The 55,251-nt window shown below is 73.5% G+C and carries 52 protein-coding genes (1 of these 52 cut by a window edge); 34 read left to right on the top strand and 18 right to left on the bottom strand.

All coding sequences use genetic code 11. From position 1 onward, the window contains the following. Window positions 1-426: the 5' portion of an IclR family transcriptional regulator gene (locus IEZ10_RS18150; RefSeq protein WP_179824839.1), read on the bottom strand. Its footprint begins 291 nt before the window's first position; only the first 426 of its 717 coding nucleotides appear in the window; its start codon is at window positions 424-426; the stop codon falls past the left edge of the window. A 71-nt stretch (window positions 427-497) separates the two neighbouring features. Here IEZ10_RS18150 and leuC point away from each other — a divergent pair, with 71 nt between their 5' ends. The 4 genes from leuC (at window position 498) to IEZ10_RS18170 (ending at window position 3,156) form a co-directional block, all read left to right on the top strand. After that, window positions 498-1,886 (top strand): 3-isopropylmalate dehydratase large subunit, encoded by a 1,389-nt coding sequence (leuC, locus tag IEZ10_RS18155; protein ID WP_189247683.1) that lies wholly within the window; start codon window positions 498-500, stop codon window positions 1,884-1,886. A gap of 5 nt (window positions 1,887-1,891) precedes the next feature. Then, entirely contained in the window at window positions 1,892-2,479 is a 588-nt protein-coding gene (leuD, locus tag IEZ10_RS18160; RefSeq protein ID WP_189247684.1) for a 3-isopropylmalate dehydratase small subunit, read from the top strand. Further along, complete coding sequence (locus IEZ10_RS18165; RefSeq protein WP_189247685.1) at window positions 2,458-2,712, top strand: SCO5555 family protein; 255 nt, start codon at window positions 2,458-2,460, stop codon at window positions 2,710-2,712. The genes leuD and IEZ10_RS18165 overlap by 22 nt, the downstream gene beginning before the upstream one ends. A 144-nt stretch (window positions 2,713-2,856) precedes the next feature. After that, window positions 2,857-3,156, top strand: coding sequence for an HU family DNA-binding protein (locus tag IEZ10_RS18170; protein ID WP_179824830.1), 300 nt, complete (start codon window positions 2,857-2,859; stop codon window positions 3,154-3,156). A gap of 180 nt (window positions 3,157-3,336) precedes the next feature. Here the strand turns inward: IEZ10_RS18170 and IEZ10_RS18175 are convergent, their stop codons facing one another. Next, window positions 3,337-3,546, bottom strand: a complete 210-nt coding sequence (locus IEZ10_RS18175; protein WP_179824828.1) for a hypothetical protein — start codon at window positions 3,544-3,546, stop codon at window positions 3,337-3,339. Window positions 3,547-3,616: 70 nt separating this feature from the next. Further along, entirely contained in the window at window positions 3,617-4,420 is an 804-nt protein-coding gene (locus tag IEZ10_RS18180) for a TetR/AcrR family transcriptional regulator (protein WP_189247686.1), read from the bottom strand. A 208-nt stretch (window positions 4,421-4,628) separates the two neighbouring features. Between IEZ10_RS18180 and IEZ10_RS18185 the strand changes: the two genes are divergently transcribed. Continuing rightward, window positions 4,629-6,080 (top strand): MFS transporter, encoded by a 1,452-nt coding sequence (locus tag IEZ10_RS18185; protein ID WP_189247687.1) that lies wholly within the window; start codon window positions 4,629-4,631, stop codon window positions 6,078-6,080. Between the two features lie 19 nt (window positions 6,081-6,099). Here IEZ10_RS18185 and cofC read toward each other — a convergent pair whose 3' ends face one another. Beyond that, a complete protein-coding gene (gene cofC / locus IEZ10_RS18190) occupies window positions 6,100-6,822 on the bottom strand; it encodes a 2-phospho-L-lactate guanylyltransferase (RefSeq protein WP_189247688.1) in 723 nt (240 codons plus the stop codon). 79 nt (window positions 6,823-6,901) lie between these two features. Here cofC and IEZ10_RS18195 point away from each other — a divergent pair, with 79 nt between their 5' ends. The 3 genes from IEZ10_RS18195 to IEZ10_RS18205 all read left to right on the top strand — a co-directional run bounded on the left by IEZ10_RS18195 (window position 6,902) and on the right by IEZ10_RS18205 (window position 9,903). Further along, the gene (locus IEZ10_RS18195) at window positions 6,902-7,615 is read left to right on the top strand and encodes a lysophospholipid acyltransferase family protein (protein ID WP_189247689.1); all 714 of its coding nucleotides are present in this window, start codon (window positions 6,902-6,904) and stop codon (window positions 7,613-7,615) included. Window positions 7,616-7,635: 20 nt separating this feature from the next. Continuing rightward, window positions 7,636-8,643 carry an NAD(P)H-dependent glycerol-3-phosphate dehydrogenase gene (locus IEZ10_RS18200; protein ID WP_189247690.1) on the top strand — a complete coding sequence of 336 codons (1,008 nt, stop codon included), beginning with the start codon at window positions 7,636-7,638 and terminating at the stop codon, window positions 8,641-8,643. 150 nt (window positions 8,644-8,793) lie between these two features. Continuing rightward, a complete protein-coding gene (locus IEZ10_RS18205; protein WP_189247691.1) occupies window positions 8,794-9,903 on the top strand; it encodes a D-alanine--D-alanine ligase family protein in 1,110 nt (369 codons plus the stop codon). Between the two features lie 158 nt (window positions 9,904-10,061). On the opposite strand, the gene IEZ10_RS18210 is transcribed toward IEZ10_RS18205, so the two are convergent. From IEZ10_RS18210 to IEZ10_RS18220, 3 genes are all read right to left on the bottom strand, one after another. Beyond that, window positions 10,062-10,544 carry a hypothetical protein gene (locus IEZ10_RS18210; protein WP_229811382.1) on the bottom strand — a complete coding sequence of 161 codons (483 nt, stop codon included), beginning with the start codon at window positions 10,542-10,544 and terminating at the stop codon, window positions 10,062-10,064. A gap of 149 nt (window positions 10,545-10,693) precedes the next feature. Further along, a complete protein-coding gene (locus IEZ10_RS18215) occupies window positions 10,694-11,209 on the bottom strand; it encodes a DUF3515 domain-containing protein (protein ID WP_229811383.1) in 516 nt (171 codons plus the stop codon). Window positions 11,210-11,267: 58 nt separating this feature from the next. Further along, window positions 11,268-11,501 (bottom strand): Lrp/AsnC family transcriptional regulator, encoded by a 234-nt coding sequence (locus tag IEZ10_RS18220; protein WP_179824812.1) that lies wholly within the window; start codon window positions 11,499-11,501, stop codon window positions 11,268-11,270. A 51-nt stretch (window positions 11,502-11,552) separates the two neighbouring features. On the opposite strand from IEZ10_RS18220, the gene IEZ10_RS18225 reads away from it, so the two are divergent. The 3 genes from IEZ10_RS18225 to thiD all read left to right on the top strand — a co-directional run bounded on the left by IEZ10_RS18225 (window position 11,553) and on the right by thiD (window position 14,657). After that, on the top strand, window positions 11,553-12,518 hold the full coding sequence (locus tag IEZ10_RS18225; RefSeq protein ID WP_189247693.1) for a thiamine-phosphate kinase: 966 nt from the start codon (window positions 11,553-11,555) through the stop codon (window positions 12,516-12,518). A gap of 231 nt (window positions 12,519-12,749) precedes the next feature. Further along, complete coding sequence (locus IEZ10_RS18230) at window positions 12,750-13,712, top strand: hypothetical protein (protein WP_189247694.1); 963 nt, start codon at window positions 12,750-12,752, stop codon at window positions 13,710-13,712. A 150-nt stretch (window positions 13,713-13,862) separates the two neighbouring features. Next, window positions 13,863-14,657, top strand: a complete 795-nt coding sequence (gene thiD, locus IEZ10_RS18235; RefSeq protein WP_189247695.1) for a bifunctional hydroxymethylpyrimidine kinase/phosphomethylpyrimidine kinase — start codon at window positions 13,863-13,865, stop codon at window positions 14,655-14,657. A gap of 146 nt (window positions 14,658-14,803) precedes the next feature. Here thiD and rpmB read toward each other — a convergent pair whose 3' ends face one another. Further along, window positions 14,804-14,989, bottom strand: coding sequence for a 50S ribosomal protein L28 (rpmB, locus tag IEZ10_RS18240; RefSeq protein ID WP_179824804.1), 186 nt, complete (start codon window positions 14,987-14,989; stop codon window positions 14,804-14,806). Between the two features lie 250 nt (window positions 14,990-15,239). Here rpmB and fakA point away from each other — a divergent pair, with 250 nt between their 5' ends. The 12 genes from fakA to ftsY all read left to right on the top strand — a co-directional run bounded on the left by fakA (window position 15,240) and on the right by ftsY (window position 29,632). After that, a complete protein-coding gene (fakA, locus tag IEZ10_RS18245) occupies window positions 15,240-16,817 on the top strand; it encodes a DAK2 domain-containing protein (protein WP_189247696.1) in 1,578 nt (525 codons plus the stop codon). Between the two features lie 41 nt (window positions 16,818-16,858). Further along, on the top strand, window positions 16,859-19,030 hold the full coding sequence (gene recG, locus IEZ10_RS18250; RefSeq protein WP_189247697.1) for an ATP-dependent DNA helicase RecG: 2,172 nt from the start codon (window positions 16,859-16,861) through the stop codon (window positions 19,028-19,030). Window positions 19,031-19,651: 621 nt separating this feature from the next. Further along, on the top strand, window positions 19,652-20,221 hold the full coding sequence (gene rsmD, locus IEZ10_RS18255) for a 16S rRNA (guanine(966)-N(2))-methyltransferase RsmD (RefSeq protein WP_189247698.1): 570 nt from the start codon (window positions 19,652-19,654) through the stop codon (window positions 20,219-20,221). Between the two features lie 16 nt (window positions 20,222-20,237). Continuing rightward, the gene (gene coaD / locus IEZ10_RS18260) at window positions 20,238-20,714 is read left to right on the top strand and encodes a pantetheine-phosphate adenylyltransferase (protein ID WP_189247699.1); all 477 of its coding nucleotides are present in this window, start codon (window positions 20,238-20,240) and stop codon (window positions 20,712-20,714) included. A 65-nt stretch (window positions 20,715-20,779) separates the two neighbouring features. Next, complete coding sequence (locus tag IEZ10_RS18265; RefSeq protein ID WP_229811384.1) at window positions 20,780-21,334, top strand: YceD family protein; 555 nt, start codon at window positions 20,780-20,782, stop codon at window positions 21,332-21,334. Window position 21,335: 1 nt separating this feature from the next. After that, window positions 21,336-21,515, top strand: a complete 180-nt coding sequence (gene rpmF, locus IEZ10_RS18270) for a 50S ribosomal protein L32 (RefSeq protein ID WP_179824792.1) — start codon at window positions 21,336-21,338, stop codon at window positions 21,513-21,515. A 230-nt stretch (window positions 21,516-21,745) separates the two neighbouring features. Beyond that, complete coding sequence (gene rnc / locus IEZ10_RS18275) at window positions 21,746-22,465, top strand: ribonuclease III (protein WP_189247747.1); 720 nt, start codon at window positions 21,746-21,748, stop codon at window positions 22,463-22,465. A gap of 128 nt (window positions 22,466-22,593) precedes the next feature. Then, the gene (mutM, locus tag IEZ10_RS18280) at window positions 22,594-23,460 is read left to right on the top strand and encodes a bifunctional DNA-formamidopyrimidine glycosylase/DNA-(apurinic or apyrimidinic site) lyase (protein ID WP_189247701.1); all 867 of its coding nucleotides are present in this window, start codon (window positions 22,594-22,596) and stop codon (window positions 23,458-23,460) included. Next, window positions 23,457-23,732, top strand: coding sequence for an acylphosphatase (locus IEZ10_RS18285; protein WP_189247702.1), 276 nt, complete (start codon window positions 23,457-23,459; stop codon window positions 23,730-23,732). The genes mutM and IEZ10_RS18285 overlap by 4 nt, the downstream gene beginning before the upstream one ends. A gap of 188 nt (window positions 23,733-23,920) precedes the next feature. After that, window positions 23,921-24,112: a hypothetical protein gene (locus IEZ10_RS18290; protein WP_189247703.1), complete on the top strand. Its 192-nt coding sequence runs from the start codon at window positions 23,921-23,923 to the stop codon at window positions 24,110-24,112. Between the two features lie 475 nt (window positions 24,113-24,587). Then, window positions 24,588-28,304 (top strand): chromosome segregation protein SMC, encoded by a 3,717-nt coding sequence (gene smc / locus IEZ10_RS18295; protein WP_189247704.1) that lies wholly within the window; start codon window positions 24,588-24,590, stop codon window positions 28,302-28,304. Window positions 28,305-28,513: 209 nt separating this feature from the next. Then, window positions 28,514-29,632: a signal recognition particle-docking protein FtsY gene (gene ftsY, locus IEZ10_RS18300; RefSeq protein ID WP_373287408.1), complete on the top strand. Its 1,119-nt coding sequence runs from the start codon at window positions 28,514-28,516 to the stop codon at window positions 29,630-29,632. Window positions 29,633-29,735: 103 nt separating this feature from the next. Here the strand turns inward: ftsY and IEZ10_RS18305 are convergent, their stop codons facing one another. Then, window positions 29,736-32,963, bottom strand: a complete 3,228-nt coding sequence (locus tag IEZ10_RS18305; protein ID WP_189247706.1) for a penicillin acylase family protein — start codon at window positions 32,961-32,963, stop codon at window positions 29,736-29,738. Window positions 32,964-33,221: 258 nt separating this feature from the next. Continuing rightward, a complete protein-coding gene (locus IEZ10_RS18310; protein ID WP_189247707.1) occupies window positions 33,222-34,223 on the bottom strand; it encodes an alpha/beta hydrolase family protein in 1,002 nt (333 codons plus the stop codon). A 207-nt stretch (window positions 34,224-34,430) separates the two neighbouring features. Between IEZ10_RS18310 and IEZ10_RS18315 the strand changes: the two genes are divergently transcribed. After that, a complete protein-coding gene (locus tag IEZ10_RS18315) occupies window positions 34,431-35,345 on the top strand; it encodes a LysR family transcriptional regulator (RefSeq protein ID WP_189247708.1) in 915 nt (304 codons plus the stop codon). Between the two features lie 98 nt (window positions 35,346-35,443). On the opposite strand, the gene IEZ10_RS18320 is transcribed toward IEZ10_RS18315, so the two are convergent. From IEZ10_RS18320 to IEZ10_RS18330, 3 genes are all read right to left on the bottom strand, one after another. Next, on the bottom strand, window positions 35,444-36,226 hold the full coding sequence (locus IEZ10_RS18320) for an ABC transporter ATP-binding protein (RefSeq protein ID WP_189247709.1): 783 nt from the start codon (window positions 36,224-36,226) through the stop codon (window positions 35,444-35,446). Window positions 36,227-36,305: 79 nt separating this feature from the next. Then, window positions 36,306-37,382, bottom strand: coding sequence for a FecCD family ABC transporter permease (locus tag IEZ10_RS18325; RefSeq protein ID WP_229811386.1), 1,077 nt, complete (start codon window positions 37,380-37,382; stop codon window positions 36,306-36,308). Between the two features lie 44 nt (window positions 37,383-37,426). Beyond that, on the bottom strand, window positions 37,427-38,482 hold the full coding sequence (locus IEZ10_RS18330) for a FecCD family ABC transporter permease (RefSeq protein WP_189247711.1): 1,056 nt from the start codon (window positions 38,480-38,482) through the stop codon (window positions 37,427-37,429). 97 nt (window positions 38,483-38,579) lie between these two features. Between IEZ10_RS18330 and IEZ10_RS18335 the strand changes: the two genes are divergently transcribed. The 3 genes from IEZ10_RS18335 to IEZ10_RS18345 all read left to right on the top strand — a co-directional run bounded on the left by IEZ10_RS18335 (window position 38,580) and on the right by IEZ10_RS18345 (window position 40,973). Further along, the gene (locus tag IEZ10_RS18335; RefSeq protein ID WP_189247712.1) at window positions 38,580-39,608 is read left to right on the top strand and encodes an ABC transporter substrate-binding protein; all 1,029 of its coding nucleotides are present in this window, start codon (window positions 38,580-38,582) and stop codon (window positions 39,606-39,608) included. A gap of 38 nt (window positions 39,609-39,646) precedes the next feature. Next, on the top strand, window positions 39,647-39,901 hold the full coding sequence (locus tag IEZ10_RS18340) for a hypothetical protein (protein WP_189247713.1): 255 nt from the start codon (window positions 39,647-39,649) through the stop codon (window positions 39,899-39,901). Between the two features lie 328 nt (window positions 39,902-40,229). Further along, a complete protein-coding gene (locus IEZ10_RS18345; protein ID WP_189247714.1) occupies window positions 40,230-40,973 on the top strand; it encodes a hypothetical protein in 744 nt (247 codons plus the stop codon). A gap of 110 nt (window positions 40,974-41,083) precedes the next feature. On the opposite strand, the gene cds1 is transcribed toward IEZ10_RS18345, so the two are convergent. After that, on the bottom strand, window positions 41,084-42,172 hold the full coding sequence (gene cds1 / locus IEZ10_RS18350; RefSeq protein WP_229811387.1) for an L-cysteine desulfhydrase Cds1: 1,089 nt from the start codon (window positions 42,170-42,172) through the stop codon (window positions 41,084-41,086). A gap of 276 nt (window positions 42,173-42,448) precedes the next feature. On the opposite strand from cds1, the gene IEZ10_RS18355 reads away from it, so the two are divergent. Further along, window positions 42,449-43,036: a sigma-70 family RNA polymerase sigma factor gene (locus IEZ10_RS18355; protein WP_179826336.1), complete on the top strand. Its 588-nt coding sequence runs from the start codon at window positions 42,449-42,451 to the stop codon at window positions 43,034-43,036. 94 nt (window positions 43,037-43,130) lie between these two features. Here IEZ10_RS18355 and IEZ10_RS18360 read toward each other — a convergent pair whose 3' ends face one another. Next, window positions 43,131-43,979 (bottom strand): DMT family transporter, encoded by an 849-nt coding sequence (locus tag IEZ10_RS18360; RefSeq protein WP_189247715.1) that lies wholly within the window; start codon window positions 43,977-43,979, stop codon window positions 43,131-43,133. Between the two features lie 85 nt (window positions 43,980-44,064). Between IEZ10_RS18360 and IEZ10_RS18365 the strand changes: the two genes are divergently transcribed. Further along, window positions 44,065-44,640 carry a helix-turn-helix domain-containing protein gene (locus IEZ10_RS18365; RefSeq protein WP_189247716.1) on the top strand — a complete coding sequence of 192 codons (576 nt, stop codon included), beginning with the start codon at window positions 44,065-44,067 and terminating at the stop codon, window positions 44,638-44,640. A gap of 303 nt (window positions 44,641-44,943) precedes the next feature. Continuing rightward, window positions 44,944-45,783 (top strand): polysaccharide deacetylase family protein, encoded by an 840-nt coding sequence (locus IEZ10_RS18370; RefSeq protein ID WP_189247717.1) that lies wholly within the window; start codon window positions 44,944-44,946, stop codon window positions 45,781-45,783. 117 nt (window positions 45,784-45,900) lie between these two features. Here IEZ10_RS18370 and IEZ10_RS18375 read toward each other — a convergent pair whose 3' ends face one another. Beyond that, the gene (locus tag IEZ10_RS18375; protein ID WP_189247718.1) at window positions 45,901-46,551 is read right to left on the bottom strand and encodes a superoxide dismutase family protein; all 651 of its coding nucleotides are present in this window, start codon (window positions 46,549-46,551) and stop codon (window positions 45,901-45,903) included. 298 nt (window positions 46,552-46,849) lie between these two features. After that, a complete protein-coding gene (gene typA, locus IEZ10_RS18380; RefSeq protein ID WP_189247719.1) occupies window positions 46,850-48,703 on the bottom strand; it encodes a translational GTPase TypA in 1,854 nt (617 codons plus the stop codon). Between the two features lie 283 nt (window positions 48,704-48,986). On the opposite strand from typA, the gene IEZ10_RS18385 reads away from it, so the two are divergent. The 4 genes from IEZ10_RS18385 (at window position 48,987) to IEZ10_RS18400 (ending at window position 54,529) form a co-directional block, all read left to right on the top strand. After that, complete coding sequence (locus tag IEZ10_RS18385) at window positions 48,987-49,934, top strand: AMP-binding protein (RefSeq protein WP_189247720.1); 948 nt, start codon at window positions 48,987-48,989, stop codon at window positions 49,932-49,934. 225 nt (window positions 49,935-50,159) lie between these two features. Continuing rightward, entirely contained in the window at window positions 50,160-51,110 is a 951-nt protein-coding gene (locus IEZ10_RS18390) for an alpha/beta hydrolase (RefSeq protein ID WP_189247721.1), read from the top strand. 78 nt (window positions 51,111-51,188) lie between these two features. Continuing rightward, complete coding sequence (pta, locus tag IEZ10_RS18395) at window positions 51,189-53,285, top strand: phosphate acetyltransferase (protein ID WP_189247722.1); 2,097 nt, start codon at window positions 51,189-51,191, stop codon at window positions 53,283-53,285. A 113-nt stretch (window positions 53,286-53,398) separates the two neighbouring features. After that, window positions 53,399-54,529, top strand: a complete 1,131-nt coding sequence (locus IEZ10_RS18400) for an acetate/propionate family kinase (RefSeq protein ID WP_189247723.1) — start codon at window positions 53,399-53,401, stop codon at window positions 54,527-54,529. Window positions 54,530-54,646: 117 nt separating this feature from the next. Here the strand turns inward: IEZ10_RS18400 and IEZ10_RS18405 are convergent. After that, on the bottom strand, window positions 54,647-55,251 hold a 605-nt coding region (locus IEZ10_RS18405), incomplete at its 5' end, for a serine hydrolase domain-containing protein (protein ID WP_189247724.1).

Genomic DNA, 55,251 nt, shown 5'->3' on the forward strand with positions numbered 1-55,251 from the left:
CAGGATCTGCGCGGCGGACCCGGCGATCATCGGCAGCGCCGAGCCGACCGGCACGGTGTCGCGCAGCCCGCTGGAGCGCTCGGCGGCGGCCACGCACACGCGCTCGTCGCCCTGGCGGCGGTAGAGCTGGGCGCTCTCGCCGGTCAGGTCGCGCAGCTGGGCGAGGATCGGCGAGGCCACGGCCAGGAGCCGGTCCTCGCCCGCGGCCGTGGACAGCTCGGAGAGGCGCGGGCCGAGCACGAAGCGGCCCTGCGTGTCACGGGAGACGATGCGGTGGTGCTCGAGTGCGACGGCGAGCCGGTGGGCCGTGGGACGCGCCAGGCCGGTGGCCTGGACGAGCTGGGCGAGGGAGGCCGGGCCGGCTTCGAGGGCGTTGAGCACGAGCACGGCCTTGTCCAGTACGCCGACTCCGCTAGAGTTGTCCATACACCGATACTGCCGTCTCGACATATGAGAAAGCAAGTCGGGTGCGGAATGGCTGATCGCAAGGAGGCGACATGGGCCGCACGCTGGCGGAGAAGGTCTGGGAGCAGCACGTCGTGCGACGTGCCGAAGGGGAACCCGATCTGCTCTACATCGACCTTCACCTCATCCACGAGGTGACCAGCCCGCAGGCCTTCGACGGCCTGCGCATGGCGGGCCGTCCCGTCCGGCGGCCCGAGCTGACCATCGCGACCGAGGACCACAACGTCCCGACCGTCCTCGGCCCGATCGAGGACCCCGTCTCGCGCACGCAGGTCGAGACGCTGCGCAAGAACTGCGCCGAGTTCGGCATCCGGCTGCACCCGATGGGCGACGCCGGCCAGGGCGTCGTGCACATCATCGGCCCGCAGTTCGGGCTGACCCAGCCGGGCATGACCATCGTCTGTGGTGATTCTCACACCTCGACCCACGGCGCCTTCGGGGCCATCGCCTTCGGCATCGGCACCTCGGAGGTGGAGCACGTCCTGGCCACCCAGACCCTGCCGGCCTACCGGCCGAAGACGATGGCCGTCGAGGTGTCCGGCGAACTGCCGCCCGGCGTGACCGCCAAGGACCTCATCCTGGCCATCATCGCCAAGATCGGCACCGGCGGCGGCCAGGGGCACATCGTCGAGTACCGCGGCGAGGCGATCCGCGGGCTGTCGATGGAGGGCCGGATGACGGTCTGCAACATGTCCATCGAGGCCGGCGCCCGTGCGGGCCTGATCGCCCCGGACGAGACCACGTTCGCCTATCTCAAGGGCCGCCCCCACGCGCCCACCGGCGCCGCCTGGGACGCCGCCGTCGAGTACTGGCGCTCCCTGACGACCGACGAGGACGCCGTCTTCGACACGGTCGTGGAGATCGACGCCTCGACGCTGACCCCGTTCGTCACCTGGGGCACCAACCCGGGCCAGGGCGCCCCGCTCGGGGAGTCGGTGCCGAACCCGGAGGACACCTCCGACCCCGCCGCCGCCCGGCGCGCCCTGGAGTACATGGGCCTGACCGCGGGCACCCCGCTCCGCGACATCGAGGTGGACACGGTCTTCATGGGCTCGTGCACCAACGGCCGCCTGGAGGACCTGCGGGCCGCGGCCGAGGTGCTGCGCGGCCGCAGGGTCGTCACCCGCACGCTCGTCGTCCCCGGTTCGATGCTGGTCAAGCTCCAGGCCGAGCAGGAGGGGCTGCACGAGGTGTTCAAGGCCGCCGGAGCCGAGTGGCGGGAGGCCGGGTGCTCGATGTGCCTGGGCATGAACCCCGACACCCTGGCCCCCGGCGAGCGCAGCGCCTCCACGTCCAACCGCAACTTCGAGGGACGCCAGGGCCGGGGCGGCCGCACCCACCTCGTCTCGCCCCAGGTCGCCGCGGCGACCGCCGTCACCGGCAGGCTGACCGCCCCCGCCGACCTGGACCAGGAGGTCTGATCACCATGGAAGCCTTCACCACCCACACCGGCCGGGCCGTGCCGCTGCGCCGCAGCAACGTCGACACCGACCAGATCATCCCGGCCGTCTGGCTCAAGCAGGTCAGCCGTACCGGGTTCGACAGGGGACTGTTCTCGGCCTGGCGCGAGGACCCCGGCTTCGTCCTGAACGACCCCGCCCGCCAGGGCGCGTCGATCCTGGTGGCCGGCCCCGACTTCGGCACCGGCTCCTCGCGCGAGCACGCCGTGTGGGCCCTGCAGCAGTACGGCTTCCGCGTCGTGATCGCCGCCCGCTTCGGCGACATCTTCCGCAACAACTCCACCAAGATGGGGCTGCTCCCGGTCGTCCTGCCGGCCGCCACGGTCGAGGCGATCCAGACGGCGACGGAGGCCGACCCCTCCCTGGAGGTCACCGTCGACCTGGTGGAACGCCAGGTGCGCTGGGCCGGCGAGACCGCCGCCTTCGAGATCGACGACTACACCCGCTGGCGGCTGATGGAGGGGCTGGACGACATCGGGCTGACCCTCCGCCACGCCGACGAGGTGACCGAGTACGAGAATGGTCGGCAGCCATGGTTGCCGACGACCGTCTGACGGATCCCGAAGAGGAACTGGCGCGGCGGCTGCGCGAGGCGCACCGCCGCGTCCGTGGTCTCAGCCTGCCCGCCGACCGGCGGGAGCGCCTGGCCCGGCGGCTGATTTCGATCAACGATGCGGCCAAGCGCAACGTGGGTCATGCCGCCCGACGCCTGGATTTATTCCTTGTAGACCTAGATGTTCTGGTTTCAGACACGCCGAGTCCTGGAAACATTGCGGAAGGTGATTGAGTCATACGGCTCCGTCCCCTAATTTCAAGCGGGCAAGGGGTTTCTCGCTCTGTTGAGACCTCATGCCGTGACAAATCGGGTGATGACGGGGCGATCTGCCTCATGGCCCACTCCCAGACATCGGTAAGCAGGGGGAGCAAACCTATGAACAAGAAGGAACTCGTCGACGCGGTCGCTGATCGGGTCGGTGACAAGAAGACGGCGACCGAGGCCGTGAACGCGGTGATCGACACCATCCAGAAGACCGTCGCCCGTGGGGACAAGGTCTCCATCACGGGGTTCGGCGCGTTCGAGATGGTCAACAAGCCCGCCCGCACGGCCCGCAACCCTTCCACGGGAGCCGAGATCAAGGTCGCCGAGAGCTGGGGGCCGAAGTTCCGTCCCGGCTCCGACTTCAAGGAGCTCGTCAACACGGAGGGAAAGAAGGCCGCGAAGAAAAAGTAGGGCCTTCTTCCGGACGCCCGGATCCCTGAGGGGGTCCGGGCGTCCGGCTGTCCGGGGCCCGGAAGCCGGCCGGGGGCGGGCCGTCCGGGAGGCCGTGTCCGGTAAGCCGGCCGGGGCGTCCGGCCGTCCGGGAGGCCGCGGTTCCGGGTGCGGCCGGGCGGCGGACGGGCCGCCGCGCCGTCAGGCCCGGCCGGGCAGCGGGAAGGTGGAGAGCGTGACGTAGGTGACCCGGCCCTCGTCGAGGAGGATGTTCACCCGCTGGCCGGGCCGGAGCAGCCGCAGCGGCCCGGCGTCGAACGCCTCCGCGCCGAACCGCAGCTCGGTCCCGTCGTCGAGGAACACCGACCCCGACCGGGTCGCCGCGTCGAAGATCCGCACCGTCGCCTGCACCCGACCAGCGTAGCCCGCGACCGCCCGCGCCGGGCCGTACGGACATCCGCGCGCCGGGCCGTACGCGGGATCACCCCGCCGGACGCTCCGTGGCGCCCGCCTCGTCGCTCCCCGTCCCGTCGTTCCCCGTCTCGCCGGTCGCCGTCTCGCCGGCCGCCGCGGCCTCGGCGGCGAACGACGCCAGGCCCCGGATGATGATCTCGACGCCGAGGTCGAAGCGCTCGTCGTTGGACCGGCCGAACATGGAGCGCGACAGCGCCGTCAGGTGCGGGAAGCGCTCGGGCGGCAGTTCGGCGAAGTAGCGCTCCAGCGCCTCGCGCATCCCCTGCCAGGTCAGCTCATCGGTGGCGCGGTACCTGTCCTGCCACATGCCCTCCTCCAGGGCGAAGCCGTCCACGAAGGTGGAGAGCACGTCGCCGGCGGCCCCGGCGACCCGGTCGGGCAGGCCGGCGGCGCGGAACACCCCGAGGAGCGCGTCCATGTGGGGGAGCATCTCCGGCTTGAACGGGACGGAGCCCATCGAGATCCTGGCCAGGTCGCGGTGCGAGCGGAGCTTGGCCAGCGCGGCGCGGGCGTAGTCCCTGAGCTGCTCCCGCCAGCGCTCCGGGTCGGGGTCGGGCAGGTCCATGTCGGCGAAGAAGCGGGAGTACATCAGCTCCAGCAGCTCGTCCTTGCTGCTCACGTGGGCGTAGAGGGCCGAGACCGCGACGCCGAGCTCGGCCGCGACCATGCGCATGCTCAGCCGGTCGTAGCCCTCCCGGTCCAGGACGACGTACGCGGCCTCGACGATCCGGTCCCTGGTGAGAGGGATCCGGGGCGGGCGCGTCCGGCCGCGCGGGCGATCCCAGGGCAGGGCGGGCAGCTCGTCGCTCATGACCTCAGTGTATGCCGGGGTGAACACTGATCACCGTATCGAACGGCGCTCTCTTTCGCGTTATATCTTGTCCTTCGATGCGATGCGACATATCTTAAGAACAGCGTACCGACTGCTGAACGCCGTTCTCCAAGAGAACATTGATCAGCTACTCTGAACACTGTTCACCGATGATGGACGCCATTCCCGCAGACCCGAGGAGTCCCCCATGGCCGCAGACCTGACCACCCCCGCTCCACCCGGGGCGGAGGCGCCCGCCTACCGCTGGCGCTGGGCCGCCCTGTTCGTGATCCTCGCCGCCGAGGTGATGGACCTTCTCGACGCGATGGTCACCAACATCGCCGCGCCCACGATCCGCGCCGAGATCGGCGGCACCGCCGCCACGATCCAGTGGCTCGGCGCCGCCTACACGCTCTCCATGGCCGTCGGCCTGATCACCGGGGGACGGCTGGGCGACATCTTCGGCCGCAGGCGGATGTTCCTGATCGGCGCGGCCGGGTTCACCGTCGGCTCGCTGCTGTGCGCCGTCGCCCAGTCTCCTGAGCTGCTCATCGGCGCGCGGGTCGTGCAGGGCCTGTTCGGCGCGGTCATGCTCCCGCAGGGGCTCGGCATGATCAAGGAGATGTTCCCGCCGAAGGAGATGGCCGCGGCGTTCGGCCTCTTCGGGCCCGTCATGGGCCTGTCCTCGGTGGGCGGCCCCACCCTGGCGGGATGGCTGATCGAGGCCGACTTCCTCGGGACGGGCTGGCGCATGATCTTCCTGATCAACCTGCCGCTCGGCCTGGCCGCCGTGCTCGCCGGCCTGCGTTTCCTGCCCGAGTCGCGCTCGCCGCACCCGCTCCGGCTCGACGTGCCCGGTGTGCTGCTGGTCTCCGTCGCGAGCCTGCTGCTGGTCTACCCGCTGGTCCAGGGCCGGGAGAGCGGCTGGCCCGTCTGGGCCTTCGTCATGATGGCCGTCTCGCTCGCCGTCTTCGCCGTCTTCGGCTGGTTCGAGTCCCGCAGGAGCCGCTCCGGCGGCGACCCGCTGGTCGTGCCCAGCCTCTTCCGCAAGCGGGCCTTCACCGGCGGCCTGCTGACCGGAATGGTCTTCTTCTCGTCCATGGCGGGCTTCACGCTGGTGTTCAACCTCTACACCCAGATCGGGCTCGGCTACTCGACGCTCAAGGCCGGCCTGGTCATGATCCCGTGGTCGCTGGGCATGATCGCGGGCTTCGGCGCCGCCCAGGCGGTGCAGCGGTTCGGGCGGCGGGCACTGCAGGGCGGAGTCGTGATCATGACGCTCGGCACGCTGGGCGTGCTGCTCACCATCGTGCTGGCGGGCGAGACCGTCACCGCCTGGCAGTTCGTCCCCGCCCTGGTGGTCACCGGGTTCGGCATGGGCCTGCTGATGGCGCCGTTCTTCGACATCGTGCTGGCCGGGGTCGAGCAGCACGAGACCGGCTCGGCCTCCGGCACGCTGACGGCCGTCCAGCAGCTCGGCGGCTCCTTCGGCGTCGCGCTGCTCGGCACGGTCTTCTTCGACCTGCTGAGCTCCGGAACCGACATGGGCTCCGCGATGCGGACCGTGCTGTGGGTGGTCGCGGCCATGCTCGTGGCGACCCTCGTGGCCTCCTTCCTGCTGCCGAAGCAGGCCCGCGAGGAGGAGCCGGCCGGGCACTGAGCCCGGCCCGGACGGGATCTCAGCGAAGGGAGCCCCCCGGCGGGGACTCCCTTCCGGGTCTCCCGGCGTCCTCGGGCTCTCCGACGCCCTCCGGCATCCCCGCCCCCGCCAGCCTCCCGGCGATCTCCGCCGTACGGGGGCCGACGCCCAGGGACAGGGCCGCCCGCAGGTCGTCGGGGGTGTCCACGTCCCGGCGGACCGACTCGACCCCGTGCAGGCACAGCTCCTTCGCGCCGCGCCGCAGGTGCCGGTCCCGCGACGGGCCGCCGAACCCCGGGGTGAACGGCACGCCGGGGCGTACACCGTAGAAGGTCGTGCCGACCTCGGCGGCGTCGGGGAGGAAGGACTGGTCGAACTCCCCGGCGGCGGCCAGCACGAGCGCCAGCTCCGCCGGGCGGAGCGCCGGCAGGTCCGCCTGGAGCGCGCCGACGGGGCCGCCGGGCGCCAGCCGTACCGCCTCCAGGCCGCCGTGCCGCAGCGCCGCGTTCAGCCCGGCCTCCGGATCGCCGGTGACGTGCGCGCCCACCTCCGCCAGCGCCGGGGCCGCCACCGGGTCGCCCGTCACCACCACCACCCGGGCCACGGCGGCGCAGCGCAGGGCGGCCTCGACCGTGTCGCAGGCGATCGCCACGGCCAGCGCCGCCCGGTGCGGGCCGGCCGCCTCCGACAGCCGGGTCTTGGCCGCGACGAGCGTCTTGACCGGCACGACCAGGGTCCAGCCGGGATTCTCCGCAGGAGGCATAGCCTTAGCATCCCGCCTCGACACCTCCCACGGCCAACCGGGACACTTGGGGCTGCACCGCACCCATATGGAGGAGCTCATGAGACGCCCTGGATGGCCTTCCCGGTTCTGGGTCGCCCTGGCGGTCACGATCGTCAAGCCCATCTCATGGCTCCTGGTCAGGAAGGACTGGCGCCGGGCCGACCGGCTGCCCAGGACCGGCGGGATCATCCTGGTCGCCAACCACCTGTCGTGGGTGGACCCCGTCCTGATCTCACACTTCCTCGTCAACAACGGCCGCTGGCCGACGATCCTGGCCAAGTCGGGCCTCTTCTCGGTGCCGCTGCTCGGGCACGCGGTGCGGTCGCTGATGGCCGTCCCGGTGTACCGAGGCAGCGCCGAGGCCGCCCGCTCGCTCGCCGAGGCCGAGCGCAGGCTCGCCGAGGGGGCGTGCGTGCTGTTCTACCCCGAGGGCACCTGCACCCGCGACCCGGACCTGTGGCCGATGGAGGGCAAGACGGGCGCGGCCCGGCTGGCCCTGGCGACCGGCGTGCCGGTCATCCCGGTGGCACACTGGGGTGCCCAGGAGATCCTTCCCTACGGTTCCAAGAAGCCCAGGCTGCTGCCGCGCAAGACGTTCCGCACGTTGACCGGGCCGCCGGTGGACCTGTCGAAGTACGAGGGGCGGCCACCGCACGCCGACGTCCTTCGAGAGGTGACCGCCGACATCATGGCGGCGATCACGGCGCTCCTCGCCGAACTGCGCGAGGAGGAGCCGCCCAAGACGCCGTTCAAGAAACCTGTGCACCACTGACTTCGACGTACGGTGATGAAATGACCAAGGCGGCTGTATTCGGTACGGGCTCATGGGGAACCACCTTCGCGATGATCATGGCGAGGGCGGGCACCCGGACGACGCTCTGGGGCCGCAGGCCCGAGATCGTCGAGGCGATCGACCGCCGCCACGAGAACCCCGACTATCTCCCGGGGGTGGCGCTTCCGGAGTCGCTGCGCGCCACGACCGACCCGGCCGAGGCCCTCGACGGCGCCGACTTCGTGGTCCTCGCGGTGCCCTCCCAGACGCTGCGCGAGAACCTCACCCGCTGGACGCCCCACCTGCCGCCGGAGGCGGTGCTGGTGAGCCTGATGAAGGGCGTCGAGCTCGGCACCACCAAGCGGATGAGCGAGGTGATCCGCGAGGTCGCCGGGGTGCCCGAGGACCGGGTCGCGGTGGTGTCCGGCCCCAACCTGGTCGGTGAGATCGTCCGGGGCCAGCCCGCGGCGACCGTCGTGGCCTGCACCGACGAGCGCGCCATGGAGCGCCTCCAGGAGGCGTGCCACCTGCCGTGGTTCCGCCCCTACACCAACCCCGACGTGGTGGGCGTCGAGCTCGGCGGGGCGGTGAAGAACGTCATCGCCCTCGGGGTCGGCGTCGCGGCCGGCATGGGTCTCGGCGCCAACGTCGGCGCGATGCTGATGACGCGCGGGCTGGCGGAGATCTCCCGCCTGGGCGCGGCGCTCGGCGCGGACCCGCACACCTTCGCCGGACTCGCCGGGATGGGCGACCTGGTGGCCACCTGCACCTCCCCGCTCTCCCGCAACCGCACCTTCGGCGAGAACCTCGGCCGGGGCATGAAGATGGCCGAGGTCGTCGCCGCGACGAAGCAGACCGCCGAGGGCGTCAAGTCGTGCGAGTCGGTCCTGGCGCTGGCCAGGAAGCACGACGTGGAGATGCCGATCACCGAGGTGGTCGTGGCGATCGTCCACGACGGCATGCCGCCGGACGAGGCGGCGGTCCTGCTGATGTCCCGGACCCCCAAGCCGGAGCGGTACGGCGTCTGAGGCAGGGCGTCCGCGTGTTCCGCGCCCGCCCCGGATCTCCGCGCGTCCCGTGCCCGTACGGCCGCCCACCGGGCCCGGGTGGTCTCCGGCCTGCCCGTCAGCGCGTCAGATAACCGGGACGACCCGCTGGAGACGGTACATTCGGTCATCATGAGCGAGCAGCACGAAACCCGGCCCCGGGTCGCGGTCGTCTTCGGCGGCCGTAACTCCGAGCACTCCGTCTCCATCCTCGGAGCCGGGAGCGTGCTCGACGTCATCGACCGGTCCAAGTACGAGGTGATCCCCGTGGGGATCGCCCAGGACGGGCGCTGGGTGCTCGTCTCCGACCGGCAGCGGTACGCGATCGAGGGCCGGGAGCTGCCGTCCGTCGACGCGGAGGGCATGGCTCTGGCGCTGCCCTCCGGCAGCGGCACGCTGGTCGCCTACGAGCCGAGCCGGGTCCCGGAGGAGCTCGGCCAGGTGGACGTCGTCTTCCCGGTGATGCACGGGCCCTTCGCCGAGGACGGCACCCTCCAGGGGCTGCTGGAGATGGCCGGGGTCCGCTACGTCGGCTCCGGGGTGCTGGCCAGCGCGGTCGGCATGGACAAGGGCTACATGAAGCTGGTGCTGGCCGCCGCCGGGCTGCCCGTCGGCCCGTACGTCGTGATCCGCGACCGCGACTGGCGGACCGACCGCCAGCGGGTCCTGAAGGAGGTCGAGGAGCTCGGCTGGCCGGTCTTCGTCAAGCCCGCCCGCGCCGGCTCCAGCCAGGGCATCTCCAGGGCCGCCGACCTGGGCGAGCTGGAGCGGGCCGTCGAGTTCGCCCGCGAGCACGACCCCAAGGTGCTGGTGGAGGCGGCGATCGCCGGGCGCGAGATCGAGTGCGCGGTGCTGGAGTCCCCCGGGGACGAGGCGCCGCGGGCCAGCCTGGCGGGCGAGGTCGTGGTCGCCGGCGGCCATGACTTCTACGACTTCGAGGCCAAGTACATCAGCGACGCCACCTCCGTGGCGGTGCCCGCCGACATCCCCGACGACGTCGCCGAGAACCTGCGGGCGATGGCCGTGCGCGCCTTCGAGGCGCTGGACTGCGAGGGCCTGGCCAGGGTCGACTTCTTCCACACCCCGGACGGCCGGCTGATCGTCAACGAGATCAACACGATGCCCGGCTTCACCGCGACGTCGGTCGCGCCGCGGCTGTGGGCGGCCAGCGGGCTTCCCTACCCCGAGCTGGTCGACCGGCTGATCCAGCTCGCCCTGCACCGCGCCACCGGCCTGCGCTGACCCGGCTCGCCCTGCGCCGGTCTCCGGCCCGCGCCGGCCCGGCTCGCCCTGCGCCGGTCTCCGGTTTGCGCCGGCCCGGCTCGCCTCGCGCCGCGCGGGCCGCGTGGCGCCGTACGCCGTGCCGCGCCGTACGGGCGGCGGCGTCTGCGCCGGTTCCGTCACCTCCGCGCGAGGGTACGGCGTCCCCGGGGCGGCGGGCCCACGTCCGCGGCACGGCCCGGCGCCATGTTGGCGTGCACCTGCCCGGGGCCGAGGCCGTGCCGTTCGGCGAGCCGGTCGGCGACGACCCCCGTGGTGAAGGCGTAGACGCCCTTGTGCAGCAGGTCCACCACCAGCTCGCGCCGGGGCCAGGTCCACGGCGGGGCGCCCACGCCGGTCGCGTTCTCCAGCGTCTGGTCGTTGGTGAGCCGCACGACCCAGAACATCGCCGAGGACCACGGGCCGCGCAGCCCGGCGGTCGCCATCATGCCGCGCAGCACGCCGAGCAGGCATCCCTGTCCGAGGTGCATCGCCAGGTTGAGCGGTACGGGTTGCCCGGCGGGCGTCTCGGGCAGCCCGGTCAGCCGCTCCAGCACCCGGGCCGGCACGTGGGAGTCGGGCCGCCCGGTCAGGCGCTGCTCCACCTTCTCCGCCAGCGTCATGGCGACCGCGCCGGCCGCCCCCGCTATCAGCCCTTCAAATACTGCTTTTCTCCACATTCGTCCTGAATGCCCGTTGTGGTTTGGGTTAAGCAGCCCGCGGAGGCGTCCCGACGCGGGCGGGGACCCCTTCCGCGCCGTCCCGGTACGGGTCACCCCGTCTGGGGCAGCGCCGCCTTGATCGGGGCCGCGAGGTCGACGAGGACCTCCTCCGACACGTGCTTGCGGGAGACCGTCACCTCGACGTACGCCTCCCGGCCGATCGCGGTGAACAGCAGGGGCCGGGCCGGGTCGGAGAACCACGCCACCCCGTCGATCTCCGGCACCTCGGCGGTGGCCGACATGGACGGTGGCCTGGGCACCCCGCAGCGCAGCGCGATCTCGCCGCCGCCCCAGACCGCGACGTACGGCGACGCGGGCTCCGACTCCGTCCGCTCCGCGCCGTCGAGCTCGGCCGGAAGCCGCCCGCCGAGCGCCCGGCACCCGGCGGCGGCCTGCCCCTGCGGGGCGGGCGGCTCCACCTGGACCGGGCCACCGCACCCGGCCAGGGCCAGCAGGGCGCAGGCACAGGCGGCCCAGCGGGCGGGCCGGGACGGCGTCCGGCGCCTCCCCGTGGCGCTCGGACCCTCCGTGACTCTCGGACTCCCCGTGGTGTTCGGGTCTCCCACGACGCTCGGACCTTCGGTGACGTTCAGGGTTTCCGTGACGATCGGCTTTCCGCGACGCTCAGATGTGGACGATGGGGCACGTGAGCGTACGCGTGATCCCCTCGACTCCCTGGATCCTGGCCACGACGAGCTTGCCCAGCTCGTCGACGTTCCGCGCCTCGGCGCGGACGATCACATCGTAGGGCCCGGTGACGTCCTCCGCCTGCGTGACACCGGGGATTCCCGCGATCTGCCCGGCCACGCTCGCGGCCTTGCCGACCTCGGTCTGGATAAGGATGTAGGCCTGCACCATAACGTCCTCCGGGGCGATTGGATCAGTGCCGAAGGGCCACCGTACCCTGTGATGAACAGGAGGTGCGCCATCACAGTCGGAGATCTCGGCGAATTCGGGATTGTCTCACGTATTTCCGGACGCTTGCCACAGGGAGGGGCGGTATTGCTCGGTCCCGGCGACGACGCGGCGCTGTTGCGGGCCCCCGACGGGCGGGTCGTCGTGACGACGGACCTCCTGATCGAGGGTAGGCACTTCCGCCGCGATTGGTCCAGCGGCTACGACATCGGCCGCAAGGCCGCCGCGCAGAACCTCTCCGACGTCGCGGCGATGGGCGCCCGTCCCACCGGCATCGTGGTCGGCCTCGGCCTGCCCGCCGACGCGTCCACCGGCTGGCTGGACGACCTCACCGACGGCTTGCGCGACGAGTGCGACCTGGTCGGCGCCAGCGTGGTCGGCGGCGACGTCACCCGCTGCGACGCGGTGGTGATCGGGGTCACCGCCCTGGGCGACCTGGGCGGGCGCGCGCCGGTCACCCGCTCGGGGGCGCGCCCCGGAGACGTGGTCGCGGTGACGGGGCGGCTCGGGCACGCCGCCGCCGGCCTCGCGCTGCTCCGCGCGGGCCTGGCCGTCCCCGCGGAACTGGCCGGGCTCGTCGAGGCGCACCGCCGTCCTCTTCCGCCGTACGCCCGCGGTCCGGAGGCTGCCGCGCTCGGCGCCACGGCGATGCTCGACGTCAGTGACGGCCTGCTGCAGGACCTCGGTCACGTGGCGCGGGCCAGTGGCGCCGGCGTCGTGCTCGACCCCGGGCGCCTCCCTGTGCCCGGCGCGCTGCGCGAGGCCGCGGACCTGCTCGGCGCCGACCCGCTGGAATGGGTCCTTTCCGGCGGAGACGACCACGCGCTCGCCGCGACCTTCCCGGACGGCGTAGCGTTGCCCTCGGAGTGGACCATGGCCGGCCGGGTCGTCGAGGGCGGGGGAGTGCGGGTCGAGGGACGCTCGGTGGAGCACGGCGGCTGGGACCACTTCCGCGAGTGACGCGTGCCACCGATGTGACCCCAGTGAAGTTTGTCCCCAAGGGTTACTGAACTGGTATGAAGATGTGCTGTCGGAATTCCTGGTGGAAGGGGCGACATGGGCCGCCATGGTGGACATAGGGAAAACGCCCGCCGTGCACGGCGGGAAGGTGACCCGGAGCTCCCCGAGGAGACCCGCAATCCTGACACGCCGGTCGGCCGGCGTCTCCGGCCCGAGGAGTCGGCGGAGACCGTGACCCGAACGACCGGGACCGGTGAGGCCGAGACCGTCACCCGCGCGGGCTTCCTGGGCTCGGGCTGGACGGCCACGTCCGAGATGCCGGAGCCGGCCTGGCCGGAGGACCGCCGGCGGGCCGGGCGGGGGAAGAAGACCGTGCTCGCCGTCGCCGCGGTGACCGCGGTGCTGGGCGGGACCTTCGGGGGCGTCCGCCTGCTGAGCGGCTCGGAGACCGCCCCGGACGCGGCGTGCCCGCCGGGCGGCTGCCACGCGACGGCCTTCGACGAGCCGGACGGCTCCGCCTCGCTCCCCCCGGAGGAGGAGAGCCCGCCCGGCGACGAGACCGAGCCGCCCGCCGAGGAGTCCCCGGCCGCCGGGGAGAGCGCGACCCCGGCCCCCGTGACGCCCCGGACGCAGCAGCACCGCTCCGGCCGCACGCCCACCGCGACGCCGCGTCCGGAGGACACCCGTGTCCCGCGGCGCGCCGAGCACTCGCAGCCGGTCGGCAGGTCCGGTGAGGACGCCACCGCCGGCCCCGGTGACCAGTCGCACATCGTCGGTCCCACCACCGGCCCCCGGCACGACGCGACGGAGACCCCGCAGGCCACCGCCCCGCCGCCGGTCGAGCAGACCCCCGAGACGCAGCCGTCCACGGCGGAGCCGGCCGCCGCCTCCGTCCCGGGAGCGGCCCTGCGGGTCGGGTTCGGCGTCGTACGGCAGAGGCAGCAGGCGTACACCGCCCGGCTCGTGGTCGCCGCGGACGAGCGCCTTTCCGGGCTGGACCTGAGCCTGCCGGTCGGCGGCGAGGTCACCTCGGTCGAGGGCGCCGGCTGGCGGCAGGACGGCGACACCCTGGTGATCGAGTCGGCCGAGGACATGGACGCGGGGGAGAGGCTGGTCCTCACCGTCACCGCGCAGGGCCGGGCCGAGACCCCGCGGACCTGCCACAGCCCGCAGGGGGAGTGCACGGTCGGCTGAGCGGGACCCGGCCGTGGTCCCGCGGACCCGCCACGGCCCGCGGGGTGAACGCACGGTCACCTGAGCGGGGCCCGGCCGTGGTCCCGCGGACCGCCCCGGTCTCCGGGGAGAGTGCGCGGTCAGCCGGGCGGGACCTGGTTGGATGGCGGTATGACCGATTCGATCCCTCCCCGCGTACTGACCGTCGCCGGTTCCGACTCCGGCGGCGGCGCGGGCATCCAGGCCGACCTGAAGACCATGCTCGCCCTCGGCGTGCACGGCATGAGCGTCATCGCCGCCGTGACGGCGCAGAACTCGCTGGGCGTGCAGGGGTACTGGGAGCTTCCCCCCGAGGCGGTGCGCGCGCAGCTCGACTCGGTGCTGGGGGACATCGGGGTCCAGGCCGTCAAGACGGGGATGCTCGCCTCACCCGTGCTCGTCGAGACGGTCGCGGAGGTGCTCGCCGGAGTGGACGCGCCGGTGGTGGTGGACCCGGTGGGGGTCTCCAAGCACGGCGACGCGCTGCTGGCTCCCGAGGCCGTGGACACGGTGCGGACCCGGCTGCTGCCGACGGCCACCGTCGTCACCCCCAACCTCTGGGAGGTGGCCCAGCTCACCGGGGTGAAGGTGGAGGAGGAGGGCGACATGCGCCGGGCCGCCGACGCGGTCCTCACGATGGGGCCCGCCTGGGTGCTGGTCAAGGGCGGCCACCTGCCGGGCGCGCCGGTCGACCTGCTGACCGACGGCGTCCGGGAGTTCCGTTTCACCGCCGAGCGGCACGACAACCGGCACACCCACGGCACCGGCTGCACGCTGGCCTCGGCCATCGCCTCCTACCTCGCCCTCGGCGAGGACGTTCCGGGGGCGGTGGGCAGGGCCAAGGAGTACGTCACGGGCGCGATCGCCCGGGGGTTCCCGCTGGGCGCGGGCATCGGCCCCGTCGACCACGGCTGGCTCTGGCGCTGACGGCCCGAATCCCGCCTCCGCCCGGCCCTCGGGCGCGCCGCGGCGGCGGGCCGGGCGGGCCGGACAGACCATGCCGGAGCGGCCCCGGAAAAGGCGGCAGCCCGCCGTTCCCTCGACGGGTACGGCGGGCTGCGCGGGAGGTCTGACTAGCGGGCGACCTTGCCGGCCTTGATGCAGGAGGTGCACACGTTCATCCGCTTCGGCGTACCGTTCACCACCGCGCGCACGGTCTGGATGTTGGGGTTCCAGCGGCGGCGGGTGCGGCGGTGCGAGTGGGAGATGTTGTTGCCGAAGGTCGGCTTCTTAGCGCAGACGTCGCAGACGGAAGCCACGATTCGCTCCTTAGATCGGTAGAGAGGCTCGATCCGCCTCGCTAGCGGGCGGTCATCGGGCACGCCGGGACGACCGGCTGGCCACACGAGGATATCCGATGTCCGGCCGTGCGTGCCAACAGGAGCCGTCACGCCTGGTCGAACGGAGATAATCTCCAGGACAACCGTAGCGCATCCCCGGCGGGCCGCCTCCGCGGTCCGGCGGGACGCGCGGCGGAGCGACCCCGCGGCGACGGGCAGGAGGGCGGGCATGCTGCAGGTTCTCGACGCGCCGGCGGTGCGGCGCTGGTCCCGGCTGGCCGCGGAGACCCTGGGCAGGGCCCGGCGGGAGATCGACGCGCTCAACGTCTTCCCCGTCCCCGACGGCGACACCGGCACCAACCTGCACCTGACCATGCTCTCGGCGGCCGAGGCGCTCGACGAGCTGCCCGCCGACGCCGACACCGCTGCCACCTGGCAGGCGTTCGCCCGGGGCGCGCTGCTCGGGGCCCGCGGTAACTCCGGCGTCATCGTCAGCCAGGCGCTGCGCGGCCTCGCCGAGGTGCTGCGGACCGCCGAGGGCCGGGGGTCCGACCTCGGGCGTGGGCTGGTCAGGGCCGCCGAGCTGGCCCGCGAGGCGGTGGCCAGGCCGGTGGAGGGCACGGTGCTCAGCGTGCTCACCGCCGCCGCCGGGGCCGTGCGGGGGCTGTCGGCGGACCTGGCGGCGGTGGCCGGGAAGGCCGCCGAGGAGGCGCGCGCGGCGCTGCGCCGTACGCCGGGCCAGCTCGACGTGCTGGCCAGGAGCGGGGTCGTGGACGCGGGCGGGGCGGGCCTGGCCCTCATCCTGGAGAGCCTCGCCGCGGTGGTCACCGGCTCCTACCCCGGCCGGCCCGACGTCCCCGCGCCGGTCCGCGGGACCCTGCCCGGACCTGCCGCCGAGCCGCGGGGCGGGCCCTGCTACGAGGTCATGTACCTGCTGGACGCCGGCGCGGACGCGGTCGGCCGGCTGCGCCGGGAGCTCGACGCGCTCGGCGACTCCCTGGTGGTCGTGGGCGGCGACGACCTGTGGAACGTCCACGTCCACGTGGACGACGCGGGGGCGGCGATCGAGGCGGGCATGGCGGCGGGCAGGCCCCACCGGATCAGGGTGACCTACCTCGGCGGACCCGGGCACACCCATCCGCCCGCCCGCCGCCGGGGCGTGGTGGCGGTGGCCGCGGGCCCCGCGCTGGGCGCGGTGTTCGGGCAGGCGGGAGCGGTGGTGGTGCGCAGGGAGCCCGGGTCCAGTCCGCCGCTGGCGGCGGTCCTCGCCGCGATCCGCGAGGCGGGCTCGGAGGTCGCGGTGCTGCCCAACGACGACGGCACGCGTGAGGTGGCGACGGCCGCCGCCGAGGTCGCCCGGGAGGAGGGCCTGACCGTGGCGGTGCTGCCCACCAGGGCATCGGTGCAGGGGCTGGCCGCGTTGGCGGTCCACGACCCGCTGCGCCGCTTCGACGACGACGTGGTCGCCATGACCGAGGCCGCCGCGCACACCCGCCACGGGCACGTCTGGGTGGCCGACCGGGAGGTCATGACGAGCGCCGGCCTGGTCGCGCCGGGAGACGTCCTGGGTGTGGTCGACGGCGACGCGGCGGTGGTCGGCGCCGACGTCACCGGCGTCGCGATCGAGGTCGTCCGCCGCATGATGACCCCCGCCAGCGAGCTGGTGACCATGCTGGAGGGCGTCGGCGCGCCGCCCGGCCTGGCCGGCGCCGTACGCGACCACCTGGCCGCGGAGCGGCCCGACGTGGAGGTCGTCGTGTACGAGGGCGGCCAGGGCGGCTACCCGCTGCTCGTCGGCGTGGAGTGAGCCGCGCCCGTTCTGTCCGTCCGGCACGGTAGAAACGTGGGGTGACGAGCTTCGACGAGCCGCTGACGAAAGCGCTGGATCCCAAGACCTCCAAGCTGCTGGAGAGCGTCCTCGGCCTGCGCACCGTCGGTGACCTCCTGCGGCACTACCCGCGCCGCTACGCCGAGCGGGGCGAGCTGACCGACCTCGACGACCTGCAGGTCGACGAGCACGTCACCGTGGTGGGCGAGGTGACCAGGCTCATGCGCAGGCCGATGCGCAACAAGGGCGGCACCTGGCTGGAGGTCGAGGTCGTCGACGGCCGCCGCAGCAAGATCTACCTCTCCTTCTTCGGCCGGGCGTCCCACATCGCCGAGACGCGGCTGCGGCCGGGGCGGCGCGGCATGTTCGCCGGCAAGGTCGGCGCGTTCGGCCAGGGCGACAAGCGCAGGTGGCAGCTCTCCCACCCCGAGTTCGAGATGTTCGACGAGACCGAGGCGGACGCCGAGGAGTTCGCCGCGGCGCTGGTGCCGATCTACCCCGCGGGCAAGGACGTGACGCCGTGGGCGATCCGCCGGGCGCTGGGGGTCGTCCTCGACACCCTCGGCCCGCTCGACGACCCGCTCCCGGCCGAGCTGCGCACCCGGCACCGGCTGCCCGGCCTGGCCGAGGCGCTGCTGGCGATCCACCGGCCGCGCGACCACGCCGACGTGTCCCGGGCGCGCAAGCGGCTGAAGTTCGACGAGGCGTTCACGCTGCAGGCCGTGCTGGTGCAGCGCAAGATGGCGGCCGGTTCCTGGCCCGCCACGCCCCGGCCGCCGCGCGGCGACGGCCTGCTGGCCGACTTCGACGCGCGTCTGCCGTTCCAGCTCACCGAGGGGCAGCGGGACGTCGGCGAGGAGATCGCCGACGACCTCGCCCGGCCCCACCCCATGCACCGGCTGCTGCAGGGCGAGGTCGGCGCGGGCAAGACCGTCGTCGCGCTGCGCGCCATGCTCCAGGTGGTCGACGCCGGCGGGCAGGCCGTGCTGCTGGCCCCCACCGAGGTGCTCGCCCAGCAGCACCACCGCTCGATCACCGCCATGCTCGGCGACCTGGCCACGGGCGGCATGTTCGGCGGCACCTCCGTCGCGCTGCTGACCGGCTCGCTGGGCGCCGCGGCCCGCCGCTCGGCCATGCTCGACGCGGCCTCGGGGGCGGCCGGCATCGTGGTCGGCACCCACGCGGTGCTCCAGGAGCGGGTGCAGTTCGCCGACCTGGGCCTGGTGGTGGTGGACGAGCAGCACCGCTTCGGCGTCGAGCAGCGCGACGCGCTGCGCGAGAAGGCCGGAGAGGGGCGCCCGCACGTGCTGGTCATGACCGCCACCCCGATCCCGCGCACGGTCGCCATGACGGTCTTCGGCGACCTCACGGTCTCCACGCTCTCCCAGCTCCCCTCCGGCCGCGCGCCGATCACCACGCACGTGGTGCCCGCCGCCGAGAAGCCGCACTTCCTCGACCGCGCCTGGACGCGGCTGCGCGAGGAGGTCGAGCTGGGCCGGCAGGCGTACATCGTCTGCCCCCGCATCGGCGACCTGGAGGGCGACGAGGGGGACCTGGACAAGGGCGACGACGAGCGGCGGCCGCCGCTGGCCGTGCTCGACATGGCCGCGATGCTGTCGGAGGGGCCGCTCTCCGGGCTCCGTACGGCGGTGCTGCACGGCAAGCTGCCCCCGGAGGAGAAGGACGCCGTGATGCGGGCCTTCGCCCGCGGCGAGGTCGACGTCCTGGTGGCGACCACGGTCATCGAGGTGGGCGTGGACGTCCCCAACTCCTCGGTCATGGTGATCATGGACGCCGACCGGTTCGGCGTCTCCCAGCTCCACCAGCTGCGCGGCCGGGTCGGCCGGGGCGGGCTGCCGGGGCTGTGCCTGCTGGTGACCGACGCCCCGGGCGGCACGCCCGCCCGGCAGCGGCTCGACGCGGTGGCGGCGACCCTCGACGGCTTCGAGCTGTCGCGCGTCGACCTGGAGCAGCGCCGCGAGGGCGACGTGCTCGGCGTGGCCCAGTCGGGGCGCCGGTCGTCGCTGAAGATGCTCCAGCTCCTGCGCGACGAGGAGGTCATCCTCGCCGCCCGCGCGGACGCCGAGGAGATGCTGGCGGCCGACCCCGAGCTGATCGGGCACCCGGTGCTCCGTACGGAGATCGACCGGCTGCTGGCCGACGAGCGCGCCGAGTACCTGGAGAAGGCCTGACGGCGGGCGCGGAAGGCGCGGGCCGCGCGGCCGGTCACAAGGGGCCGCGACGACGGGGAAGGGCCGTTCCGGACGGTGGCGCGGGCCGCGCGGCCGGTCACGAGAGGCCGCGACGACGGGGAAGGGCCGTTCAGGACGGTGACGCGGGACCGGCGGACGCCGGCGCGGGCGGGGCGCCGTACGGCGGAGATCCGGAAAGCCCAACTGCGGGGACGGCCTCCCCCCGAATGCCGTCCCCGCCTGGGCCCACTCTCGGGTCAGGTGCCGAGAGCACCGGCGTGCGGAAGGGCTCACGACCACGCCGGTCGGCCTTCCCCTGGGACTGTCGAAGGCCGCAGGACTCATCATGCAAGGCGCGGGGGCCGGGGGGAACGACCCTTGCGGTTTCGTCGCCGCTCCTTGCCCACTCTTGACCTAGATCACCTGACGAAACCCTTTTGACCTGCGGTTATGTGATGCGCCGCGACACGCCGGGGTGCGCCGCAGCCCGTCGCCGCCCTCCCGGGGGCGGCCCGTCGCCGGCCGTTCCGCGTCCGGCGCGCCCGGTCCGTCGCGGGTGATCGCGGGAGGGCCGGGGGAGCACCCGGGCCGCCGCACCGGGATGACTGGGACAATGGCCCGGTGAGCCGAGTGATCGCGGGAAGCGCAGGGGGGCGGCGGCTGGCGGTGCCGCCGGGGCGGGGCACCCGCCCCACGAGCGACCGGGCCAGGGAGGGCATCTTCTCCACCGTGGGCTCGCTGCTCGGCCCGCTGGACGGCGCCAGGGTGCTCGACCTGTACGCCGGGTCCGGCGCGGTCGGGCTGGAGGCGCTGTCGCGCGGGGCGGCGCACGCGCTGCTGGTGGAGTCCGACGCCAGGGCGGCCCGGACGATCAGGGCGAACATCGCGAGCCTGGGCCTGCCCGGCGCCGAGCTCGCGGCCGACCGGGTCGAGCGGGTGCTGGCCAGGGGCGCCGCGGAGCCGTACGACCTGGTGTTCGCCGACCCGCCGTACGCGGTGGCCGACACGGAGGTGCGGGCCGTGCTGGAGCAGCTGCGCGACCAGGGCTGGCTGGCCGGGGACGCGCTGGTGGCGGTGGAGAGGGAGAGCCGGGGCGGGGCCCTTCCGTGGCCTTCCGGGTACGAAGAGGAGAGGGTCCGTCGCTACGGCGAAGCGTCCGTTTGGTACGGTCGCGCCGCCGGGAATCCATAGAGCAGGGGGTTTCACCTTGCGTCGCGTTGTATGCCCGGGATCGTTTGATCCCGTTACCAACGGTCACCTGGACATCATCGGCCGGGCCTCCCGGCAGTACGACGAGGTCGTCGTAGCCGTCCTGATCAACATCGAGAAGAAGAGCCTGTTCACGGTCGAGGAGCGCATCGAGATGCTCCGGACCGTCACCAAGGAGTACGGCAACGTCCGGGTGGACAAGTTCCACGGCCTGCTGGTCGACTACTGCCGGCAGCAGGAGATCCCGGCGATCGTCAAGGGGCTGCGCGCGATCAGCGACTTCGACTACGAGCTGCAGCAGGCCCAGCTCAACTACCGCATGTCCGGGGTGGAGACGCTGTTCATGGCGACCGGCCCGGAGGTGTCGTTCCTGTCGTCCAGCCGCATCAAGGAGATCGTCCGCTACGGCGGGGACGTCAACGGCCTGGTGCCGGAACTGGTCGAGCAACGGCTGGTGGAACGGCTCAGGGGTTAGTCCCTGGTATTCTCTTGTTTTGCCTTGCACGACGGCGGTGATTCGCCATGCCTGATGAGAGCGACATGACTCTGCAGACCCTCGACCCCCGAGCCCCGTGGGTGATCTCCACCCATGATCTGGGGCGGAGGCCGGGGAGCATGCGGCAGATGTCCCTCACCCTTCCGGCACCGGCGAACCTCGGCGTCGAGATGATCGGCGTCCCCGCGGACGCCGACGTCGAGCTGGACATCCGGCTTGAGGCGGTCATGGAGGGCGTGCTCGTCACGGGCACGGCGCAGGCCCCGCTGCGGGGGGAGTGCGCACGGTGCCTGGAAGAGATCACTTCGGAGACCGAAGTGGGCTTCCAGGAGCTGTTCTTCTACTCGGCGGAGGATGCCGCCGAGGACGACTCGCTTCTCGACGGTGAACTGCTCGATCTCGAACCCGTCTTCCGTGACGCGGTGGTGCTGACACTGCCGCTGAGCCCGGTCTGCAGTGAAGACTGCGAGGGGCTCTGCTCGGAGTGCGGGGTCAGGCTGGCGGACGCCGAGCCCGGTCACAAGCACGAGGTGATCGACGCCCGCTGGGCCAAGCTGCAAGGTCTGGTTCCGGAAGATAACAACGATCAGGAGAGCTGACGTGGCTGTCCCCAAGCGCAAGATGTCGCGGAGCAACACTCGCTCCCGCAGGTCGCAGTGGAAGGCCGCCGCGGTCTCGCTCGTGAGCTGCCCCCAGTGCCGCTCGCCGAAGCGTCCGCACGTGGCGTGCCCGTCCTGCGGCACCTACAACCGCCGTCAGGTGATCGAGCCCTCCGCCTGATCGCGTTCTGACTGACGGATGCCGGCCGGGTCCCCTTTCGGGCCTGGCCGGCGTCTTACGTTCCATCCGACGCGATGGCGGCTCGCCCGCGGCTGTGGTGGACGCCGGGGTCACGGCGACGTGCACCCTCCCGGCGCCCACCACGTCTTCGGGCACTCCCGTCCTCTCTCGCCATCGCGCGTTCACCGTCGAAGAGCGAGGAGAAGACGTTGGGTGCAAGCGTCAAGCCGATGGCCGTCGAACTGGCCCGTGACGAGCTGGAGCGAGTCCTCGGGGTGCGGCTGGAGGCCGCGCTCCTGGAGCGGGCGCTGACCCACCGCTCCTACGCCTACGAGAACGGCGGGCTGCCGACCAACGAGCGCCTGGAGTTCCTGGGCGACTCGGTGCTGGGCCTGGTGGTCACCGACACCCTCTACCGCAACCACCCCGACCTGCCCGAGGGGCAGCTGGCCAAGCTGCGGGCCGCGGTGGTCAACATGCGCGCCCTCGCCGACGTGGCCCGCACGCTGGAGCTCGGCAGGTTCCTGCGCCTGGGCAGGGGCGAGGAGGGCACCGGGGGACGTGACAAGTCCTCCATCCTCGCCGACACGCTGGAGGCGCTGATCGGCGCGGTGTACGTCGACAAGGGTCTCGGCGAGGCGTTCCGCGTCGTCCACCTGCTGTTCGACCCGCTCATCACGCGCTCGGCGTCGCTGGGCGCCGGGCTCGACTGGAAGACCTCCCTGCAGGAGCTCACCGCCTCCGAGTCGCTCGGCGTGCCGGACTACCACGTCGAGGAGAGCGGCCCCGACCACGCCAAGTCCTTCACCGCCGTGGTCCGCCTCGGCGGGGAGGAGTACGGCTCGGGCTCCGGGCGTTCCAAGAAGGAGGCCGAGCAGCAGGCCGCCGAGGCCGCCTGGAACCGCATCCGCAGCGACCGCGACAAGCGCGAGGTCGGCGCCGCGTCCTGAGCGGCCCGGACGTCCCGGACGGGCCCCGCGTCCCTGGATGCGCCTGCAGGGCGCCGCGGGTACCGTGGGCGCCCTGAACGGCCCGGGCGCGGCGCCCGTGGACGACGTCCTGAGAGAGGGGGGCCGGCATGCCCGAGTTGCCGGAGGTGGAGGTCGTACGGCGCGGCCTGGAGCGCTGGGTGTCCGGCCGGGTCGTGGCCCACGCCGAGGTGCTGCACCCCCGGGCGATCCGCCGCCACGTCCCCGGCGCCGAGGAGTTCGCCTCCCGGCTGGCGGGCCGTACGGTCGGGGCGGCCCAGCGGCGCGGCAAGTACCTCTGGCTGCCGCTGGACGGCTCCGACGCGGTCCTGGCCCACCTCGGGATGAGCGGCCAGCTGCTGGTGGTCGAGCCGGACTCGCCCCTGGAGAAGCACCTGCGGATCCGGATCGCCTTCGCCGACGGCGGCCCCGAGCTGCGCTTCGTCGACCAGCGGACCTTCGGGCACGTCCTGGTCACCCCGCTGGCCCGCGCCGCGGGCCGGGACGTCCCCGAGCCGATCGTCCACATCGCGGCCGACCCGTTCGAGGAGCACTTCGACGAGGACGGCTTCGCCCACCGGCTGCGCGCCCGGCGGACCGAGGTCAAGCGGGCGCTGCTCGACCAGTCGCTGATCAGCGGGGTCGGCAACATCTACGCCGACGAGGCGCTGTGGCGGGCCCGGCTGCACGGGTCGCGGCCCACGGCGACGCTGACCCGGCCGAAGATCGCCGAGCTGCTGGGCGCGGCCCGCGAGGTGATGTCCGAGGCCCTGGCCGAGGGCGGCACGTCCTTCGACAGCCTGTACGTGAACGTCAACGGCGAGAGCGGCTACTTCGAGCGGGCGCTGAACGTGTACGGCAGGCGTGACGAGCCGTGCGGGCGGTGCGGCGCGCCGATCGTCCGGGAGTCGTTCATGAACCGCTCCTCCTACAGCTGCCCCCGCTGCCAGCCGCGCCCGCGCGGAGTCGCGGCGTGAGCGCCGTCCGGCTGACCGCCTGGGTCAGGGGGTACGTCCAGGGCGTGGGTTTCCGCTGGTGGACGCGGTCCCGGGCGCTGGAGCTCGGCCTGGTCGGCTGGGCCAGGAACACCGCCGACGGCCGGGTGGAGGTCGTCGCCGAGGGCTCCCGGGAGTCCTGCGAGGAACTGCTCGCCCTGCTGCGCGGCGGGCGCACGCCGGGGCGGGTTGACGGGGTGGTAGAACGTTGGAGCGACGCAAAAGGATCATCTACCGGCTTCGCGGAACGTTAAACCATTTCCCTGATTCGCCAAATTAGGGTATAATCTAATGTCGAGAGTGCCCACGGGTGCATCCACATGGAGCGTTCAGCTTGACCGTCTCCCACACCGGTGCGACTCTTGATAAGAACCACGCGCACCCCTCCCGCGGCAAGAAGTGCGCGAACCAGTCTGGTCACTCAGCGTGGAGGACCCTTAACATGGCGAAGGCTCTACTCGGCCACGTCGGCGGTCCTGACCCTCGGATGGTCTCGGAAATGCGCCGTCTCCAGCAGCGCATCCGTGATCTCGAGGCAGAGCTCACCCGGCTCCAGGCCCAGAACGCCGAACTCGCGGGCAACCGTGACGAGGAGTTCACCCGCCTGCAGGATCGTGAGCCGGCTCTCACCTAGAGGCCGGGGCGAACACACATTGTCCAGGGACGCCTCTTGAGGCGTCCCTTGTCATGTCGCGGGCCGCGCGGACGAAGCGGCCCGCCATGACATCCCCCGTCACGGGCCGCGTCCGACGCGGCCCGTCGTGGTGTTCCCCGCCGCGGCGTCCCTTTCCCGGCCGCCTCCGGCGTGCGCCCGTCGCGGATCACACCCGGTACGGCCCGGCACGGCGTCTCCCTTCCGAGCCGCCTCCGGCGTGCGCCCGTCGTGGCGTTCCCCGTCTCCGGCCGGACGTTCCCCTCCCCTGAGGAACGGTCCGATCTCCCGCGGGCGGGCACCGCCGAAGAACGGTAGTCTTCCCAGGCGGGAGCGGCGACCTCCCGGGCGGAGAAGCCGGGCCGCCCGCGCGACCGGGGCACCGGCGCCCGTGCCGTGGCCCGCGCCGACGCGCGGCTCCGGGGCCGACCATCACGCGGGAGGACGGGGGATCTCGTTGTACCTCAAGACCCTCACCCTGCGCGGTTTCAAGTCGTTCGCCTCGGCCACCACCCTGCGCTTCGAGCCGGGCATCACCGCCGTCGTCGGCCCCAACGGCTCCGGCAAGTCCAACGTGGTCGACGCCCTGGCCTGGGTCATGGGCGAGCACAGCGCCAAGTCCCTGCGCGGCGGCAAGATGGAGGACGTCATCTTCGCCGGCACCTCCTCCCGGGCCCCGCTGGGCCGGGCCGAGGTCACCCTCACCATCGACAACACCGACGGCGCGCTGCCCATCGACTACACCGAGGTCACGATCAGCCGCCTGATGTTCCGGGCCGGCCAGAGCGAGTACGCCATCAACGGCGACACCTGCCGCCTGCTCGACATCCAGGAGCTGCTGTCCGACTCCGGCATCGGCCGGGAGATGCACGTCATCGTCGGGCAGGGCCAGCTCGACCAGGTGCTGCACGCCGGCCCGGAGGACCGCCGGGCGTTCATCGAGGAGGCCGCGGGCGTCCTGAAGCACCGCAAGCGCAAGGAGAAGGCGCTGCGGAAGCTGGACGCGATGCAGGCCAACCTCACCCGGGTCCAGGACCTCACCACCGAGCTGCGCCGCCAGCTCAAGCCGCTGGGCCGGCAGGCCGAGATCGCCCGCCGGGCCGCCGTCATCCAGGCCGACCTGCGCGACGCCCGGCTGCGGCTGCTCGCCGACGACGTGCTCACCCTGCGCGCCACGCTGGAGCGGGAGGTCGCCGACGAGGCGGCCGTGCTGGCCCGCCGTACGGCGGTGGAGGCCGAGCTCGCCGAGGGCCAGCAGGCCGAGGCCGAGCTGGAGGCCGCCGAGACCGAGGCCCAGCCGAGGCTGGCAGCCGCCCAGGAGACCTACTTCCGGCTCGCCTCGCTGCGCGACCGGCTGCGCGGCCTGGCCGGGCTGGCCGCCGAGCGCCACCGGCACGCGAGCGACACCGCGGTGGAGCGGCGCGGCCGCGACCCGGAGGACTACGAGCGCGAGGCCGAGGAGGTCCGCGAGCAGGAGCGGGTGCTGGGGGAGCTGCTCGCCGAGGCGCAGGAGACGCTCGCCGCGGCCGTGGCCCGGCGCGCCGAGACCGAGTCGGCGCTGGCGGTCGAGGAACGCCGGCTGGCCGCCGAGGCCAGGGCCGCCGCCGACCGGCGCGAGGGTCTGGCGGCCCTGCGGGGCAAGGTCGGGGCCGCGCGCAGCCGCGCCGAGGCCGCCGAGGCGGAGATCGGGCGGCTGGAGCGCTCCCTGGAGGAGGCGCTGCGGCGCGCCGAGACCGCCCAGGCCGAGCACGACACCCAGGAGGGCGCCGATCCCGCCTCCGCCGACCCGGTCCTCACCGCCCTCGCCGAGGAGCTGGAGATGGCGCTCGCGGCCGTCGAGGAGTCCCGGGACGCCGTCGAGCGGGCCAGGGAGCTGGTGGACGACGCCAAGGCCGCCGTCGCCGGCCCGACCTCCGCCCTGGGCGCGGCCCGCGCCGCCCTCGCCGCGGCGCGCAAGGCCGAGGCGGAGGCGCAGCGGCAGGTCGCCGCACTGGAGGCCCGCCGCGAGGCGCTGGAGCTGAGCCTGGCCAGGGGGGTGGACGGCGGAGCGGCCCTGCTCGCCGCCGACCTCGCCGGGGTGCTCGGCCCGGTCGCCGCGATGCTCGCCGTACGGCAGGGCGCGGAGGCGGCCGTCGCCGCGGTGCTGGGCTCCGCCGCCGAGGCCGTCGCGGTGGGGTCGCTGCAGAGCGCGGCCGACGCGATCGACTTCCTGCGCGGCCGGGACGGCGGCCGGGCGGACCTGGTCATCGCCGCGGACGGGGACGGCTCCGGAGACGGTTCCGGGGGCGGCTCCCCCCGCGGCCCGGTGCCGGTCGCCGGGACCGAGTGGGCGCTCGACCTGGTCGAGGTCCCCGCCGGCCTGCGCGCCGCCGCCGAGCACCTGCTGGGCGGCGTGCTGGTGGTCGACGACCTCGCGACCGCGCGCAAAGCGGTCGAGCAGTGGCCCGGGCTGCGCGCGGTGACCCGCGCCGGCGACCTGCTGGGCGCGCACGTCGCCCGGGGCGGCTCGGCCGACGGCGGCTCCGCGTTGCAGATGCGGGCCACGCTGGACGAGGCCGCCGCCGACCTGGAGCGGGCCCGGCACCAGGCCGAGCGGGCCGCCGTCGCGCTGGAGGAGGCGGCCGAGGCCGAGGGGGAGGCGCAGCTCGCCGTCGAGGCCGCCCAGGCTCGGGTGGCCGAGACGCAGTCGGGCGTGCAGACCGCCCAGGCGGGGGTCAACGCGGCGCAGGCCGTACTGGACGAGCTGAGGTCCCGCCAGCGCGACGCCGACCAGCGGGCCGCCGCCGCGGCCCGCCGCCTGGCCCAGCTCGACGCCGCGGCCGCCGCCGCCCGCGGCGAGTGCGAGCGGCTGGCCCGGGGCGTGGCGGCGGCCCGCGAGGCCCGTGACCGCGACGCGGCGGGCCTGGCCGAGCTGGAGGAGCGGCTCGCCGCCGCCGAGAGCGCCGAGGAGCTCACCGAGGAGCCCACCACCGAGCTGCGCGACGAGCTGGCCGGGATCTGCGCCGAGGCCCGCCAGGAGGAGATGGAGGCCCGCCTGGCCGTACGGACGGCCGAGGAGCGGGTCAGGGGCATCGCGGGCCGGGCCGAGGAGCTGGAGCGGGCGGCCGAGCAGGAACGCGAGGAGCGGGCCAGGGCGGCCGAGCTGCGGGAGCGGCGGCGCCGGCAGGCCCGCACGGCCCAGGCGGTCGTCCGGGGCGCCGAGCGGGCGCTCGCCACGCTGGAGGTGTCGCTGGCGGCCGCCGCCGCCGAGCGCGACGAGGCCGAGCAGGCGCGCGGGCGGATCGACGCCTCGCTGAAGTCGGTGCGCGTCCGGGTCCGCGAGCTGACGGCGGAGCTGGACAAGCTGGTCAACCGCGCCCACGGCAGCGAGGTGGCCCGGACCGAGCGGCGGCTGCGCCTGGAGCAGCTCCAGATGCGGGCGACGGAGGAGTTCGGCGTCGAGACCGACGTCCTGATCGCCGAGTACGGCCCCGACCAGCCGGTCCCGGTGGCCGACGGTGACCCCGTGCCCTACGTCCGCGAGGAGCAGGAGAAGCGGGCGAAGACGGCCGAGCGGCAGATGACCCAGCTCGGCAAGGTCAACCCGCTGGCGCTGGAGGAGTTCGCGGCCCTTGAGGAGCGGCACGCGTTCCTGACCTCGCAGCTGGAGGACCTGAAGAAGACCCGCCGCGACCTGCTGCTCGTGGTCAAGGAGGTGGACGATCGGGTCGAGCAGGTCTTCGCCGCCGCCTACGAGGACGTGGCGCGGGAGTTCGAGCAGATCTTCACCCGGGTCTTCCCCGGCGGCGAGGGCAGGCTGCTGCTGACCGACCCCTCCGACATGCTGACCACCGGCGTCGAGGTCGAGGCCCGGCCGCCCGGCAAGAAGGTCAAGCGGCTGTCGCTGCTGTCGGGCGGCGAGCGGTCGCTGACCGCGGTGGCCTTCCTCGTCGCGATCTTCAAGGCCAGGCCCTCGCCGTTCTACGTGATGGACGAGGTCGAGGCGGCGCTGGACGACACCAACACCCAGCGCCTGTTGACCCTGTTCGAGGAGCTGCGGCAGACCTCCCAGCTCATCGTGATCACCCACCAGAAGCGCACGATGGAGATCGCCGACGCGCTGTACGGCGTGTCGATGCGCGGCGACGGCGTCTCCCACGTCATCAGCCAGCGGCTGCGCGAGCAGGAGGACTGACCCGGCCCGCCCGGCCGCGGACGCGTCCGGCCCGGTCGTATGGGTGCCGGTCGCGGGACGCGGGATTGAACCGCGGATGAGGGGGCATGGGAGCGGCTCGGGCCCCTCGGGGTCGGAGCATCACCCGCCGTCTGGAAAACTGTGGTCTTGTGGAACCCATCGGCATAATCGCGATCGCTGTCGCCATCCTGGTGCTGGCGGCCGGCAGCATGTTCCTGCTGCTCCGGCCGCGCGGCAAGGCGGCGCCTCCGCCGGTCGAGCCGCCCGAGGTGCGGATCCCGGAGGAGACACAGGCACCGCCCAAGGGGGCGGTGGAGGACCAAGAGGCGACGACCACCATCCCGCCTCCGCGGACCATGCCGGCCGAGCCGATGGTCGTCCCGCCCCCGGCGGTGGAGATCCCGCCGCCGTCCGCGGGCCGGATGGTACGGCTGCGCGCCCGGCTGGCCCGCTCGCAGAACACCCTCGGCAAGGGTCTGCTCGAGCTGCTCTCGCGTGACCGTCTCGACGACGACACGTGGGACGAGATCGAGGAGACCCTGATCACCGCCGACGTCGGGATCGCCCCGACCCAGGCGATGGTGCAGGACCTGCGGACGCAGGTGAAGGTCCTGGGCAGCCGCACGCCCGACGAGGTGCGCGCCCTGCTCCGCAAGGAGCTGCTCACCCAGATCGGCACCGACCTCGACCGCACCCTGCACGTCCAGCCGCACGGTGAGCGCCCGGCCGTGGTGCTCGTGGTCGGCGTCAACGGCACCGGCAAGACCACCACCACCGGCAAGCTGGCCCGCTCCCTCGTCGGGGACGGCCGCTCGGTCGTGCTCGGCGCGGCCGACACCTTCCGCGCCGCCGCCGCCGACCAGCTCCAGACCTGGGGAGACCGGGTCGGGGCGGAGGTCGTGCGCGGCCCGGAGGGCGGCGACCCCGCCTCGGTCGCCTTCGACGCCGTGGCCAAGGGCACGGCCGACAAGGCCGACGTGGTGATCGTGGACACCGCCGGCCGGCTGCACACCAAGACCGGCCTGATGGACGAGCTGGGCAAGGTCAAGCGGGTCATCGAGAAGAAGGCCACGGTCGACGAGGTCCTGCTCGTCCTCGACGCCACCACCGGTCAGAACGGCATGCGCCAGGCCCAGGTGTTCGCCGAGGTCGTGGACGTCACCGGCATCGCCCTGACCAAGCTGGACGGCACCGCCAAGGGCGGGATCATCATCTCCGTCCAGCGGGAGCTGGGCGTCCCGGTCAAGCTCGTCGGCCTGGGCGAGGGCCCGGACGACCTGGCGCCGTTCGACCCCGAGGTCTTCGTCGACGCGCTCCTCGGAGACTGACCCCGCCCGTCGGACCACCCGAGTCACACGGACGCCCCCGGGAACCATCCCGGGGGCGTCCGTCTTCATGTCCTCGCGGTCTTCGGCGCGTTCCCCGCCGGGATCAGCGGGAGTAGACCTCCATCTCGTAGAGCGAGTAGCCGTAGGAGGTGGCGCGCTTCCCGCCCTTCATCCGGACGTATCTCGTGCTCACCGGGGCGAACGTCACGTTGTCCACGCCGCCGTTCCCGGCGGTGGTGGAGAAGACGGTCGTCCAGGACGAACCGTCGGCGGACGTCTGGATCGAGTACGCCGAGCCGTAGGCCGATTCCCAGCGCAGCAGCACCCGGGCCACGGTCTTCGCCGGGCCCAGGTCCACCTGGAGGTACTCGTCGTCGCTGCGGGCGCTCGACCAGCGGGTCGCCGGGTCGCCGTCCACCGCCTTGCTCGCCGGGTAGAGCAGGAACAGCTCGGAGCTGGACGCCCTGGCCGTACGGCCGGCCGCGAGGTTGCCGATCGGGTCGCCCCGGTGCGAGGGGAACGACACGACCTGCTGGTAGGTCGGCCGGTTCTGCCAGGAGATCAGCGACTGCTTGATCCCGCCGAGCGGGGAGTGCCGGACGCTGTCGGCGCACCACTGGTCGCCCGCGGAGCAGACGTCGTCGGCGGGGTAGGTCGTCGCCGCGGGTTCGGCGAGGGCCGCCGCCAGGCTGTCCAGCAGCACCGTCCGGCAGCCCGCCACCGTGCCGTCGCCGCAGTACTTCGCGGGCAGCGGCCCGGAGACCGGCTCGCCGAGCACCGCCCGGAGGTCCTTGCTGACGTAGCCCCACCAGCCGTACTGGAACGACGAGCCCTTGTGCGCCTGGGCCTCGTTGGCCGAGCCGGGCTGCCCGGAGGAGTCGCCCCGCTGGTGGCCGGAGGGGGACTCGTTGATCTGCAGGGCGCCGGTCAGGGAGCGGTACAGGTCCTCGCCCATCCCCGGCCGGAACTCGGCCTGGACGAGCCTGGGCCACCAGGCGTCGAACGCGCGGATCGCCGCGGCGTGCGCGTACGTCCGGCTGCCCGCCGCGGTCTCGGCCCGTTTCGCCCCCGAGTCCGCCCACGCCTTCAGCCCGGCGACCGCCGAGGCGAGGGCCGGGTCGGCGGGGGCGGCGCCGATCACCCGGAGCAGGTGCGGCAGGACCTCCTTGCCGCGCAGGTCGGTGACGGCGGCCTCGGCCATGATCTTCACGGTGCCGGCCCGGTCGAGCCTGCCGGAGCCGGCCAGGGCCGCCTTGACAGGGGCGTCCAGCAGGTCGGCCCGGTGGACCGGGCCGAAGCTGAAGTTGCCGTCGGCGGCGCCGTAGTCCTTGGCCTGCTTGTTGTTCCAGCTGACGAAGTAGTCCTGGTCGACGGCCTGCGGGTGGGTCGCGGGGGCGGTGTAGGTCGCGGTGCGGGCGTCGGGGTCGAAACCGGCCCACTCGTGGGCGGCGTCGGCCGTCATCGGCAGGTTCGGGTCGGAGACCGCGGACCTGACCGGGGTGTCGCCCGACATGAAGTACGCCGAGCGGGTCGAGTTGACGTAGAACCAGTTGAACGCGAACCCGATGTCGGAGGCGGCGTCGGTGAAGCCCGCCGGGTCGCCCATCTGCGCAGGGTCGTTGAACCGCTGGAACCCGACCGCCGAGTCGGCCTCGTGCCCGTAGGTCGAGCGCAGCGAGGCGAAGGCGGTGGGCCGCCCGCCGACGGTGCCGCGCCAGGTCACCAGCCCGTACTTGGTCCGCTTGATCACCAGGTCGTAGGAGCCGGCCGCGGTGGAGTCGGCGGTGTTGGGCTTCCAGGAGTTGGTCTTGCGCAGCGTCTCCATGGCCGTGCAGACGCCGCGGTAGAGGTAGTGGTCCGACGCCGTGGTCGGGGTCCCGCCGCCGGGCTCGCAGAGCTGCAGGGCGTAGGTGTCGGTGATGTCCTGACCGCTGGAGGTGGCGCTCCAGGCGTAGTCGGTGCCCCGGCCGAGCAGTACGTACAGGTTGAGCCCGGCGAACGCCGCGCCGCGCGCCCGGATGCCGGGCCCGGACAGCTCCTCCAGCATGAGCAGCTGCGGGGCGAAGTAGCCGGTCTGCGGGCCGAACACCGCGACCGGGTGGCCGGTGGCGGACTCCGCGGCCGACACCACGACGGCGTTGGACATGCCGGGCCTGGCGTTGTCCACGGTCAGCCCGCCGAGCACGCCCTTGTCCGCCTCGCCGGAGCGGGCGGTGAGGGCCGGGCCGGTGGCCGACCCCCGCTCGTTCTCGGTGATGTCCACCGGCGCGGTCGTGGCGGCGTCGGGCAGGACGACGCCCGTGGCGCCGGTCGCGTTCCCCGAGGGGAAGCTCTGGCCGGCGTGCAGGGTGAGGGTGGTCTCCGGGTCGTTGCGCGACCGGAACGCCTCCCAGGCGCGGTCGCCGGCGGCGACGCCGTACCGGGTGCGGGCCGCGACCCGCACCAGCGCGGACTGCATCTCCGCGCCGCCGCCCCCGCCGAACAGGCCGCCGACCACACCGGAGATCGCGATCAGGTCGGTCATGGTGAAGTCCTGGGGGCCGCCCGCGTTGGTGATCGCGTCGAGGTGGCCGGTGAGGACGTACTCGCCGGGGCAGTTCCGGCCCGCCATGCAGTGGTCGATGTAGGCGTTGATGCCGTCGATGTAGGCCCGCACGTCGGCGTAGAGCTGTGCGCCCCGGGGGCCGGAGTCGCGCAGGCGGGTGAGCTGCGCCTGCAGGTCCGCCTCGGTGTAGGGGGAGTTGATCCAGACGCTCTGCTCCAGCGCGCGGTTGCCGGGCGCGCCGCCGGCGAAGGGCGTCAGCTCGCCCCGGCCGACGTGCCGGATCAGGTCCATGACCCACAGCCGGTCCTGCGCGCCGGCGTACCCGGCGCCGAACATCGTGCCCTCGCGGGTCGTGCCGGTGATGTGCGGGACCCCGGTGGCCCGGTCACGGACGATCTTCACGTCGGACCGCGGGCTGACGGTGCTCTCCACCTGTCCGTCCGGTACGCCGAAGGAGGCGTCGTTGAAGAACGCCGAGATCTGCTCGTCGGTCAGTCCGGTGTAGCCGGAGACGAGGTTCGCGTACGGGCCGAGCTGGTCGGCGCCGTGCCGGGGCATCGTGCCCGCCGCCTGGTTGGCGAGGATCTCGACCAGCGTGGCGTTGCCGTTCTCGCCGGGCGGCAGGATGTCCGCGCACTGGCCGAGGCAGTGGTCGTCGGGGACGAAGGTGTCCGCCGACGCCGGGGCGGGGGAGGTGAGGGGGAGGGTGAGCGCGACGATCGCGAACGCCGAGGCGGCGGCGATCATCCGCCGGAGACGTGAGTGCACGGGGGACCCCCAGAACATGAGGAGCACTCGGATGTTGGGAGGAACATACGCCCCGGTCACCGGCCGGGCAACAGCTCATCCGGTAACCGCGCCTGCCTCTTCCACCCGCCCACCCGGCCCGCGCCGCCCGTCCGGTGGCGGCGGCGCGGAGCGGACCTCGCGTGGCGGCCCGGCCGGAGCCGCCGGCGCCCCGGTCGGGCCCCGGTCATCCTGCTCGTCCTGCTCGTCCTGGCCGTCCTGGCCGTCCTGGTCGCCCTGGTCGCCCTGGTCGTCTCGTCAGCGTCCGGACGTCCCCAGCCGCGCCATCAGCCAGTCGGCCGCGGCGGGGAGCCAGTCGGGGTGGGCCTCGCCGAGCAGGTGGTCGGCGTACGGGACGAGCAGGTACTCGCCGCGCGGCGCGAGGCGGGCCAGCGGCTCGCCGTTGACCACGCCCGGGATGACGTCCCGGCCGCCGTCCACCACCAGCAGCGGTACGGCGATGCGCGGGGCGAGGTCCGTCAGGTCCACGTGACGGGCGAAGTCCCGGGCGGCCCCGGCGCCGCCGGCGCGCTGGGTCAGCGTGTCGTGCACGAACGCGGGCAGCGCGTCCCAGTCGAGGCGGAAGGGACCGCTGACGGTCACGGCGGCCCTGACCCGGGGCTCCCGGGCGGCGCTCTCGGCGGCGTAGTAGCCACCCAGGCTGAGCCCCACCAGGCCGATCCCCTCGACGCCGAGGGCGTCGATGACGTCGCCCACCACCCGGTGGTAGTCGGGGCGGACGACGGTGGTGGCCGCGAGCGCCCCCTGCCCGGGGCCGTCCATGGCGAACACCGCCGCGCCCCTGCGCAGGAACGTGTCGGCGACGGCGTGGAACTCCTCCTTGCCGGAGTCCATGCCGGGCACGATCACGACGGTCGCCACGGCGTCGGCGGGGCCGCGGAGCCGGCCCGTGAAGCCGGGGCCCTCGATCCTCCTGGCCTCCGGCTCCAGGACCTCCAGGGCGCGGCCCATGGCGGCGTCGGCCTCGGCGGCCGCCAGGGCGGCCGGCGCGCGGTCCGGGTGCGGCACGAGGGCGGCGAAGTGGAACCACCTGGCGGCCGTGCGGTGGTGCTCGCCGGCCGAGACCGCGGACGCCGCCGCCCGGGCCAGGTCGAGGTGGCGCCGCCCGGCCCGGACGAAGGCGTCCGGCCAGTCGTCGAGGGACGCGAGCCCGGCCGTGACGCGGCGGTACTCGTGCGGATCGAGGCCGGCGGCGGTGGCGCGGCTGAGGTTGGCCTCGGCGAACCCGGCGACGCTCATCGCGGCTCCTCCGCGGTGCGAGACCTCCCGGCGGCGGGATCCACCGGACGGAGCGGAGCGGCGAGGCCCTCGCCGCGGCGGGCGCCGGCGCGGCCCCGGGTGGCGATCAGTCCCTTCATGCCATCATGGAACCGGAGGCCGGGGCGTCCCGGCCAACAACCGGCGGGAGGAGGCGACAACCATCGGTTGTCGCCTATGGTGTGGGCCGTGGATCTCGACCTGGCACAGGTCCGCGCGTTCGTGCTCACCGCGGAGGAACTGCACTTCGGCCGGGCGGCGGCGGAGCTGTCGATCTCCCAGCAGGCCCTGTCCAAGCGGATCGCCGCTCTGGAGGCCCGGCTCGGCATGCGCCTGCTCGACCGCGGCGGGCAGGGGGTACGGCTCACCGAGGCCGGGCGGCGCCTCCTCGCGCCCGCCCGGCAGGCGCTCGCCGCCGGGGATCTCGCCGTGGCCGCCGTACGCGACGAGCGCCGGCCGCTGCGGGTGGACGTGTGGGGCCATCTCTACGCGCCGATGCGCACGCTCGCCCGCGTCGCGGCGCGCGCCGAGGGACTGGAACTCGAACTGGGGCACGGCCGTGACCTGCCGTTCGTGGCGGCGGCGCTGCTGCGCGGGGAGACCGACATCGGGTTCGGCAGGGTCCATCCGCCGCTGCCGGAGGGGCTCACCCACCGGCTGGTGCGGCTGGAGCCCGTCGACGCGGTGGTCAGCGCGGACCACTCCCTGGCCGCCGAGCCGGCCCTGCGGCCCGCGCAACTGCGCACCAGCGTGCTGTGGACGCCGGGGCCGCTGGACCGGCTCGACTTCCTCGGCCGCTTCGCCGACCACTTCGGCGTCACCCGCCGGGAACAGGGCCCCAATCTCGGGCTCGACCACTTCGCCGGCCGCATCGCCGCGGATCCCGGCTGCTTCTCGCTGCTGCCCGCCGACTGCCCCCTGCCGGACGTCCCCGGCGTCCGGACGATACCGCTGGTGGACCCGACCCCGCTGTACGCCTGGTCGCTGCTGTGGCGGAGCTCCGGCGGGCCCCCACCGGCCGGTCTGCTGGTGGGGGCGTTCCTGGAGGAGGCGGGCCGCAGCCGGTGGCTGGAGTACGACCCGCGGCGCGACTGGCTGCCCTGAGGAGCGCCGTACGGCGTGGGCCGCCGGGGACGCGCACCGCTTTCCGCCCGGGGACCGGCCCGGGACGGCTCAGCGCCGTACGGAGGCCCGGAGAGGGCTCAGTGCCGGACGCCGACCGGGACGACCAGGGGCGTGCCCGCCACCGGGTCCTCGATGACCTTGGCCTCCAGGTCGAAGACCTCCGCCAGCAGCGGCTCGGTGAGGACCTCGTGCGGCGTCCCGGCCGCGATCACCCGGCCGGCGCGCATGGCGACCAGCCGGTCGGCGTACCGGGCCGCGAGGTTGAGGTCGTGCAGGACCATCACCACGGTCCGGCCGTGCTCGCCGTGCAGCCGGCGGACCAACTCCAGGACCTCGACCTGGTGGGCGAGGTCCAGGAAGGTCGTCGGCTCGTCGAGCAGCAGCAGGTCGGTGCCCTGGGCCAGGGCCATGGAGATCCACGCCCGCTGCCGCTGCCCGCCCGACAGCTCGTCCAGCGGACGCTCGCCCAGGCCGTCCAGGCCCGTCATGGCCAGCGCCTCGCCGACCGCCGCCTCGTCGCCGGACGACCACTGCCGGTACCAGGTCTGGTGCGGGTGCCGTCCCCGGGCCACCAGGTCGGCCACGGTCAGCCCCTCGGGGGCCGTCGGCGCCTGCGGCAGCACGCCCAGGATTCGGGCGACCTCCTTGGTCGGCATCCGGTCGATGCGCTTGCCGTCCAGCAGCACCTCGCCGCCGGACGGCTTCAGCAGCCGTCCCAGCGCGCGCAGCAGCGTGGACTTGCCGCACCCGTTGGGGCCGATGATCGTGGTGACCGTGCCGGCCTCGATCCCCAGGTCGAGACCGTCGACGATGACGCGGTCACCGTAGCCGAGCCTCACGCCGACCGCCTGCAGCCTCACGTCGTCTTCCTCTCCGTGTTCCGGTGCGCTCCGGAGCCCGTCGCTCCGGAAGGCCGGTCGTCCGTACGGTTCCCGCCGTTCACGCGCGTGCCCCCCGGCGCGCGCGGACGAGCAGGTAGATCAGATAGGGGGCGCCCAGGACCGCGGTGACCACGCCCACCGGGAGCTCGGCGGGGGCGGCCACCGTACGGGCGGCCAGGTCGGCGGCGGTGACCAGGACGGCCCCGCACAGCGCCGAGACGACCAGCGGCGGCTGGGCGACCCCGGCCACGCGCAGCGCGATCTGCGGCGAGGCCAGGGCGACGAAGGCGATCGGCCCGGCCGCGGCGGTGGCCACCGCCGCGAGCAGCACGGCGGCCAGGATGAGCAGACCCCTGGCGAGGTTCGTCCGCACGCCCAGCCCGGTCACGGTGTCGTCGCCGAAGCGCAGCGCGCCGAGCGACCGGGTGCCGGCCAGCGCCGCCGGGACCAGTACGGCCAGCGCGATCGCGACCGGGACCACGTGCTCCCAGCCCCGGCCGTTCAGCGAGCCGCTGATCCACACCATGGCCCGGCCGCTGTCGGTGACGTCCCCGACGGTCAGCAGCCAGTACTTGACGTTGGTGAACACCGCCGAGACGCCGACGCCGACCAGGACGAGGCGGTAGCCGTCCAGGCCCCCGCGCCAGGCCAGCAGGTAGACGGCCAGCGCCCCGGCCAGCCCGCCGGCCAGGGCCACCAGGGGGACGCCCACGCTCGCCAGGGCGCCGCCCGCGCCGCCCGCGGCGCTGCCGGCGGTCACGATGATCCCGACCACGGCGACGCTGGATCCGGTGGTGACGCCGAGGACGTCGGGGCTGGCCAGCGGGTTGCGGGCGATGGCCTGGGTGATCGCGCCGGCCAGGGCCAGCGCCGCGCCGACGAGGACGCCGGTCAGCGCGCGGGGGAGCCGCAGCTCCATCACGACGAAGTGGTCCGGCCCGTCGCCGGTGACCGCCCGGAACACCTCGGCGACGCTCATCGGGATGTCGCCGAGACGCATGTTCAGCGCCATCAGCAGCACCGCGGCGGCCAGCAGGACCAGGGCGGCGGCGGCCGAGCGCAGGCGCAGCAGCCAGGAGGCCGGGCCGAGCCGCAGCGGCCGCTCGTGCGCGAGCCGTACGGGGACAGGGGTCACGGGCGGGACGCCTTCCGGGTGGGGCGAGGGGATCGGCGGGGAGGTCACAGGCGCAACGGCTTCCTGCGCCTGACCAGCGCGACGAAGAACGGCGCGCCCAGCAGGGCGAGCACGACGCCGACCTCCAGCTCGCCGGGGCGGGCCACGACCCGGCCCACCACGTCGGCGCCCAGCAGGGCCGCGGCGCCGATCAGCCCCGAGTACGGCAGCAGCAGCCGGTGGTCGGGTCCCGACAGGGGACGCGCCAGGTGCGGCACCATCAGGCCGAGGAAGGCGAGCGCCCCGCAGGCCGCGACGGCGGCGCCGCTGAGCAGCGTGATCGCGGCGACGCCGACGGTGCGGGTCAGCGCGACGTTCTGGCCTAGGGCCCGGGCCACGTCCTCGCCGAGCGCGAGGGTGTTGAGGCCGGGGGCGTTGACCAGCGCCAGGACCAGGCCGGCCGCGACGAACGGGAGGACCTGCCAGGCGACGTCGGCGCCGCGGCCCGCGATCGACCCGGCCTGCCAGAATCGGAAGACGTCCATGGCCTGCTCGTCCATCAGGACCATGGCGGAGGTGAGGGCGTAGAGGAAGGCGCTGACCGCGGTGCCGGCCAGGGCCAGCGTCACCGGGGTGGGACCGCCCCGGCCGCCGCCGGCCATGCCGAGGGCGAAGACGCCCACGCTGGCCACCAGCGCCCCGGCCAGGCCGAACCAGATGTAGCCGTACAGGCTCGTCACGCCGAACACCATGATGGCGGCCACCATCGCGAAGGCCGCGCCCTGGGTGACGCCGAGCAGCCCGGGGTCGGCCAGGGGGTTGCGGGTGTGGCCCTGCATCAGCGCGCCCGCCACGCCGAGCGCGACCCCGGCCAGCAGGCCGAGGGCGGTCCGGGGGACGCGCAGCGAGGAGACGACGATGTCGTTCTCGGTGCCGGTCGGGCCGGTCAGCGCGTGCCAGACGTCGGCGGGCGGCACCGGCCGGGCGCCGACCATGACGCTCAGCACGGCCGCCACGGCCACGGCGCCGAGCAGCCCGGCCAGGACGAGGGACGGGCGCGGGCGGGCCGACCGGGGTCTGCCGGACGCCGGCGGCCGGACGGGGGTCACCGCTGTGCTCACCCGCGCTCCTCTCGGGTCGGTTGCCGGGCTTCAGGCAAGTATGTCAGGTTAGGTATGCCTAATCTAAATTAGGTGTGGCTTCAGCAAAGGAAATCGGATGAGAGTGTTGCGTACCCTGGCCGCCGGCGTCGCGGGGGCCGTGCTGGCCCTCGGGCTCGCCGCCTGCGGGTCGGGTTCGTCCACCGGGACGGCCGCCGGCCCCGGATCGGACGCCCAGGCGCCCAACCCGCAGGCGAGCGGTACGGCCGGCGCCGCGGCGTTCCCCCGCACGGTCAAGCACGCCATGGGCGAGACCGAGATCCCGGCGCAGCCCAAGCGGGTCGTGGCACTCGACCAGAGCTTCGTGGACGCGGTGCTGACCCTGGAGACCGACGTCGCCGGCTACACCACCTATCGGTCGATCGAGGAACGGCTGCCCGACTACCTCGCCCCGGTCCTCGGGCACGCGGGGAACGCCACGTCGGTCGGCACGCTGGAGCAGCCCAGTCTGGAGAAGATCGTCGCACTCAAGCCCGACCTGATCGTCTCGGCGAAGGTCCGCCACGAGGCGCTCTACGACAAGCTGTCGAAGATCGCGCCGACGGTGTTCAGCGAGACCACCGGCGCCATCTGGAAGGAGAACCTTCGGCTCATGGGCCGGGCCCTGGGCAAGGAGGACCTGGCCGAGCAGCGGATCACCGCCTACCAGGACCGGGCCGCGAAGATCGGCGAGTCGATCAAGGCGAAGGAGGGCGGGATGCCCACCGTCTCGGTCGCCCGCTTCGCCGGTGAGCCGACCGTCCGCCTCTACGTGGAGAACTCCTACTCCGGCCTGGTGCTGAAGGACGTCGGCTTCCCGCGGCCGAAGGACCAGCCGACCAGCGCGGACGCCATCATGGTGGACGTCAGCCAGGAGAACATCACCCAGCTCGACGCCGACCACATCTTCGTCGCCGCCTACGACGACCCGTCGGTCGAGCCGGTCAGGAAGAAGTTCGAGGCCAACCCGCTGTGGGACCGGCTGAAGGGCGCCAAGCACGACGTCTCCGACACCACGTGGATGAGCGCCGTCGGCATCCAGGGCGCCCACGCCATGCTCGACGACCTGGCGAAGATCTTCGAGGTCGATCCGGCGAAGGCCGCCTGAGCGCGCCGGGCCGGCGCGATACGTGGTACGACGGAACGATGAACGACCGTGCCCACAGTCTCCACGCCGAGGCCGTCGACGACTTCATCACCGAGGTCGTGCAGAGCCACCGGGCCGGCCCCTGCCGCATGGTCCGCACGAGCGGGGTGGACGCGCCGGACGAGTGGGCCCGCTACGCGTGGCGTTACGAGAGTGCCACCGGGGAGGAGCTGCTGTCCGGCGTCGACACCGTGCGTCTCACCCCGAGCGGGAAGATCGACGCGATCGTCGTCTTCGCCGGGCCGCTCGTCTAGGGCCCGTGTCGAAGCCGGGCGCCACCACCCGTTGATCGCGGCGATGCGCACGGTGGCCTCACAGCGGACGGCGGGCTCGCCGGAACCGGCGGCGTATCCGCCGGGCCGAATACGGTGGCTTGATGACGATCGGTTAAGTCTGTGAGCGCTCCGGAGTCTCTTCATGCGTACCGCAGCGGCGATCCCCTCCTTCGTACGGATCATCGACGACACGGGAGCCTTCCGCGGCCGGGACGGCGCTTTCGGCCGCGCATCACCCCATCCGGGGAGCCTCTTCCCCCATGGGAGGGAGGTCCAAGGCAGGTGGTGCGCCCTACCGTGGGCGGCCATGAGATCACATGCACGGTCAGCGCTGCTGGCCGCGGGCTGGGCGGTCTCGGCCGCACTCGTGCTGGTGGCGCCCGGGAACCTGGTCATGCGGCTGGTGTTCGGCAAGCTGGACGACCCGGCGCTCGTCTCGCAGTCACTGCTCGCCGCCCTGGGGGTGCTGCTGGCTCTGGCGGCCGTCCGTTTCGGCACGCGCATCGCCTCACAGCCACACGAGCGTCGGGCCGACGGGACGGTCCGTCCCGCGCCCTGGGCCAGAGTGGTGACCTGGACGGCGGCCGGCCTGCCGGTACTGGGCTTCTCGATTCCGCACCTGCTGTGGGGGCTGGGCCTGCCGCTCGGTGTGGCAGGAGGCTCCCGCGCCGGCCTGGCGGCTCTGGGTGGCTCGGCGGTGTTCTGGGCGTTGCTCGTCGCCGGGCCGGTGATCGGGGGGTTGCTCACGCTGGGGCTGATCAGTCGATGGGGGCAGGTCGTCCCGGGGTGGGTCCCCTTCGTACGGGGGCGTCGGGTGCCTCGTGGTCTGGCCGTCGTCCCAGCGGCGGCCGTGGGCATGCTGGTCGGCCAATACGGCGCGATGATGACGAAATGCCTGGCGTTCGGCATCACCCGCACATGCGCGCCGCGCGGCGGCGCAGAGATCCTCGGCGGGAGCTGGGGATTCGCCGCGACCTACCCGGTGTTCCTGTTCTGGGGGGTGGCCCTGCTCGCCGCCACCGTCGGCTACCTCCACACCACTGAGCACTGAGCGGAGAACACTCGCCGCGCCCCACCCTCGCCCGCATCCATGACCGACTCCGATACCGGCCCCGGACGCGGGCGGCCCGCCGGGTGCTCGTCCGGCGGGGCGGCGGCGCCTCACACCTCCGACAGGAAGGCCCGCAGGTCGCTCAGGTGCGGGGTGATGTCCAGGCCCTGCTCGGCCAGCCAGGCGTCGTTGTCATACGTCCCGCGGTAACGCTCGCCGCCGTCGCAGATCAGCGTGACGACGCTGCCCCGCTCGCCCGCCGCGCGCATCTCGCGCAGGATCCGCACCGCCGCCGCCACGTTGGTGCCGGTGGAGCCGCCGACGTCGCGGCCGGTGACCTCCCGGACCCAGCGCATGGCCGCGATGGACAGCGCGTCCGGCACGCGGATCATGCGGTCGATGACCTCGGGCATGAAGGAGGGCTCCACCCGGGGGCGGCCGATGCCCTCGATGCGCGAGCCCGGGGCGGTGACCGCGGTGTCGCCGCTCTCCCAGGAGGGGTAGAAGGCCGACCCCTCGGGGTCGACCACGGCCAGGCGGGTGAGGTGGCGGCGGTAGCGGATGTAGCGGCCGATCGTCGAGGACGTGCCGCCGGTGCCTGCGCCGACCACGATCCAGGCCGGCTCGGGGTGGGGCTCCATCTCCATCTGCTGGAAGATGCTCTCGGCGATGTTGTTGTTGCCGCGCCAGTCGGTGGCCCGCTCGGCGTAGGTGAACTGGTCCATGAAGTGGCCGCCGGACTTGGCGGCCAGCCTGCGCGACTCCGAGTAGATCGCCTTGGGGTCGTCCACGAGGTGGCACTTGCCGCCGTAGAACTCGATCAGGGCGATCTTCTCCGGCGAGGTCGAGGCGGGCATCACCGCGATGAACGGCAGGCCGACGAGCCGGGCGAAGTACGCCTCGCTCACCGCCGTGGACCCGCTGGAGGCCTCCACGACCGTGGTGGACGGGCCGATCCATCCGTTGGCCAGGCCGTACAGGAACAGGGAGCGGGCGAGCCGGTGCTTGAGTGAACCGGTCGGGTGGACGGACTCGTCCTTCAGATAGAGGTTCACTCCCCAGTGGGCGGGGAGGGGGAAGACGTGGAGGTGGGTGTCGCAGCTCCGGTGCGCGTCAGCCTCGACGCGACGGATGGCCTCGGCCACCCAGGAGCGGGTACGGGGATCGTGCCGATCCACCTGGTCCATCGGGGATTGCATGGGGCAAAGGTAGCGTGAGCTGCGATGATGTGAGAGTGGACACACTTTACGACTATTCCAAGGGAAAGATGTTACGATAACGATACTTGTCCGGCTGTGGGGCGTGTGTCCGTCCGCCACCGATGCAGCCAGAATCCAACCCCCTGACCAGCTAGGACTCTTAACGGCACCTTTACGGGATGCCTGCGAGCATGCGATGGCCCGTCAGGGGAAGGGGCATCGCACGATGTGCCGGATGTTACTGGGGGAAGGCCCGAGGGGGATCGCGTGATCACGATGACCGAAGAGCAGCGCAACGACTGGTTCGAGCGAGATGTCGTGCCGGTGACCAACCAGCTCTACGCGTCCGCGATGCGTCTCACCCGCAACTCGGCGGACGCCGAGGACCTGGTCCAGGAGACCGTGGCCAAGGCGTTCAGCTCCTACCACCAGTTCCGCGAGGGCACCAACCTCAAGGCGTGGCTGCACCGCATCCTCACCAACAACTTCATCAACGAGTACCGCAAGAAGCAGCGCTCGCCCAAGCTCTCGGCCACCGAGGAGATCGAGGACTGGCAGCTCGCCGCCGCCGAGTCCCACATGTCCTCCGGACTGAAGTCCGCCGAGACCGAGGCGCTGGAGCAGCTGCCCGACACCGCGGTGATGAACGCTCTGCGCGCCCTGCCCGAGGAGTTCCGCGTGGCGGTCTACCTCGCCGACGTCGAGGGCTTCGCCTACAAGGAGATCGCCGACCGGATGGGCACCCCCATCGGCACGGTCATGTCCCGCCTGCACCGCGGACGCCGCCAGCTGCGGACCATGCTGGCCGACTACGCCCGCGAGGAGGGCGCGGTCCGGCTGCCCGAGCAGCGTCGCGCCGCCTGACCCTCTCCCTGCGCGGCGCCGCCCGGTCCGCCGATACGGCGCCGCGCCTGCCCTCTCCCGGCCTCGTCGCCCGCTCCGCCGGGGGAACGGAGACTCAGGGCGACGGCGACGCGGCGATCAGCGTGACCGCGACCAGGGCGACGCCGACTCCGGCGCCCTGCACCGCGTTCAGCCGCTCACCCAGCACCTGGCGGGCCAGCAGCAGCGTGCTCACCGGGTAGAGCGACACCAGGACGGCGACGAGGCTCAGCATCCCGCGCTGCTGGGCGAGCAGGAACAGCACGTTGGCCGTCATGTCCAGCACTCCCGCCGTGATCACGATGCGCGATGCCCCGCGCCCCGGGCGCAACGTCCGGCCGGTGACCGCGGCCAGCAGAACGATCATGGTGATCGACACCGTCCTGGCCCCGGCCAGCGGCCACAGACCGCCGTCGTCAGGGGTCTGGGCCAGCAGCACGAAGAAGCCGCCGAAGCCCGCCCCGGCGACGAGCGCGGCCAGGACCGGGGTGCGCCGCGGGCCGGACTCCGCCGCGGGGGACTCGCGGCTCACCAGTACCACCGCGACCAGCGCCAGCGCCACGCCGCCCAGCGCCACCGGCTCCGGGCGGTCTCCGGTGGCCACCCCGAAGATCACCGGCAGCGCCGCCGAGGTGACCGCGGTGATCGGCGCCACCACGGACATCGTCCCGGTGGCGAGCGCGCGGTAGAACAGCACCAGCCCGACGGTGCCCGACAGGCCCGCCGCCATGCCCCAGCCCAGCGCCTCCGCCGACGGGCGGCCCGGCAGGAACGGCAGCAGGACGCCGACCGTCACCAGGCCCGCTGACTGCGACAGCACGACCACCGCCATGACGACCTTCGATCGCCGGGTCGCCAGGCCGCCGAAGAAGTCCGCGGTGCCGTACACCACCGCGCAGGCCGTCGCCAGGACCATCGCCGACATGTCTCCCCCTGGTGCAATAGGTTGCACCATTTGTACACCAGATAAGGTGCATTGTGCTGTAAATAATGTTCACTACAATGAACCGATGGATCCTGAGACCATCACCGGCGCCATCGCCAACAACGTCCGTGCCCAGCGGGCCCACCGGCACATGACGCTCGACGAGCTCGCCGCGCGCTCGGGCGTCAGCCGGGGCATGCTCGTCCAGGTCGAGCAGGGGCGGACCAACCCGAGCATCAACACCCTGACCCGCATCGCCGACGCGCTCGGCGTGACGGTCGCCCGGATGGTCGAGGTCGCGGACACGCCGGTCGTCCGGGTCGTCGCCCCCGCCGACGTCGTCACCTTCCCGCACGGCGAGGGGAGCTCCGCCCGGCTGCTGGTCGGCAGCGACGCCCCCGCGATCCTGGAGCTGTGGGACTGGCGTCTGGCCCCGGGCGAGCACCACGACGGCGACGCCCACCCGCCGGGCACCCGCGAGATGCTGAGCGTGCTGGAGGGGGAGCTCTCCCTGTCGGTCCACGGCAGGAGCCACCTCGTCCCGACCGACGGGGCCGTCCTGTTCAGCGCCGACCGGCCGCACCGGTACGCCAACCTCGGCGACACTCCGCTGCGATTCGTGATGGTCGTGACCGAGCCACGGGGGACGCCCGACCAGTAGGCGTCCTCGGCCGTACCCCGGAAGGCCCGGCCGGCGGACGGCCGTGGCCCGGGGGAGGCCCGGCCGGTAGGCGCCCGCGGCCCGGGGAACGCCCGGCCAGTAGGCGTCCGTGGCCGGGAGGACAGGTGGGGCGCCGCCGCCGGCCGGGTACACCTGTCGCTGACATGCGCCCGAAGGGCGCGTCGATACATTGAATTGCCGGTCGATGTCCCATCCTGGTGGGAGGAACTGGCCGAGATCGTGCGGGGAGACGCGGTCCAGGATCACCTCTCGCCCCGCGGCGATTTTCGGAGGGCGGCGGGCATGCGGCGGTGGATCGTCCCGGTGGCGCTTCTCCTGTCGGTCGGGGCGTGCGCCGCCCCCGCCCATCGCGCGCAGACCCGGGGACCCGCGCCCGCGCCCACCCCGTCCGCGGCCCCCAGTCGCCGGCCGGTCGACCCCGCCGAACTCGCCCTGAAGCTCGCCGGGATCCAGCCGGGCTGGCCCAGGCGCGGCTATCCCCTCCCGCCCCCGAAGCAGAAGATCGACTGCGGGAAGGCCAAGTGCGTGGCACTGACCTACGACGACGGCCCCGGGCACGACACCGCGAGGCTGCTCGACATCCTCGCCCGGCACCACGCCAGGGCCACCTTCTTCCTCGTCGGGAAGATGGTCCTGGCCAACGCCGACGGCGCGCTGCGCCGCATGGTGCGCGACGGGCACGAGCTGGGCAACCACACCTGGAGCCACCCGCAGCTCACCGCCCTGTCCGAGAGCGCGGTCCGGGCCGAGCTGACCCGCACCCAGAACGTCATCGAGCGCAGGACCGGCGTCCGGGCGACCCTCATGCGCCCGCCGTACGGGGCCACCGACGGCAGGGTCGCGGCCGTGGCCCGGCGCATGGGGCTGGCCCAGATCCTGTGGAGCGTGGACACCCTGGACTGGCGTGACCGCGTCACCCCGGTCGTCGCGCGGCGCGCGACCGCGATCAAGCCCGGGTCCATCGTGCTCATGCACGACATCCACCGCACCACGGTGGACGCCGCCCCCCGGATCCTGAAGGAGCTCACCCGCCGGGGCTTCGTGTTCGTCACGGTCTCGGAGCTGTACGGCAAGCCGCTCCGCCCCGGCGTGGGCTACAGCGAGCGGGAACGCGACCGATGACCGCCCGCCCGCGTCGCCACCGGAACGGGCGGACGGCCGCCGCGCCGGCGCCTGACCGCGGACCGGCGTCCGGCCGCTTCGCCGTTCCCCGGACCACGCGGGCGGACGGTCGCTTCGCTAGCGCTCGATCACGCCGCAGGCGACGCGCCTGCCGGAGTCGCCGGCCTTGAGCGTCTCGGCGTCGGGCCCGCCCTGGCCCTGCCCGCTGTGGTAGCGGTCGGGGATGTTGGCGTGGTTGTCGGACAGGGCGTGGACGACGACGGAGCTGCCGTCGGCGTCGAAGAGCTGCTGCACCCGGAAGCGGTCCGTCACCAGGACGGCCCGGCCGGTGCCGTCCTTACCGACCATGAGGTCGGGCAGGTCGCCGGAGTGGTACGGGTGGGCCTCGGAGTCCAGGTCGAAGTGCGGTCCCGCGCTGAAGAACGGGCTGCCCGTCGCCGGATCGGTCGACTTGGGGTCGCAGACGCCCTTGGCGTGGATGTGGAAGCCGTGCTGCCCCGGGGTCATGTCCCTGACGACGACCATGACCCTGGGCTTGTCGGAGTCGGCCCCCGCGATGCGCAGCATGCCGACCGCCCGGCCGTCGGTGTCCTTGATGGTGGCGCCGACCTGGCCGCCGAACGGGCCCGACGACGGCTCGCCGGCCGGTCCGGACGGGCGCGCCGGCGGCGCGGTGCCCGACGGGCCGGGCACGGGAGCGGCGGCGCCCGCGGTCGCCGCGCCCGCCCCGAGCGCGAGGGCCAGCGTCAAATGGACTTCACGAAGCATGATCTCCCCCGAATTCGTCCGCTCCCCGTCGTGCGGGGAGCGCCCTGCGAGTCTCCTACCTCGAAGATCAGGTGACAATCACGCCGTCGGGAAAGGGAGGGGAAAGGACCGCGCCCCGCCCGGGGACGGGGCGAGGGGACCCGTGCCGGTCCGTGCCGGTCCGGGCGGGTCCGGGCGGAGAAGACACGCCGCCCCGCCCGGAGGGGACGGGGCGGCGGAGCCGGTTGCCGAGCCCGGCGCGGGCCGTGAGGGCCCTGAAGGCCGTGGGGGCCGTGGGGGCCGTGAGGGTCGCGGGGGATCAGCCGTTGCGCTTGGCGCGGGCGGCGGAACGGCCCCGGGTGGCGGCGTCCAGGACGACCTTGCGGATGCGCACCGCCTCGGGGGTGATCTCCACGCACTCGTCCTCGCGGATGAACTCCAGCGCCTGCTCCAGGGAGAGCTGCCGCGGCGGGATGACCTTCTCGGTCTCGTCCGCGGTGGAGGAGCGCATGTTGGTGAGCTTCTTCTCCTTGGTGATGTTCACGTCCATGTCGTCGGAGCGCGAGTTCTCACCGATGATCATGCCCTCGTAGACCTCGGTGCCCGGCGACACGAACAGCACGCCGCGCTCCTGCAGGTTCAGCATGGCGAACGCGGTCACCGGGCCGGAGCGGTCGGCGACCAGCGAGCCGTTGTTGCGGGTGCGCAGCTCGCCGAACCACGGCTCGTACGCCTCGAAGACGTGGTGCACCAGGCCGGTGCCCCGGGTCTCGGTCAGGAACTCGGTCCGGAAGCCGATCAGGCCGCGGGCCGGGACCACGAACTCCATCCGGATCCAGCCGGTGCCGTGGTTGGTCATGTGCTCCATGCGGCCCTTGCGGACGGCCAGGAGCTGGGTGACGGCCCCGAGGTAGTCCTCCGGGCAGTCGACGGTCAGGCGCTCGACCGGCTCGTGCACCTTGCCGTCGATGGTCTTGGTGACCACCTGCGGCTTGCCGACGGTCAGCTCGTAGCCCTCGCGGCGCATCTGCTCGACGAGGATGGCCAGCGCCAGCTCGCCGCGGCCCTGCACCTCCCAGGCGTCCGGGCGCTCGGTCGGCAGGACGCGCAGCGACACGTTGCCGACCAGCTCCTTGTCCAGGCGGTCCTTGACCATGCGGGCGGTGACCTTGGACCCCTTGACCTTGCCGACCAGCGGCGAGGTGTTGGTGCCGATGACCATCGAGATCGCGGGCTCGTCCACCGTGATCAGCGGCAGCGGACGCGGGTCGTCGGGGTCGGCCAGGGTCTCGCCGATCATGATGTCCGGGATGCCGGCGATCGCGATGATGTCGCCGGGCCCGGCCTCCTCGGCGGGCCTGCGCTCCAGCGCCTCGGTCATCAGCAGCTCGGTGATCTTCACCCGCTGGATGCTGCCGTCGGTGCGGCACCAGGCGACCTGCTGGCCCTTCTTGATGACGCCCTGGTGGACCCGGCACAGCGCGATCCGGCCGAGGTAGGACGAGGCGTCGAGGTTGGTGACGTGCGCCTGCAGCGGGGCGTCGGGGTCGTAGGTCGGGGCCGGGATCGTCTCCTTGATGACCTCGAACAGCGGCTCCAGGTCCTCGGAGTCGGGCAGGCCGCCGTCCTCGGGACGGTTCAGCGAGGCGCGGCCGGCCTTGGCCGAGGCGTAGACGATCGGGAAGTCGATCTGATCCTCGGTGGCGTCGAGGTCCATGAAGAGCTCGTAGACCTCGTCCACGACCTCCTTGATGCGGGCGTCGGGGCGGTCGACCTTGTTGATGCACAGGATGACCGGCATCTTCGCGGCGAACGCCTTGCGCAGCACGAACCTGGTCTGCGGCAGCGGGCCCTCGGAGGCGTCGACCAGCAGCACGACGCCGTCCACCATCGACAGGCCGCGCTCGACCTCGCCGCCGAAATCGGCGTGGCCGGGGGTGTCGATGATGTTGAGGGTCATGCCGCCGTGCCGTACGGCGGTGTTCTTCGCGAGAATGGTGATGCCCTTCTCGCGTTCGAGGTCGTTGGAGTCCATGACGCGGTCGTCGACGTCCTGGTTGGCCCGGAAGGCTCCGGACTGCCAGAGCATGGCATCCACGAGAGTGGTCTTGCCGTGGTCGACGTGCGCGATGATCGCGATGTTCCGCAGGTCGTCGCGGCTGTTCAGAGGCATGGTGGAGTCTCACTCTTTGATCGTGGAGGCTGGCCGCCGAACGTGCGGCCTACCTATTTTAGGTGATGCCGCCGATCCCTCTCACGCTCACCGCGACGCTCCGCGGGCGGAGGGATCCGGCCCGGTGGCCGGAAGGCCGCTCTCACCGGCGGGGATTCCCGGCCGGACACGTCACGGACCTCGGGGAGGCCGCCGGGGAGAAAAGGCGGGCGCCGGGGAAATGGTCAGCCGTCTGCATATTCCTGACCATGCGCGGGAGGACCTGAGTTTCTATCGTGATCTTATGCCGACCTGGACCGATGTGGTGCTGAGCGCCGCCGGGCACCGCGGGGAGCGGCCCGCGGTCACCGACGCCGCCACCGGCGACGTCCTCTCCTACGCCGCGCTCGCCGAGCGGATCGGCCCGGCGACGGCGGAGCTGCGCGACCGCGGCGTCGCGCCCGGGGACCGGGTGGTCGTCCGCCTCCCCCCGGGGCCCGGCTTCCCCCTCGCCGTGCACGCCGCCGCGGCGGCCGGGGCGCTGGTGGTGCCGCTCGCGGCCGACCTGGACCGCGATGTCTTCTACGAGTGCCTGGCGGCGAGCCGCGCGCGGATGATGATCACCGACCGGGCGCAGGCCGAGCGGTCGATGAGGGTCGCCGGCGACTCCCGCGTCCGGCAGATCCTCACCCTGGAGGAGGTGGCGTCCCCCCGGCCCGACGGCCCGGGCGCCCCGCCGCGTCGCGGACCCGTGATCCCGCCGCAGCGCGACCCCGGCGCCCAGCCGCGGCGCGGGCCGAGCGTTCCGCCCCAGCGGGGGCCGAGCGCGCCGCCGAGCCGCGGGCCGGGCGTTCCGCCCCGGCGCGGCGCGGCCGTCCGGTCGCGCGGCGGCGCGGAGGCGCCCGCGTTGACCTTCGACGGCAACCGGGTGATCAGCCACGCCGGGGTGGTGGCGGAGCTGCGGCGGCTGGCCCCGGAGGCGATGCTCAGGGAGCGTGACCGCGTGCTCGTCGCCACCACCGAGCCGCGCGCCCAGGCCGTCCTGTTCGACCTGGCGCTGATGGGCGGGGCGCACGTCGTCGCGGCCCCGGGCGCCACACCGGGCGAGTGCCGGGCGCTCATCGAGGAGTACGGCATCACCGTCGCCGCGGTGCCGCCGTGGGCGGTCGCGCGGCCCGCCGGGAGCCGCTGGCCGCGGGTCACCGTGTCGGCGTACGGACGATCGACGGAGCTCGTCATCCCCAGGGGCTGATCCGAGGCGGGAAACCCCCGAGGGCTGACCTGAGGCCGGAAATCGCCATGGCGCCGTCCGGGAGCCGGAAATCCCCAGGGCTCGGTCCCGGAGCCGGTGCCCGCGCCGGCCTCCCGGCGATCCCCGGGGCCGGGACCCCCGGCGCCGCAGGGCCTTCCGTGCCCCGCGCGCCGTGGGGCCTCGGCCGCGGGAAGGAGTTCTGACCTCAGGTTCTAAGCTCGAAACATGTCTTTCGCGCCATCCTTCGCCGCGATGTTCATGACCGAGGACGACGTCCGGATCGACGCCGCGCACACGCCCTCGCGCGGCGCGGCGGACCTGGGAATCGTCGTGGCGCACGGGTTCACCGGCTCGCTCAGGGAGCTCACCACCCGGCGGATCACCCACGTGCTCAGCGAGTTCGGCGGCGTCGTGTCCTTCGACTTCCGCGGGCACGGCCGTTCCGGGGGCCTGTCGACGGTCGGCGACCTGGAGGTCCTCGACCTGGAGGCCGCCGTACGGCACGCGAGGATGATCGGATACACCCGCGTGGCCACCGTCGGGTTCTCCATGGGCGGTGCCGTGGTCGTGCGGCACGCGGGGCTGCGCGGTGCGACGCGCTCCGACGGCGCCATGGTGGGCCCCGCCGGGAACGGGCTGCTGGGCGGCGCCGGCGGCGGCCTGGACGCCGCCGCGGTGCTGAGCCCGGTCATGGACGGGCCGGTGAGCCTGGACGGCGACGCGCCGCTCCCCGGCCGGGGCGGGCCGGGCCCGAAGCTCGTGAACGCCGCGCTCGGCGACGGGCGCGGGCGGGTCGACGCCGTCGTCTCGGTCAGCTCCCCGGCCCGGTGGTACTACCGCGGCACCAAGCCGATGCGGCAGGTGCACTGGGCGATCGAGCGGCGGCTGGGCCGCTGGGCCGCGCGGGTGGGCCGGGGCACCCGGATCCGCAAGGGAGGCTGGGACCCGGTGCCGCTGGCGCCCTACGAGGCCGCCGCGACGGTCACCCCGACGCCGCTGCTGGTCGTGCACGGTGACTCCGACTCCTTCTTCCCCGTCGAGCACGCCCTGCAGCTCTACGGCGCCGCCCGCGACCCCAGGGAGCTGTGGCTCGAACCCGGGTTCGGCCACGCCGAGACGGCGGCCACACCGGGGCTGATCCGCCGGATCGGCGCATGGGTCAGCGCCAGCACCTGATCACCGAGGGTGTTTACTCCTCTTACGAGTCTTGCGAGGCGTCGCGAGGCACTGTGCCGAAGGGAGGAGCGGGCGCCCATGCGGAGCATCTACGTGGCCGGTCTCGGCCGCGGAGACGGCAGGCAGATCGTCGAGCTCGGCCTGATGGAGCTGCTGACCCGCCGGGTGGGCCGGGCCGGGGTGTTCCGGCCGATCTCCCGGGACGGGGAGGACCGCACCCTCGAACTGCTCACCGCCCGCTACCGACCCGCGGTCTCGGCGGTCGGGATGACGGCCGCGGCCGCCGCCGAGGTCTACGCCCGGCACGGCGCCGAGGAGCTCGTCAGCCGGCTGGTCGGCCACTTCCACACGCTGGAGCCGGAGTGCGACGCGCTGCTGGTGCTGGGCGCCTCGTTCGACACCGAGGTCCTGCCGCCCGCGACGGCGTTCAACGCGCGCCTGGCCGCGGAGTTCGGCGCGCCGGTGATCGTGGTGGTGGGCGCGCACGGCGACCGCGCCGACGAGGCCGAGATGGAGATGCGCACCGCCCACCAGGTCTTCTCCGAACTGGGCGGCACGGTGCTCGCGGTGGTCGCCAACCGGGTGCCCGAGGGGGTGACCGTACGACCCGGCCTGCCGGTGCCCTGCTACGCCATCCCCGAGCACCCGTCGCTGTCGGCCCCGACCGTCGGACAGGTGATGCGGGCCGTGGACGCCGAGCACGTCCAGGGCGACGAAGACGGGCTGCGCCGCGACGTGTTCGGGTTCGTCTTCGGCGGCGCCATGCTCCCGCTGTTCCTGGAACACCTGGCCGACGGAGCGCTGACGATCACCCCGGGCGACCGCGCCGACCTGCTGCTCGCCTCGGCCGCGGCGGAGGCGGCGGGCACGGCCAGACCGTCCGGCGTGGTGCTGACCCTGGGGGAGAAGCCGACCGAGGCGGTCAAGGCCCTCACCGCCGGCCTCGCGCCGGGGCTGCCGGTGCTGTCGGCCGCCGCGGACAGCTTCACCGTCGCGACCGTGCTGGCCGGGCTGGAGGGCCGGCTCACCGCCGACAACCCCCGCAAGATCGACACGGCGCTCGGCCACTTCGAGGCCCACGTGGACACCGCCGACCTGGCCGACCGGATCGAGCTGGCCCGCTCCGAACGGATCACGCCGATGATGTTCGAGCACACCCTGCTGGAGCGGGCCCGCGCCGACCGGCGGCACATCGTGCTCCCGGAGGGGGAGGAGGACCGCGTCCTGCAGGCCGCCGACGTCCTGCTGCGCCGCGGCATCGTGGACATCACCCTGCTGGGGCGGGAGGAGGCGGTCCGCAGGCGCATCGGCGCCCTCGGCCTCGACCTGTCCGGCGTGACCGTCGTCGACCCGCTGACCTCCCCGCTGCGCGAGCCGTTCGCCGAGGAGTACGCGGCGCTGCGGGCGCACAAGGGGATGACCCTGGAGCGGGCCCGCGACGTGGTCGGCGACGTCAACTTCTTCGGCACGATGATGCTGCACCGCGGCATGGTGGACGGCATGGTCTCCGGCGCCGCGCACACCACCGCGGCCACGATCCTGCCCGCCTTCCAGATCATCAGGACGGTCCCCGGCACCTCGATCGTCTCGTCGGTGTTCTTCATGTGCCTGGCCGACCGGGTGCTCGTCTACGGCGACTGCGCGATCAACCCCGACCCGGACGCCGGACAGCTCGCCGACATCGCGATCTCCTCGGCCCGTACGGCGAGGCGGTTCGGCGTCGAGCCGCGGGTGGCGATGCTGTCGTACTCCACCGGCGCCTCCGGCCGGGGCGCCGACGTGGACAAGGTCCGCGAGGCCACCGCCCTGGTGGCCTCGCGGGCGCCGGACCTGCTGGTGGAGGGGCCGATCCAGTACGACGCGGCCGTGGACCCCCGGGTCGCCGCGGCCAAGCTGCCGGGCTCCGAGGTCGCCGGGCAGGCCACCGTACTGATCTTCCCCGACCTCAACACCGGCAACAACACCTACAAGGCGGTGCAGCGCTCCGCCGGGGCCGTGGCGATCGGGCCGGTCCTGCAGGGGCTGCGCAAGCCGGTGAACGACCTGTCGCGGGGCGCGCTGGTCGCCGACATCGTCAGCACGGTCGCCATCACCGCCATCCAGGCCCAGGAGGGCGCCGGACAGGCCCGGGAAGGCGCCGGACAGGGCGTGGCGGGCCGTACGGCGGGCAGGTGAGCACCGGGCCGCACGGCGGCGCGGGAGAACCCGGCGGGCGGCTCCCGGAGGCTTCCGGGGGCTTCCGGCAGGAGCCGGGGACGGCGGGCGGAGCAGCGAGGGAAGAGGGAGCGGTGGGGCGCGTACTGGTGGTCAACAGCGGGTCCTCCTCGGTGAAGTACCGGCTGCTGGAGGGCGACGAGCGGCTGGCGTCCGGGACGGTGGAGCGGATCGGCGAGCCCGGCTCCCCGGTGCCCGACCACGAGGCGGCGCTGAAGCTGATCGGCGCCGAGCTGGCCGGGCGGGGCCTGGGGATCGACTCGCCCGAGCTGACCGCGGTCGGGCACCGGGTGGTGCACGGCGGCGTCACCTTCACCGAACCCACCCTGATCACCGACGAGGTGGTCGGGAAGATCGAGGAGCTGATCCCGCTCGCCCCGCTGCACAACCCGGCCGGCCTCGCCGGCATCGAGGCCGTGCGGCGGCTCCGGCCCGACCTGCCGCAGGTGGCGGTCTTCGACACCGCCTTCCACGCCACGATCCCCCCGGCCGCCGCGGCCTACGCGATCGACCGGGAGCTGGCCGAGCGGTGGAAGATCCGCCGCTACGGCTTCCACGGCACCTCGCACGCCTACGTCTCGCGCGAGGCCGCCCGCCTGGCCGGGACGCCGTCGGCCGGCGTGATCGTGCTGCACCTGGGCAACGGGGCCAGCGCCTCGGCGGTGTCCGGCGGGCGCTGCGTGGACACCTCGATGGGCATGACCCCGCTGGAGGGCCTGGTCATGGGCACCCGGAGCGGTGACGTGGACCCGGGGGCGCTCCTCTACCTCGCCCGGACCGCGGGCATGTCCCCGGAGGAGATCGACACGCTGCTCAACCGGCGCTCCGGCCTGCTGGGCCTGTGCGGTGACAACGACATGCGCGCGGTGCAGGAGCGGCTGGCCGCCGGTGACCCGGCCGCCGAGCTGGCCATGTCGGTCTACTGCCACCGGCTGCGCAAGTACGTCGGCGCCTACTACGCGGTGCTCGGCTCGGTGGACGTGATCGCCTTCACCGGCGGAGTGGGGGAGAACTCCGCGCCGGTCCGGGAACGGGCCCTGACCGGGCTGGAGCGGCTGGGCATCGTGCTCGACCCGGGCCGCAACGCGCGCGGGGAGCGGACCATCTCGGCCGACGATTCCCCGGTGCGGGTGGCGGTGATCCCCACGGACGAGGAGCTGGAGATCGCCCACCAGACCCTTGAGGTGGTCGCGCGGCACCGGTGAGGAGCCGGACGGGACCCGCCGACGGCTCGCGGACGGAATCCGCTGACGGCTCGGGACGGGATCCGCCGGAGGCCCGCGGGCGGGCCCGTGAGGCGAGTCCGCGGGACTCGGCCCCCTCTACCGGGCCGGGTCGGCCGCGTCGGCCGGTCCGGCCTGGCCGCGGCCGAACACCTCGGCGACGAGCCGCTGCGTCGCCTGCTGGAACGCCGCCGCCATGGACATGGCGGCGTCGTCGACGTAGTTCAGCGCGGCGGTCAGGGTCGTGCGGCCGTCGGGCGTGCTGTACATCAGCGCCGCGTGGCCGGCCATGCCGCCGTTGTGGGTGATGACGGTGCCGCCGCCCGGCGTCGGCTGCACGAACACGCCCAGGCCGTAGCCGGCCTTGGACTCCGGCGTGCACATCTCGGCCAGCAGCTCGGCCGGCAGCAGCCTGCCGCCCACCAGTGCGGTGATGAACGTCTGCAGGTCCCGAGTGGTGGAGATCATGTCGCCGCCACTGGAGATCCAGGAGGGGTTGTGCCGGGTGACGTCGACCGTCTTCTGCTCGCCGTCCTCCTCGTAGCGGTAGTAGGCGTGCGCGTGCGGGGCGGGGATGTCCTGCTCGGTGGCCGGCTGGACGGTGCCCGTCAGGCCGAGCGGCTCCAGGATGAGGCGCCGCATCTCCTCGGCGACCGGGCGGCCGGTGACCTTCTCGATCAGCAGCCGGGCCAGCACGTAGTTGG

The organism is Streptosporangium pseudovulgare, from assembly GCF_014648055.1.
GTDB classification, from domain to species: domain Bacteria; phylum Actinomycetota; class Actinomycetes; order Streptosporangiales; family Streptosporangiaceae; genus Streptosporangium; species Streptosporangium pseudovulgare.

Coding starts and splice junctions, on each gene's coding strand:
- IEZ10_RS18310 (WP_189247707.1), bottom strand. CDS start 34,223: ATGAGCGTCGCCGGGTTCGCCGAGGCCAACCTCAGCCGCGCCACCGCC.
- IEZ10_RS18365 (WP_189247716.1), top strand. CDS start 44,065: ATGGATCCTGAGACCATCACCGGCGCCATCGCCAACAACGTCCGTGCC.
- IEZ10_RS18360 (WP_189247715.1), bottom strand. CDS start 43,979: ATGTCGGCGATGGTCCTGGCGACGGCCTGCGCGGTGGTGTACGGCACC.
- IEZ10_RS18225 (WP_189247693.1), top strand. CDS start 11,553: ATGAACAGGAGGTGCGCCATCACAGTCGGAGATCTCGGCGAATTCGGG.
- IEZ10_RS18335 (WP_189247712.1), top strand. CDS start 38,580: ATGAGAGTGTTGCGTACCCTGGCCGCCGGCGTCGCGGGGGCCGTGCTG.
- IEZ10_RS18340 (WP_189247713.1), top strand. CDS start 39,647: ATGAACGACCGTGCCCACAGTCTCCACGCCGAGGCCGTCGACGACTTC.
- IEZ10_RS18355 (WP_179826336.1), top strand. CDS start 42,449: ATGACCGAAGAGCAGCGCAACGACTGGTTCGAGCGAGATGTCGTGCCG.
- IEZ10_RS18170 (WP_179824830.1), top strand. CDS start 2,857: ATGAACAAGAAGGAACTCGTCGACGCGGTCGCTGATCGGGTCGGTGAC.
- leuC (WP_189247683.1), top strand. CDS start 498: ATGGGCCGCACGCTGGCGGAGAAGGTCTGGGAGCAGCACGTCGTGCGA.
- IEZ10_RS18290 (WP_189247703.1), top strand. CDS start 23,921: ATGGCGAAGGCTCTACTCGGCCACGTCGGCGGTCCTGACCCTCGGATG.
- IEZ10_RS18210 (WP_229811382.1), bottom strand. CDS start 10,544: ATGACGCTGGCGGAGAAGGTGGAGCAGCGCCTGACCGGGCGGCCCGAC.
- IEZ10_RS18375 (WP_189247718.1), bottom strand. CDS start 46,551: ATGCTTCGTGAAGTCCATTTGACGCTGGCCCTCGCGCTCGGGGCGGGC.
- ftsY (WP_373287408.1), top strand. CDS start 28,514: ATGTTCCTGCTGCTCCGGCCGCGCGGCAAGGCGGCGCCTCCGCCGGTC.
- cofC (WP_189247688.1), bottom strand. CDS start 6,822: ATGCCTCCTGCGGAGAATCCCGGCTGGACCCTGGTCGTGCCGGTCAAG.
- mutM (WP_189247701.1), top strand. CDS start 22,594: ATGCCCGAGTTGCCGGAGGTGGAGGTCGTACGGCGCGGCCTGGAGCGC.
- IEZ10_RS18370 (WP_189247717.1), top strand. CDS start 44,944: ATGCGGCGGTGGATCGTCCCGGTGGCGCTTCTCCTGTCGGTCGGGGCG.
- IEZ10_RS18265 (WP_229811384.1), top strand. CDS start 20,780: ATGACTCTGCAGACCCTCGACCCCCGAGCCCCGTGGGTGATCTCCACC.
- IEZ10_RS18390 (WP_189247721.1), top strand. CDS start 50,160: ATGTCTTTCGCGCCATCCTTCGCCGCGATGTTCATGACCGAGGACGAC.
- leuD (WP_189247684.1), top strand. CDS start 1,892: ATGGAAGCCTTCACCACCCACACCGGCCGGGCCGTGCCGCTGCGCCGC.
- pta (WP_189247722.1), top strand. CDS start 51,189: ATGCGGAGCATCTACGTGGCCGGTCTCGGCCGCGGAGACGGCAGGCAG.
- cds1 (WP_229811387.1), bottom strand. CDS start 42,172: ATGCAATCCCCGATGGACCAGGTGGATCGGCACGATCCCCGTACCCGC.
- IEZ10_RS18385 (WP_189247720.1), top strand. CDS start 48,987: ATGCCGACCTGGACCGATGTGGTGCTGAGCGCCGCCGGGCACCGCGGG.
- IEZ10_RS18205 (WP_189247691.1), top strand. CDS start 8,794: ATGAGCGAGCAGCACGAAACCCGGCCCCGGGTCGCGGTCGTCTTCGGC.
- IEZ10_RS18185 (WP_189247687.1), top strand. CDS start 4,629: ATGGCCGCAGACCTGACCACCCCCGCTCCACCCGGGGCGGAGGCGCCC.
- fakA (WP_189247696.1), top strand. CDS start 15,240: ATGCTGCAGGTTCTCGACGCGCCGGCGGTGCGGCGCTGGTCCCGGCTG.
- IEZ10_RS18195 (WP_189247689.1), top strand. CDS start 6,902: ATGAGACGCCCTGGATGGCCTTCCCGGTTCTGGGTCGCCCTGGCGGTC.
- IEZ10_RS18200 (WP_189247690.1), top strand. CDS start 7,636: ATGACCAAGGCGGCTGTATTCGGTACGGGCTCATGGGGAACCACCTTC.
- typA (WP_189247719.1), bottom strand. CDS start 48,703: ATGCCTCTGAACAGCCGCGACGACCTGCGGAACATCGCGATCATCGCG.
- rnc (WP_189247747.1), top strand. CDS start 21,746: ATGGCCGTCGAACTGGCCCGTGACGAGCTGGAGCGAGTCCTCGGGGTG.
- IEZ10_RS18305 (WP_189247706.1), bottom strand. CDS start 32,963: ATGTTCTGGGGGTCCCCCGTGCACTCACGTCTCCGGCGGATGATCGCC.
- thiD (WP_189247695.1), top strand. CDS start 13,863: ATGACCGATTCGATCCCTCCCCGCGTACTGACCGTCGCCGGTTCCGAC.
- IEZ10_RS18345 (WP_189247714.1), top strand. CDS start 40,230: ATGAGATCACATGCACGGTCAGCGCTGCTGGCCGCGGGCTGGGCGGTC.
- IEZ10_RS18220 (WP_179824812.1), bottom strand. CDS start 11,501: ATGGTGCAGGCCTACATCCTTATCCAGACCGAGGTCGGCAAGGCCGCG.
- IEZ10_RS18180 (WP_189247686.1), bottom strand. CDS start 4,420: ATGAGCGACGAGCTGCCCGCCCTGCCCTGGGATCGCCCGCGCGGCCGG.
- IEZ10_RS18165 (WP_189247685.1), top strand. CDS start 2,458: ATGGTTGCCGACGACCGTCTGACGGATCCCGAAGAGGAACTGGCGCGG.